Source organism: Serratia sp. CY47280, assembly GCF_052168655.1.
Classification (GTDB): domain Bacteria; phylum Pseudomonadota; class Gammaproteobacteria; order Enterobacterales; family Enterobacteriaceae; genus Serratia; species Serratia bockelmannii.
The window spans coordinates 286372-344042 of record NZ_JBJNMG010000003.1 but is presented as its reverse complement, the minus strand read 5'-3'; the positions used below and the strand labels follow the sequence as shown (position 1 = coordinate 344042).

The 57671-nt window shown below is 54.8% G+C and carries 49 protein-coding genes and 1 pseudogene (2 of these 50 only partly in view); 24 read left to right on the top strand and 26 right to left on the bottom strand.

Going from position 1 to position 57671, the window contains the following annotated elements:
• Positions 1-614, top strand: the final stretch of a protein-coding gene (locus ACJ8J4_RS15905) for a hypothetical protein (protein WP_442516084.1). The gene continues 1180 nt to the left of window position 1, outside the view; only the last 614 of its 1794 coding nucleotides appear in the window; its start codon lies off the left edge, out of view; it ends in the stop codon at positions 612-614.
• A 1053-nt stretch (positions 615-1667) separates the two neighbouring features.
• Positions 1668-4127 carry a DUF262 domain-containing protein gene (locus ACJ8J4_RS15900; protein WP_442516083.1) on the top strand — a complete coding sequence of 820 codons (2460 nt, stop codon included), beginning with the start codon at positions 1668-1670 and terminating at the stop codon, positions 4125-4127.
• 48 nt (positions 4128-4175) lie between these two features.
• Here ACJ8J4_RS15900 and ACJ8J4_RS15895 read toward each other — a convergent pair whose 3' ends face one another.
• From ACJ8J4_RS15895 to ACJ8J4_RS15885, 3 genes are read right to left on the bottom strand one after another with little or no spacing between them, the layout of a single operon-like run.
• Positions 4176-5012, bottom strand: coding sequence for a phosphoadenosine phosphosulfate reductase domain-containing protein (locus ACJ8J4_RS15895; protein WP_442516082.1), 837 nt, complete (start codon positions 5010-5012; stop codon positions 4176-4178).
• Between the two features lie 2 nt (positions 5013-5014).
• Positions 5015-8314, bottom strand: coding sequence for an ATP-binding protein (locus ACJ8J4_RS15890; protein WP_442516081.1), 3300 nt, complete (start codon positions 8312-8314; stop codon positions 5015-5017).
• Positions 8314-9264 (bottom strand): DUF4007 family protein, encoded by a 951-nt coding sequence (locus tag ACJ8J4_RS15885; protein ID WP_442516080.1) that lies wholly within the window; start codon positions 9262-9264, stop codon positions 8314-8316. The genes ACJ8J4_RS15890 and ACJ8J4_RS15885 overlap by 1 nt, the downstream gene beginning before the upstream one ends.
• A 345-nt stretch (positions 9265-9609) precedes the next feature.
• Here ACJ8J4_RS15885 and ACJ8J4_RS15880 point away from each other — a divergent pair, with 345 nt between their 5' ends.
• On the top strand, positions 9610-11976 hold the full coding sequence (locus tag ACJ8J4_RS15880) for a sensor histidine kinase (RefSeq protein ID WP_442516079.1): 2367 nt from the start codon (positions 9610-9612) through the stop codon (positions 11974-11976).
• Positions 11976-13862, top strand: coding sequence for a hypothetical protein (locus ACJ8J4_RS15875; protein WP_442516078.1), 1887 nt, complete (start codon positions 11976-11978; stop codon positions 13860-13862). Before ACJ8J4_RS15880 ends, ACJ8J4_RS15875 begins: the two co-directional genes overlap by 1 nt.
• 612 nt (positions 13863-14474) lie before the next feature.
• Here ACJ8J4_RS15875 and ACJ8J4_RS15870 read toward each other — a convergent pair.
• The 5 genes from ACJ8J4_RS15870 to ACJ8J4_RS15850 form a co-directional block, all read right to left on the bottom strand.
• Positions 14475-15599 (bottom strand): HNH endonuclease, encoded by a 1125-nt coding sequence (locus ACJ8J4_RS15870; RefSeq protein ID WP_442516077.1) that lies wholly within the window; start codon positions 15597-15599, stop codon positions 14475-14477.
• A 229-nt stretch (positions 15600-15828) separates the two neighbouring features.
• A complete protein-coding gene (locus tag ACJ8J4_RS15865) occupies positions 15829-16137 on the bottom strand; it encodes a hypothetical protein (RefSeq protein ID WP_197836427.1) in 309 nt (102 codons plus the stop codon).
• Between the two features lie 534 nt (positions 16138-16671).
• Complete coding sequence (gene yjiA / locus ACJ8J4_RS15860) at positions 16672-17634, bottom strand: GTPase (RefSeq protein WP_197836426.1); 963 nt, start codon at positions 17632-17634, stop codon at positions 16672-16674.
• Between the two features lie 21 nt (positions 17635-17655).
• Positions 17656-17859 carry a YbdD/YjiX family protein gene (locus ACJ8J4_RS15855; protein WP_004953088.1) on the bottom strand — a complete coding sequence of 68 codons (204 nt, stop codon included), beginning with the start codon at positions 17857-17859 and terminating at the stop codon, positions 17656-17658.
• A gap of 218 nt (positions 17860-18077) precedes the next feature.
• Positions 18078-20258: a carbon starvation CstA family protein gene (locus tag ACJ8J4_RS15850; RefSeq protein ID WP_043136262.1), complete on the bottom strand. Its 2181-nt coding sequence runs from the start codon at positions 20256-20258 to the stop codon at positions 18078-18080.
• Positions 20259-20694: 436 nt separating this feature from the next.
• On the opposite strand from ACJ8J4_RS15850, the gene sfnG reads away from it, so the two are divergent.
• Complete coding sequence (gene sfnG / locus ACJ8J4_RS15845) at positions 20695-21789, top strand: dimethylsulfone monooxygenase SfnG (RefSeq protein WP_025305137.1); 1095 nt, start codon at positions 20695-20697, stop codon at positions 21787-21789.
• Between the two features lie 4 nt (positions 21790-21793).
• Here sfnG and ACJ8J4_RS15840 read toward each other — a convergent pair whose 3' ends face one another.
• The 9 genes from ACJ8J4_RS15840 to ACJ8J4_RS15800 form a co-directional block, all read right to left on the bottom strand.
• A complete protein-coding gene (locus ACJ8J4_RS15840; RefSeq protein WP_197836424.1) occupies positions 21794-22678 on the bottom strand; it encodes a LysR family transcriptional regulator in 885 nt (294 codons plus the stop codon).
• 27 nt (positions 22679-22705) lie between these two features.
• Positions 22706-23398, bottom strand: coding sequence for an MgtC/SapB family protein (locus tag ACJ8J4_RS15835; protein ID WP_019453282.1), 693 nt, complete (start codon positions 23396-23398; stop codon positions 22706-22708).
• 111 nt (positions 23399-23509) lie between these two features.
• Positions 23510-24289, bottom strand: a complete 780-nt coding sequence (locus ACJ8J4_RS15830; RefSeq protein ID WP_197836423.1) for an ABC transporter ATP-binding protein — start codon at positions 24287-24289, stop codon at positions 23510-23512.
• A 585-nt stretch (positions 24290-24874) separates the two neighbouring features.
• A complete protein-coding gene (locus ACJ8J4_RS15825) occupies positions 24875-25945 on the bottom strand; it encodes a porin (RefSeq protein WP_197821758.1) in 1071 nt (356 codons plus the stop codon).
• Positions 25946-25977: 32 nt separating this feature from the next.
• Positions 25978-26769: an ABC transporter ATP-binding protein gene (locus ACJ8J4_RS15820; protein WP_197836266.1), complete on the bottom strand. Its 792-nt coding sequence runs from the start codon at positions 26767-26769 to the stop codon at positions 25978-25980.
• Between the two features lie 15 nt (positions 26770-26784).
• Positions 26785-28506, bottom strand: a complete 1722-nt coding sequence (locus tag ACJ8J4_RS15815; RefSeq protein ID WP_239532935.1) for an ABC transporter permease — start codon at positions 28504-28506, stop codon at positions 26785-26787.
• A gap of 484 nt (positions 28507-28990) precedes the next feature.
• Positions 28991-29680 carry a trehalose-6-phosphate synthase gene (locus ACJ8J4_RS15810; protein WP_089196471.1) on the bottom strand — a complete coding sequence of 230 codons (690 nt, stop codon included), beginning with the start codon at positions 29678-29680 and terminating at the stop codon, positions 28991-28993.
• A 13-nt stretch (positions 29681-29693) separates the two neighbouring features.
• Positions 29694-30104: a GNAT family N-acetyltransferase gene (locus tag ACJ8J4_RS15805; protein ID WP_025305143.1), complete on the bottom strand. Its 411-nt coding sequence runs from the start codon at positions 30102-30104 to the stop codon at positions 29694-29696.
• 32 nt (positions 30105-30136) lie between these two features.
• The gene (locus ACJ8J4_RS15800; protein ID WP_049294777.1) at positions 30137-31507 is read right to left on the bottom strand and encodes a glutamine synthetase family protein; all 1371 of its coding nucleotides are present in this window, start codon (positions 31505-31507) and stop codon (positions 30137-30139) included.
• 236 nt (positions 31508-31743) lie between these two features.
• Here ACJ8J4_RS15800 and ACJ8J4_RS15795 point away from each other — a divergent pair.
• Positions 31744-32043 (top strand): annotated as a pseudogene (locus tag ACJ8J4_RS15795) (hypothetical protein).
• A 15-nt stretch (positions 32044-32058) separates the two neighbouring features.
• Here the strand turns inward: ACJ8J4_RS15795 and ACJ8J4_RS15790 are convergent.
• The 3 genes from ACJ8J4_RS15790 to ACJ8J4_RS15780 are packed head-to-tail and all read right to left on the bottom strand — an operon-like array spanning position 32059 to position 33546.
• Positions 32059-32460: a putative T6SS immunity periplasmic lipoprotein gene (locus ACJ8J4_RS15790; protein WP_072070302.1), complete on the bottom strand. Its 402-nt coding sequence runs from the start codon at positions 32458-32460 to the stop codon at positions 32059-32061.
• Entirely contained in the window at positions 32457-32657 is a 201-nt protein-coding gene (locus ACJ8J4_RS15785; protein ID WP_193389596.1) for a hypothetical protein, read from the bottom strand. Before ACJ8J4_RS15785 ends, ACJ8J4_RS15790 begins: the two co-directional genes overlap by 4 nt.
• Entirely contained in the window at positions 32629-33546 is a 918-nt protein-coding gene (locus ACJ8J4_RS15780) for a LysR family transcriptional regulator (protein ID WP_197836264.1), read from the bottom strand. Before ACJ8J4_RS15780 ends, ACJ8J4_RS15785 begins: the two co-directional genes overlap by 29 nt.
• Before the next feature lie 168 nt (positions 33547-33714).
• Between ACJ8J4_RS15780 and ACJ8J4_RS15775 the strand changes: the two genes are divergently transcribed.
• The 7 genes from ACJ8J4_RS15775 (at position 33715) to ACJ8J4_RS15745 (ending at position 40947) form a co-directional block, all read left to right on the top strand.
• Complete coding sequence (locus ACJ8J4_RS15775) at positions 33715-34413, top strand: CoA transferase subunit A (protein ID WP_004933280.1); 699 nt, start codon at positions 33715-33717, stop codon at positions 34411-34413.
• Between the two features lie 11 nt (positions 34414-34424).
• A complete protein-coding gene (locus ACJ8J4_RS15770) occupies positions 34425-35078 on the top strand; it encodes a CoA transferase subunit B (RefSeq protein ID WP_060434099.1) in 654 nt (217 codons plus the stop codon).
• A 14-nt stretch (positions 35079-35092) separates the two neighbouring features.
• Positions 35093-36277, top strand: a complete 1185-nt coding sequence (locus ACJ8J4_RS15765) for an acetyl-CoA C-acetyltransferase (protein WP_197836262.1) — start codon at positions 35093-35095, stop codon at positions 36275-36277.
• A gap of 18 nt (positions 36278-36295) precedes the next feature.
• Entirely contained in the window at positions 36296-37219 is a 924-nt protein-coding gene (locus tag ACJ8J4_RS15760; protein ID WP_049294781.1) for a 3-hydroxyacyl-CoA dehydrogenase family protein, read from the top strand.
• A gap of 42 nt (positions 37220-37261) precedes the next feature.
• Complete coding sequence (locus tag ACJ8J4_RS15755; RefSeq protein WP_197791184.1) at positions 37262-38656, top strand: GntP family permease; 1395 nt, start codon at positions 37262-37264, stop codon at positions 38654-38656.
• 12 nt (positions 38657-38668) lie between these two features.
• Positions 38669-39439: a 3-hydroxybutyrate dehydrogenase gene (locus tag ACJ8J4_RS15750; protein ID WP_197836260.1), complete on the top strand. Its 771-nt coding sequence runs from the start codon at positions 38669-38671 to the stop codon at positions 39437-39439.
• Positions 39440-39810: 371 nt separating this feature from the next.
• Positions 39811-40947, top strand: coding sequence for a porin (locus tag ACJ8J4_RS15745; protein ID WP_025305156.1), 1137 nt, complete (start codon positions 39811-39813; stop codon positions 40945-40947).
• 34 nt (positions 40948-40981) lie between these two features.
• Here the strand turns inward: ACJ8J4_RS15745 and ACJ8J4_RS15740 are convergent, their stop codons facing one another.
• Complete coding sequence (locus tag ACJ8J4_RS15740) at positions 40982-41803, bottom strand: AraC family transcriptional regulator (protein WP_060448205.1); 822 nt, start codon at positions 41801-41803, stop codon at positions 40982-40984.
• A gap of 121 nt (positions 41804-41924) precedes the next feature.
• Here ACJ8J4_RS15740 and ACJ8J4_RS15735 point away from each other — a divergent pair, with 121 nt between their 5' ends.
• The 10 genes from ACJ8J4_RS15735 (at position 41925) to ACJ8J4_RS15690 (ending at position 50885) form a co-directional block, all read left to right on the top strand.
• Complete coding sequence (locus ACJ8J4_RS15735) at positions 41925-42302, top strand: hypothetical protein (RefSeq protein ID WP_049204575.1); 378 nt, start codon at positions 41925-41927, stop codon at positions 42300-42302.
• Positions 42303-42312: 10 nt separating this feature from the next.
• Positions 42313-43188, top strand: a complete 876-nt coding sequence (locus tag ACJ8J4_RS15730; RefSeq protein WP_043136214.1) for a helix-turn-helix domain-containing protein — start codon at positions 42313-42315, stop codon at positions 43186-43188.
• 232 nt (positions 43189-43420) lie between these two features.
• Entirely contained in the window at positions 43421-44341 is a 921-nt protein-coding gene (locus tag ACJ8J4_RS15725) for a L,D-transpeptidase family protein (RefSeq protein ID WP_025305160.1), read from the top strand.
• A gap of 254 nt (positions 44342-44595) precedes the next feature.
• Positions 44596-44976: a type II toxin-antitoxin system RelE/ParE family toxin gene (locus ACJ8J4_RS15720; RefSeq protein WP_151428312.1), complete on the top strand. Its 381-nt coding sequence runs from the start codon at positions 44596-44598 to the stop codon at positions 44974-44976.
• Positions 44939-45262: a helix-turn-helix domain-containing protein gene (locus ACJ8J4_RS15715; protein ID WP_049207794.1), complete on the top strand. Its 324-nt coding sequence runs from the start codon at positions 44939-44941 to the stop codon at positions 45260-45262. Before ACJ8J4_RS15720 ends, ACJ8J4_RS15715 begins: the two co-directional genes overlap by 38 nt.
• A gap of 244 nt (positions 45263-45506) precedes the next feature.
• The gene (locus tag ACJ8J4_RS15710; protein WP_049207797.1) at positions 45507-45914 is read left to right on the top strand and encodes an ExbD/TolR family protein; all 408 of its coding nucleotides are present in this window, start codon (positions 45507-45509) and stop codon (positions 45912-45914) included.
• A 1-nt stretch (position 45915) separates the two neighbouring features.
• Positions 45916-46662 (top strand): energy transducer TonB family protein, encoded by a 747-nt coding sequence (locus tag ACJ8J4_RS15705; protein WP_033636946.1) that lies wholly within the window; start codon positions 45916-45918, stop codon positions 46660-46662.
• Between the two features lie 39 nt (positions 46663-46701).
• Positions 46702-48945 carry a TonB-dependent receptor family protein gene (locus ACJ8J4_RS15700; protein ID WP_049204587.1) on the top strand — a complete coding sequence of 748 codons (2244 nt, stop codon included), beginning with the start codon at positions 46702-46704 and terminating at the stop codon, positions 48943-48945.
• A gap of 46 nt (positions 48946-48991) precedes the next feature.
• Entirely contained in the window at positions 48992-49642 is a 651-nt protein-coding gene (locus ACJ8J4_RS15695; RefSeq protein ID WP_089196478.1) for a MotA/TolQ/ExbB proton channel family protein, read from the top strand.
• Entirely contained in the window at positions 49635-50885 is a 1251-nt protein-coding gene (locus tag ACJ8J4_RS15690; protein WP_049204591.1) for a phospholipase D-like domain-containing protein, read from the top strand. Before ACJ8J4_RS15695 ends, ACJ8J4_RS15690 begins: the two co-directional genes overlap by 8 nt.
• A gap of 38 nt (positions 50886-50923) precedes the next feature.
• On the opposite strand, the gene ACJ8J4_RS15685 is transcribed toward ACJ8J4_RS15690, so the two are convergent.
• The 4 genes from ACJ8J4_RS15685 to ACJ8J4_RS15670 all read right to left on the bottom strand — a co-directional run bounded on the left by ACJ8J4_RS15685 (position 50924) and on the right by ACJ8J4_RS15670 (position 56398).
• On the bottom strand, positions 50924-52033 hold the full coding sequence (locus tag ACJ8J4_RS15685; RefSeq protein WP_049204593.1) for a DmpA family aminopeptidase: 1110 nt from the start codon (positions 52031-52033) through the stop codon (positions 50924-50926).
• A 2-nt stretch (positions 52034-52035) separates the two neighbouring features.
• Complete coding sequence (locus tag ACJ8J4_RS15680) at positions 52036-53412, bottom strand: APC family permease (RefSeq protein WP_025305170.1); 1377 nt, start codon at positions 53410-53412, stop codon at positions 52036-52038.
• Positions 53413-53538: 126 nt separating this feature from the next.
• Positions 53539-55047, bottom strand: coding sequence for a CoA-acylating methylmalonate-semialdehyde dehydrogenase (locus ACJ8J4_RS15675; RefSeq protein WP_197836258.1), 1509 nt, complete (start codon positions 55045-55047; stop codon positions 53539-53541).
• Positions 55048-55057: 10 nt separating this feature from the next.
• A complete protein-coding gene (locus ACJ8J4_RS15670; protein WP_025305172.1) occupies positions 55058-56398 on the bottom strand; it encodes an aspartate aminotransferase family protein in 1341 nt (446 codons plus the stop codon).
• 135 nt (positions 56399-56533) lie between these two features.
• Between ACJ8J4_RS15670 and ACJ8J4_RS15665 the strand changes: the two genes are divergently transcribed.
• On the top strand, positions 56534-57463 hold the full coding sequence (locus tag ACJ8J4_RS15665) for a LysR family transcriptional regulator (protein ID WP_197836256.1): 930 nt from the start codon (positions 56534-56536) through the stop codon (positions 57461-57463).
• Between the two features lie 135 nt (positions 57464-57598).
• Here ACJ8J4_RS15665 and ACJ8J4_RS15660 read toward each other — a convergent pair whose 3' ends face one another.
• Positions 57599-57671 carry the final stretch of an iron-containing alcohol dehydrogenase gene (locus ACJ8J4_RS15660; RefSeq protein ID WP_164095933.1) on the bottom strand. 1055 nt of this gene lie beyond the right edge of the window, so only the last 73 of its 1128 coding nucleotides appear in the window; its start codon lies beyond the right edge, outside the window; the stop codon is at positions 57599-57601.

Here is a 57671-nt window from a genome sequence, read left to right as displayed (position 1 = left end):
AAACTCAATGCCATGGCATGCTAAGAGCCCTTCGCTTATCTCCCGAACCACAGGATTCTTGGGGGCATCTCACATGTAATTATATCGTTCCGGAGCTCAGCGAAATAATTCATTCATTGGGCATGCTACATACGTTGTGTAACCAAAATTACCAGCACGTGACTTATGATAACTTAAAATCACTGAATTTAGATGAGCTGTTTAAAAAATCTCTAATTATCAATCGCATAATTGAGTTAGATTCTAAGTTTATTTGCGCAGGATATGGACTGAGTGATCATACGATAGTACTTCCAATGAATGCCCCGCAAGATGTATATGGTAGTATCCGTGCTGCGCTAGATCTATATGATAAGAATGCAAAAAATTACTATCTTTCAAGTACTATAATCTATAAAGATATTGAAAAACTGCAATGTGTTCTGTGGGGGCTATATCATCTTTATCAGAAATCATTTTCTTCTAACAAAATTACAAATGAAATGTCTATTGATAACATTGGCCAATTCTACCAGCAAACTATTTCTGAAAGTAGATTTAGAATGGGTAAGAAAACGGCGCAGGAATTAATTATATCTTATCAAGAAAATAAAGATCTTAGCAGTCACTTATAGCTTAGATAAAAATAATAATTTGAAATCATTTATGTATATTACACTGGACGGCAGTGGTCTCTCCATCCTTCAAACTACTCCCTAAAAATAGAGACATGCGGAGTATCTGGTATTTTATCCCTATTGCTATTGGTTTTCCTTTTCTAACCAAAGGGCGGAAAAGCAAGGGGAATCCGAAGGAGCAAGCGCAGCGGCTTCGTAGGGTTAGCCCTTGCTTAAGTTAAAAGAATAAGAGCTTCGTTTGTGTTGACCTTGAACGCTTCTATTACCATGTGGATGGGGCTTTGAATTTAGTACTTCGATTGCGTAAGCAAAGTTCTATAATGCAGTTTGTTAAGCTTCACTTGTACTGAGTTTGAATACTTGCATTGCTACATAAGTGTGATTTTTAATTGACCGCTTCGGCTGTGTAAGTGTGAACTATATTACAATGGCGAATGCCATTTGTACTGCTAAAAATAAATAATTAGCTTAACTTTTCTGGGCTCTTCAATTTAAATTCAAAATAAATTAACATCGTTCATTGACAATGTCTAAAATATATTATTAATAATACATGTCAGGTAGAGTAGTTTTATGGTATGTATCCTATATTGTGTACAGTTTGTTAGTTGCTCCATGTTGTGGGGATATTGGAAAGGCTGCTATTTAGTAGCCTTTCGTCTGTTTAAAAACGACACTCTGAATATCATATTCCAATATCGCTCGATTTCTACTCGTTTGGTTATATATCCTGAAATATGATAAGCCACTATACTTTAGTATATGAGACATACGTCGTTTTAGATTTCTTTGATGCAAACGTTGCATTCAGCAACTCAGTCAGACAGCCCATAGTGAAAGTAAAAACTTGTCATAATGTAAATACCAAGTTTTCAACAAAGATTTTAGCCACAAGGTTCTGGCTGTGTTAGCTTCATAAGGTTACGGCCTACCGTCCGTGAAAAAAAATTTCTCATAGACGTTCCCCTGTACTGAACAAGAGAAGATGTGATATTTCGATTCATCCATGGAAGCCAAAATACCGTGGAAAATTAATGAAATCCATTGTACATGCAAGGTATCGTTGCTATCAGCGGGATAGCTGATAAAATCATGTGTTTGTTGATGTTTCTCATAATAAAATTTCAGATTTCAATAAAATCAAGGGGTTATATGGAAATCAAAGACGTTTTCGGAGCGCAGCCCAAAAGTGTTTGGGAGTATCTATGTGAGAATGGTCAAGGATTGTATGTCCCAGCATATCAGAGGCAATATTCTTGGGATACTCCTAAAATAACACGATTAATTGAAGATGTCTGTCATGGTTTCACCACTCTCACGAATAGGGATGATGCTATAACTTTTTTAGGGACGATTATAGCTATTCATGACACAAATTTAGTTACAGTAGATCCGATTGTTAAGGGGGATGTTCCTTCAAGAGTTATGACAATAATTGATGGGCAGCAAAGATTAACGACATTATTATTGGTTAATACAGTACTTCATGAAGAAATAAAGTTAAGGTTAGTTAAAAAAATAAACAAATCTAGCGATGAAGATGCGGATGTATGGTTAATTGAAGAATGCATGAAAGTTATTGGTAGATTAGCTAAAACGTTCGAAGAAAATAAGGATTACGGAGATCTGGACTTTCAATATTATCCTAGAATGATTAGGGCGTATGATGATTCGTGGTCACGTAAGAAAGATAAAGCGAGTTATAAATCTGCCATTGGCCATTATTTGCACACCTACGGGAAATATGGAAGGGAGGAAATAAAAAAGAACTTCAAATATGAACCTCCTGAAAGTGAACAAGAAAACAGTAGCAAATACAAGCCTCTTTCTGAAGGCCGAAAAACAGTTTATAAACTAATAAAGAACATAAGTAAATGTATTGATTTCGGAGCAAAAGCAACTACTAAATCGGAACAAGCGGAATTAGAGTTACCAGATATTTCTGGCATTCTTGATAATGATAAATTTCAAAATCTTCTACTCAAATCTGAATTTCCAGAATCTGTAAAAGCTAAACTTTCTGAACTTGGTGATCATTCTTTTGAGGAATTAACTCGTCTGGTTCTGTTTGCTAATTTCGTTCTTGATCGCGTTGCCATAACTATTGTTACTGCTAAAAATGAAGATTATGCATTTGACATGTTTGAGTCATTAAATACGACCGGTGAACCACTGACAGCATTTGAGACTTTTAAACCCAAAATTATAAATGCAGAAAAACTCAGCGGGTATGAAAAATCGCAATCTCATCTTTATGTTAAAGCAATTGAAGATTATCTTGAAAGTACCGGCAAATCAAATGATAAACAAGATACAACAAGTCGGTTAATTGTTACTTTTGCATTGGCAGAAAAAGGTGAAAAGCTGTCTAAAAGACTAAGTGATCAAAGGAGATTCCTTAAAGATAGTTTTGAAAGTCTTCCTGATTTGGAGCAGCAGCAAGAATATGTTAGATATCTATCTCATGCAGCCCTATTTATTAGGTATTCTTGGCCTGAAGACAAGTCGCAAGCCACAACTATTTCCTCTGCTGAAGAAGCTCAGACAGATGAAGTCATTTTATGTATAGATTTACTTCGGAAATTTAACCATACAATAACACTGGGACCTTTGATCCGCTTCTATTCCGAAATAAGACGAGTTGCACCAGAGAATAGAGAACAAGCAATAAAAAATTTCATTGAGGCCGTTAAAGCTATCACTGCTTTTTCTGTCCTCTGGAGATCTTCTCGTCGTTCAACTGAGAACATAGATTCACATTACCGGAAATTAATGCTTAATGGTCAACCGGAAGTTGGTTTGAAACCATTGGCAAGAAGTAAGAATGATTTTGGATCAGACATTACTTTAAATGTCATTCAGCTAAAAAGAGCGTTTTTATCTATACTTGAACAAGAAGGTAAGGTAGGTAGCAAGGAAGATTGGGTAAAAGCAATGTCTAAGATACCTGCATATTCAAATCAAAAAGAAATTACTCGTTTTATTTTACTCGCTGCAGCTCATGATAGTGTAGAGGACAAAGCAAATCCTGGCTTGACGGTAGCTGGTAGGAACGGCATTTTACCTCTCCTTGATGTAAAAAATTGGACAGGGGATCAGTCTAAAACAATTGAGCATATTGCACCTCAAGAAAGAACTTCAGAGGGCTGGTTAGACGATATCTATGAGGAACCTGAATTAATAGATCGATTAGGTAATTTAACACTGCTACCAATTAGAGAAAACTCATCTCTTAAAAATGGTAGTTGGGCAAAGAAAAAATTATTTTATAAGATTCTGTCCGCAATGACTCCGGATGAGCTTGATCCATTACAGGAACAAGGTAAGGCGCAGGGGATAAATTTAGCTCAATCAACAAATGATTTATTGACTGAATCGAAATATTTACCACTTGTTAAATCTGTCGCTACTGTTGAAGGTGATTGGACGAAAGAACTTATAGAAAAACGCAGTGTAAGAATTGCAGAGTTAGCATGGAGTCGTATCCATGCTTGGTTAGCTGTTGAATAAGTTCGGTGTCCAAATAAATTGTGCACCCTAAGGGGTGCACAATTTATACTATTTATGACATATATTGCATGAACCGTTTCCTTCATCATCGCCATATATATCATCAATGTCGTCTATTTCAACCGGGCGTAAGGGGTTTTGAGTTTTTTTAGCTGCAACTCTTGCCTTTCTCTCATCATAATCTTTAAAAATTTGAATTAATCTTTCTGGCTTTTCAAGTTCAGAAAGGGATTCTCCTTGCGACCATGTAAATGGCGAACCGTGCTCCATTGCATTTTTTTCGTAAGCTTTTGCTTCTTCGAATGCTTCAGGATGATTTTCTTTTAACCTTGCCCATTCAACTTTTTGTTGAAAAAAGCAAAAAGTACAGCCGGATCTGCTACGCCATTTGTAATATTCAGGCCAGCCGACGCCTGATGCTTCCAGAATATCGCCTACGGCAGCCTTATCTATACCATTTTCGCGAAAAGGGAGCGCTATTTTTAGATTTTTATGCTTCGAAGCATAACCTTCGCGATATTCCTCATCCGCTCTTATCGCAACGTAGCTGGTAACGGAATCACCAGCTGCAAGCATAGGTCTCACCCATAACTCGAACGGCCTTAATTTCAATTGACGAGTACACCATCTTGTTTGTGGTGAAGGAAGAAAATGATTGTATTCTTTCAACCAAAAATCGAAATCTCGATCAGGATTTAAATACTCAATTTTTTTACCAAGGAATCCTTCAAGCTTACCGAGGAATTCGTAAACCTCAGGTAATTCTTTTCCTGTATCAGTGAAAAAATACTCAATGTGTAGTTCAGGATGGTGCTGCCGCATGTAAATCGCCAAGGCTGCGCTATCTTTGCCACCTGAGATACCTAAAACATGTCGTTCTGCCATAATTAATCATCCTTACCATTCACAATGGCAATGCTAACTTTCGCAAGGGCTGCTAATAAAATGCTTTTGCTAAGTTCATTATTATGTATTTCACTAAGGATTTTTTGTGAAATGTTTTCAACTATTTTTATGTCAGATGATTTGATGTCATACTCAGCTTGCACTGTTCCATTTTCTTGATCATCGAAAATAAATGCAAAAGCCTCTCTTGTTGGTTTTCTATTCTTAATAGAAGATAAAATTTCAATTCTTTTGAATTTTTTAGACCACGCTGCGATTTCTATCAATGCGATATCAATATCATTATCAGACCATAGTCTTGTTGGTTTATTTGCCGCTAAGCTTAATATGCTTTCAATACTTTCGTTTGTTTCATCTAATTCTTTGAGTCGGGTCGAAAAAGCATCAAACCGGAAATCACCTGATATTCCTGAAACTGTATTTGCTCTCTCTTTAATCTCTGTATAATCACTGCTAATTGCATCTAGTACTATTAACATCTTATTTCGGATATTTTCCAAAAGACTGTTGTAAGAATGAACTAATTCTTTAATGGAACATTCAATCTTTTCCAAAAGCTCACATTCATTCTTTGAAAGGAATGTAAACGGTAAATCGACAAATAGCAGTTTGTGTGGATCTGACGCTCTTAGCAAAAGATCTCTCATTTTCTTGCTATCTTCAGATAATGTTGACGTTCGTTTAGACCATTCAGGAAGAGCATAAACCATGCCAACAAGCGATCTTGCAATCTCCAAAGGTTCTTCGCCAGTAGAAGGAATATTCAGCTGAATCAATATTTCTCTAATTCTAGAAAGAAGATTATTTTTATTTTCATCAATGATGATTTTCTTCATATGGAAACGAGAAGAGTCCTGTAGAAGTTCATCTATTTCACTATCTGTTATCTTTGATATAAAGTAATTATCTTTATATAAAGCCATTTTATCTTTGTTGGCTAAAATATATACTAAAAAGAGAACGGGATGAACCCCATTCTTTACACCAAAGGGTGGTTTGCCCCACATTGAAAACAATTGCTGTACTGATACAAGCTTGTTTTCATCTGCAAAAAGTTTATCGGTGAATTTAAATAGAGGTGTCAAGACTGCAACATCATCGTTAAGTTTTGGAATGGTCAATCCAAATTCCCCATTTGTAGATTTATGTATTTTGGGAATTACTAATAATGTCTCATGTAAGCCTCTTTCGGCTGGCCAACCTGATAGCCCTAAGTTTTCTTGATTTTCAGCATAGAGCATTTTGTAGAGTAGGTCTTTACGTGCTTTAACAGCATTAGGTGAAAGACTGTTGCGATTTATTAATTCGCTTTTTAAGCATGGAGCATCATAAAATATTTTATCTGCAAATGTAGATGCAATAGATGAATAATTATCTATACTTACCCATGAACCATTAACTAACCATTCTGAATAACGTAATGCCTCTCTTAATAGTTCTTCAATAATGTTTTTTAGAACCGTTATTCGTGCATAAATTTCTCTCCTGGCTACGGAATCACTTATGATTTCATGATTACTTTCCAGGATTCTATATAAAGCCATAAGCTCATACCCATTCTCGATGATTTTATCAGTCTTAATAGGCACACCGGGAATAATGTTTTCAGGTATGTTATTGCTACTTTTCTTAATTTCTATTTTGAGTTGAGCATTAGTCATTCCTTTTTCAGGGAATATGACGAACAGTTCGCCAAATTTATCAGAAGTAATAGGGGGTAAGTTTTTTAGTTTCCCGTTGAATACCTCTGATGAACAAAGAGATATATCCATCCAGCGTAATGAGCCCGTTTGGTAATAATGCTTTTTAGCCACGACAGGGCGAATGCCAGCTGCTTTAGACAACATTTCGAAATCAAGAGATGATATATTATTCAATTCACTCTTGATTTCCTCATCTATATCAAAATCACTTCCTTCAAATACAGCCCAAGATTCAAGGTGTTTCCTGTAAACGATAATATTTGATTTCTTTAATTCACTTAATAATGTCTCTAAATCATAATTTATATTGCCTTGATAAATACTTTTAATTACTTCATTAGATGCAGGTAGCCCAGTGCTGTTTCTGAAGAAATCCAATATAGCAATATTTTTTATCAGGCTAACTTTTAGCTTGTCAGAACCAGCTTCTACACGCTCAACGGCTTCTACAGACTGAGCCCATCGATGACCATCTGGTGAAGATAGGATTGCTGGCTCAAGGTTTGTACGCAAGAAATTCCAATAATGCTCTGGAGTGTATGTTTGATCTTCGCTATATTTTGTTGATTTCAGAAAATCATGGAACGCATGAGGTTCTGGAGAGCTCAGGAAACCAAAAATACTCCTTTCGTTTTGACCAAAATGTCTTCTCGACGCTGGTCCTAAAATAGTCGCCATTGTTGGATGTAATGGCCAACATTTTATTAAAGAGTCTACTAACTGTGTACTGATAGAAGGTCTTCTCTTTCTAACTTCTTCAGCTACTATATGAGCAGCATTTACATTTATATTATTTATTGAATCTTCGCTAATTGAAATCGCTTTAGACAATAGTTCAATGGTTTCATCACTTGATGAAATCAATGGTATATCTGCATACCGCCCTTGCACCTTAGCCCATTCGTTTTGTATCTCATGGCCTAATTTTGATGAGTATTGTCTAAATGCTTGATGCAGAATTCCAATAACAATTAACTTGCCGTTACTCCTTGAAGCTGCCTCAGCAAGATCCTGGTAGAAATGTATGTCGTTTTCCTCTTGAGCTGAATACTCAAGGAATTTTCCCATTTCATCGATGACTATAATTAAACCATCATATGATGAAGAATTACTAAGAACTTTTAGCCGATCAATGAGATCGGCACCTGTTGGCTTAATTTCTTTCTTGTTGTTAGATTTTGTCTGCTTATCCAACGAGTTGTCTATTTCTTGTACGATATTAGTTCTTTTACCCGTTATTGGTAAAATATTCCAACCGCTAGTGATAGGAAAAGCTTTTTTAAATAATGGCGAAATACTTTTATCTAAACGAGTATAAGCTTTTTTTCTTATTTCTTTATTAGGATGCAACGTAGAAAGAAGCGTGATGGCAAGAGATGATTTCCCGCTACCATATGGACCAGTTAAAGTAAATGCTCTTTGTTCAGAGTTGATAATTTGAGTACAAAAATTATTGAAAACACTCTGTGCTGATTTATTACAAATATATCCATCTAATGAATCAAGGCGTCCCGTGTCTGTATCAATTCGGACAGAGCGTTGGTATTGTTGAGTAATTTTAACTTTGTCCATTAACATTATAAATCACCATAAGCCATATTGATTTGTTCAATTTTTAAGTTAGCTAACTGCTTTTCAGATGTATTTGATATTACAACTTGTCTAATTCCTGAAGAATCAGACCACTTTAAGAAACCCTTTGTTTTTTCTTCAAGAGTTGCAAGTCTGTCCGCGACAGAGTCTTCATCAAGCTTAAAAACTCTTCCTGGGGATGACGGACCATATGCTATGGTTTCAAAAGATAACGTGTTAGCTTCTGAATATAGAGACTCCCAAAACTCAATGAGAGAAAAAATAAAAATATGATCGCTGAGAGAGTATTTCTGACCTCTCTTGAAGGAAAATAGCCCTCGGCTTTCCTCTTGAATTAAACCTAATTCTGATAACAGAGGTTCTGCATTTTCTTCAATATTATTATCTGATTTTGGGCAGTATGATCTAATGCATGCCTCAACATCTCTCTTTAATGTTGCCTCTGAGATTTTTACATTTCTTTCAGATGCGTAATCTCTAATACGCTCTACAAGATTGTCTCGTGAAAATGATGAAGACGTTATATTGTTAAAAAGATAGCTCCATGTTGTAGAGCGATGTTTGCTATTAGCAGCCGGTAAACCGGCTAAACGCCAATGAGCAAGCCAAGCAGTGCAGGGGTTTTCACAAAAAGGATCTAATCCTTTATCCTGAAGGATCATATCCCATTCTTTTGGAATAATAAAAACTCCCTTACTGTTATTGGACTCCTCCAATAGCCCACATGCTAGAGACCAATGCTTGATGGAGGACACCATGTTTTTACCTACGCCAAACACACCGATTGCTTCATCATGGGTAAAAATAGATTTGTCAAGTGTGTTATCACTGTTTTTTTGGTCGTAAGACTTTTTCAACCACATCTGCTTCAGTGGGAAAGTCTCATGGCCTGAGAAATGTGGAACATATGTAGGTTGAGTGAGTAAGTTTTCCATCGCCTATCTCTACTGGATTAAATTGCCAGTGAGGATAGCACATTGCTGGGGAAGTTATCCAGTAAGGAAAGGCCTTTTACTGTTTTTATAAACAGTACTTAGAGGAAGTTACTTGCCATTTATCATATGAGAGCACGACGAACACAGAGTATAAAAATCATATGCTACTGATATTTAATATGATAAAGTTATAAAGCATGTTTCTCAACTACTGATGTTAAAAGAGTGTCTTACAGCATCCCATAAGTGAAGATGAATCATTTACATGTGAAGGTTAACCCATCATATCAGTAGATAAGGATTATTTTTCATTACAAAAGACTAATTCATATACGAGGTCAGCTCATGGCAGAGTTTGCAGTTGCGGCGAGAACGTTGCTCCATCTCGGTTCTGAATTGATTACTTCTGATGAGGTAGCAATTTACGAATTGATCAAAAATGCATTCGATTCTGGCTCAAGTCGAGTCTCTATAAAGTTTTTCTGTCCCATTTCATCTCATATAGTTTCGGAGTGCCATGAGATGATTGATGATTCGGTCGATAATCGCATTTCTTTAGGTGATATTAAATTCTTAATATTAAATAAATTAAAAAATAACTGGAGAATTTTAAATGAAAATGACGAGGTTTTAGATTTTGATTCGTCAGTTGAGCTTGTAAGAAACTCAACTGATTTGAGTTCACTAAAAGGTGGGCTAAAAAAAATTAACTATATTGAATTTGAAGATTCTGGTTCAGGAATGAATTCATTAAGTTTAAAGAAAGCATTTCTAACTATAGGCACCTCTTATAAAAAAGTTTTTGATACAAAAGATGATGGTTCTCCAGTTTTAGGGAATAAAGGGATTGGACGACTCTCAATGATGAGATTGGGAGCTATAGCACATGTTGAAACATGGACAAAAAATGAAGAGAATGCTCATAGGATTGAGTTTGATTGGAATGCTTTTGATTCATCTGAGCTATTGATAGGGCAAATAAATTTTCCTATAAATGAAGTTATTAAAAATGGAAAAACTGAAAGTGGTACAAGAATATCTATATATTCTTTAACTTCAGATTGGTCAGAAAAGCGAATATTGAATGATATAGTAAATGGTTTTTTACGCCGCTTAAATAATCCATTTCAAACTGACTTACGTCGTTTTCCTATTGATCTCTATTATAATAATTCAAAACGTATCCCCATCAAACCAATCGATAAAAAACTAATCGAGCTTGCTGATAGAGATTTAGTATTAACGTTTACTCCAACAAAAAACGCAGAGCTTTCATCTGAAATCTTGAAGACTGTTATCAGTATTCCAGGGTTAGATAACTCTTCGGTTCCTCAATCGAGAACGGTGAGGGATCTTTGTAGTAAATATGAGTGTAGTATAAAAGATTTAGATTCCATAGGCCCATTTACATTAAGAATTAAATGGTTTAACAGATCAAAATTAATGCAAAGAAAGCTTGGTCCTGAGCTAAAATCCATTAGAGCCGAATTAGACCTTTGGAATGGTGGTGTCGCTATTTATCGTGACGGATTCCGAGTTGGGTTGTCTGGCTCTAGTAAAGATGGAGATTGGCTAGACATTGATAACAAAGCATTAAGAGGTAGAGGGTTAACTTTAAATAGAATTCAGACTGTCGGGGCTCTTGAGATAACAAAAATATCTAATCCACTTCTTATTGATCGATCTAATCGCGAGGGCCTAATCGATAGTGCAACAATAGATCTCTTGAGAGGTATAATTCAAGATTTTGCATTATCAGAGCTTCGTTCTCATGTTCAAGCAGAGGAAAAAGTTCAGAAAAAAGAAACTGAAAACCAGCTTCTTGATGAAGGAATCGATTCTATTGAATCAAGACTTAAAGAGTCTGAACAAATTATCCATGAAATACAAACTAAATCACCGGAATGTAAAACACAAATTGTATCATTGCATCAAAACATGCAGTTTATAACTAATAGCGTCAAAGGTTTTCGCGATGCTATAAATACACTTCAAGAGCAAAGAGAAGATATCTTAGAGTTAGCAGGTGTAGGTAATGTCATGAGAAGTGTAATGCATGAATTAACTAGAACCACATCTCAAACACGTTCTCTACTAAGTAAAATCGCTAAAAATACTGATGACGAAACTTCCGATTTACTAAATAAGCTCGAAATCGAAATCAAAACACTGAATACAAGATTGAGACAGTTAGATCCACTAAGCACAAGCGGACGCAATCGGAAAGGGCAGTTTGAATTGGTCGGTTTGATAAAAACAATAATAAATGGGTATAAGGCCCGATTTTTAAGGCATAATATAAAATTTGTTCTTACATTTAACAGTATACCCATTACCAACCAAACATTTTTGGTTAAAATGGTTAAAGGTTTTGTTAGTTTAACTATTGAAAACATTATATTAAATTCTGTACACTGGCTTAAAACAGGTTTCATTATGCCTGGTGATGATTCTGCTACTATATATATCAATATCGACTCGGATGCCAGTGTTATTGAAATTTATGACAATGGTCCAGGTATTTCTCCTTCAGATCGTGAACGCATATTCAGTCCTGGCTTTTCCCTGAGAAAAAACGGACATGGCTACGGGCTATACATTGCTAAGGAAGTTTCTGCTAATTATGACTCTGATATTTACTTAGACTCAGAATCATTCCCGGACGGTCGCCTAAGACGTTTTATTATCGAACTTCCAAAGAGGGATGATTAATGAATTTCAAAATTGCGGTTATAGATGACGATCTTAATAACTCAGTAAATGAGGATGATTTACATCGAGTTGACAAGGATAATATCTTAGATGCTCTGATGGACTCAACGTCTCCAGAGTATGAAGAATTATCTAATAACCTAGGAGATTTGTCATTATCTTTTAATAATATTGAGGATTTGGTTAAATATATTAATGATGAATCTGTATGTCAGAAACTACCTCTTTATCTTCAAAAATTAAAGGTTGAGGCCCTTTCAAGAAGAAATGCATTAATAGGGCCTGTGCGTAAAGTTATTGAATGGTTATGTGAGGGAGAGCATGGTTTAGAGCCAAAGGATATTAATGAGTTTCATAATACACAAGATTTTCTTCTATCAATCGAATCCGAGTGCTACGATCTAATTCTCGTAGACTACCTTTTAATCGATGATAATCAAAAGTTGACCATCCCTTTCCTGAAGAAAATAAAAGAACGGTTGGATAAAAGAAGCTGCTTTTGCTCTTTTATTTTAATGTCATCTTATAGTCAACAATTATCAGATGATTTTTTGGAAATAAAATCAAGAGTAGAAATGACAAGCTCAAGATTTCGTATTCTTAGTAAGCCAAATTTAACTGATCTCAATGAGGAAATAATTTGGAAAACCACGTTCCAACAAATATTTAAGCAAAAACTATTTATTCAGCCTATCGAAAATTTTTTGCATGAATGGATTAGTAATTTCAATAATGCTACGCATAATTTGTCCAGAACATTATGGACTTTAGATGCTCATACTTTAGACATTATTTACAGAACATCCAAAAGCGATAATCTAAGTTTTTACGAATATTTTTCGGATGTTATTTTTAAAAAAATATCGTCAGAATTTGAAGGCTCACTTAATCCTCAAAATTCTAAAGTGAGAGAATTTGGAGATGTGTTGATAGATGCGCTTGAGTCGAATGATAAAATAACTCCCGGTAATGAAGTGGCTGATTCACGCCTATTCTTAAAAAATTTATTCAAAGATGTTAATTGGCATCAAGAACATTGGTTTAAACCAAGTGAACCCTTTCCTATTGAAGATAATGTTTCTTTGATAAGCGATCATGCTTTCCCGTATCTTCACTTTCTTCGTTTTTCTTGGCTGAAGAGGAATTTAAAGTTTGGTACAGTTTTAAAGCGAAAGGATTCAGATCAGTTTTTAGTTAATCTTACCCAGCCTTGTGATATAGCTCATCTAACTTTATCTAAAAGTCTTGATGTGCATTTGCTTTTCATTTGTGGTAGTGTCGTACATATGAGCCAGTATGACGTAAATGATAAACAGGCTTTATCGTCCTCTCTTTATTATCAAGATGAATGGAAAAATATATATTGGAATTTGTCTAAACCTTTAACTCCTCCTATTTTTGAGTTTAAAGAGCTTCTTAGCGATTATGTTATAGTTGCACAATTAAGAAATGAACAAGCGCAATATATACTTAATCGATATGTATCTAAAATAAGTCGCGTGGCGCAAATAAAAACACCATTTCTATACGAATTGAAATATGTTACTGTCGCTTTGGATGCAAATAAAAATATTATTATCAAAAAATCAGGTGGTTGCCATGCGCTGGAGGAAAATAAAAAGTTAGTAATAAATTTTGATCCTGAGAATGCAAAGATTATAGTTAAGGAACTATCTCTTGATAGTAACGTTTTAGAGTCTCTCATATCCGGAATTTCGCTGCCTAAAAGTAATAAAGTGAGATTATTTAACGGTTCAAAAAATGAACACATGATATTTTTGAAAAATGCTTTTTCTGAAGGGTCTGTAGTTAAAATTATTAGTGATGAATACCGGGGAAAACTAGATAAAGTTCCTGAAGGAATGATTTTCATTTATCCTGAATGATGTTATAGAAAAAGCCTGTTTGCAAAGACAGGCTCTTTATTAATGAGCGGAAAATGTATATTGGTTTATATTATCTATTTTTAGCAAACCTTGCCTAAGAATTATCTAGGTAATATCATATATTGCATCTATGCGAAGGTTTTTTTGTTACAATGCGGTTGAGTGTCATGTTATATTGTATTAATGGTATTATCATTGTTGGTACTTATGATGGTATTAGAGCATTTTTAATATTTTTTTTAATTTAAAAACATAGGGTTGTTTGCGATGTTCGAGTTCGGCCTTCGCACCATTAAGTATCGTGCGAACAAAAAGCCACCGAGTGATGGTTTTTCGTGTCTGGAAGCCCACCGCCGCTACCTGCCCATTTTACTTTGTATTGATGCATTTCCCATTTCAGTAAAAACCGGGTTTTCCTGATGCTTTCCTAAGACCTATCTGATTTATCTTGAATGATAGAAAATGCTTCGCTAAGCCCTTCAGTATCAAGGTGTTTCAGGATGAGGCAACAGCAGACAGGGGGATAACAGACATTAAAACTGGGTGAGTTTCTTTAAGTAAGCTCACCTATCTTAATGTAAACAAGATAGGTGAGCCTTTTATAAGGTTGCACTATATAACGCCAGCCTCTTTCAACTCCAACTTCACCATCAGCTTCTTGTTCACCGCTTTCCCATCCACCCCGCTATGAATCCGCCGATGGCAAGTCGGGCAAATGGCGCCCACCCACTGCGGGTGATCGGGGCCTTCGTCGGCCAAGCGTTTGGTGTGATGGGGCTCAAGGTAGGGATCGCCATTCCTTTTCTTGAACGGTGCCGGCTGGTCGCAGGCTTCGCAGATGCCATTGGCGCGCTTCAGCACGTATTTTTTTACGTCTTCGCTGCGTTTGAACCAGGATTTTTTGCTGTCGCTTTGTTGGCGCTGGCCTGATATCTCTGAAGACTTTATAGCCTTTGCGCGCAACTGTTCTAAACTCTCTTCCTTCTGGCCTAATTCTGATGAGATAATCTCATGATCAGAATCTTGAGCAGAAGATACACGGAATAGATTGAAAATTATCCCTTGCCTCATGTTTTCTTGGGTATCTTTACATTCAATGTAGTTCCATGAATCACACTCGAATAGCCCAGAAAATTTTACGCCCGTACGTTTTTTGTTATATTCAAATAAAAGTATATCCTTACCATTCTCTTTATGGTCGCGGATATCTTTATTGCCTTTGGTAAACTGCATGTTACCTTTCTGGCCTTCTCCCGTGTAGGAGAAGTGGTCGTTGTTAGACCATCCATCTTTGTACCCATGAGTTTCGCCAGCCTCGCCGGTGAAAATGAAGATCACGGGGAATTCTTTGGGGGTCGATATTCCGCCCTGTTCTTGCCCACCGTAGAGGTCGTGGAGGTATTTACGTTTATAAACTTCGCCTTTTTCCAGTATCTCAAAAGGATGCGGTGTTTCGACGATCTCAAAACCGAGGTTTTTGAGAAATTGGATAGCTTTTTCCGTGCCGCTATCGGCGTTGATTCCCTTAAACGGATAGCCATGTTGCTCACTGTATGCTCTAGCGGCAATGCCTCGGATGTCGTACTTCTCGCCATTATAAATAAGGGTGTGTTTTTTAAATCGTTTTATTTTATGTTGTTTTAAGAATTCATCTCGGCCAAGTTTTTTATATTCTTCGATGGCTTTTAAAACGGATTCTTTTGAAGATAATGCTTCTATTGCTGTTGCCAAAACCACTCCCTCACATTGCCGAGTTGGCTCTGAGCAATGTGCTTGCTGACGAGAGCAGTATGCATCAATACCCAGCAGTTAACTCATCGATTTACCGAATGCGTTAACTATGCCAGGTAGGGGAGGAAATGCCTACCTTGATGAATGTTTTTATTGTGATATGTCAGTCAGATCTATTGGAAATCGTGGGTAGGAAGGGCGACGAGTGCAGGCATCGCCCTGATTGTCATTTACGTTAGCCGCAGGCTTCCATCTCTCGTAACGCTCGCCCATAAAGGTTACATAGCGCAGGAACCAGATGCGCCGTGGCGTTGAGGTAGCGATTCATCTGCTCCCAGCCTTCGGTATCCAGCTGTGGGTGCTTTTGCAGCAAGTGGCCGAACAGCATCAGCCCGTGGCACAGCCCTTCAGCCTGCTCGGCAGAGAGTGCGGCCAGGTCTAAAAGTTCTGAAGGATTAAAAGCGCTGAGATCTAGGTGGTTAAACAGTTGGCGATAGAGGGTGAGGGTGTTTGCAACGGATTCTGTAGTGGGAACCTTTGTCATGGGTGCATCTCCGTATGTCATTGATTAATGACTATCACCAGAGACGCTAAACTCGGGTGGTAGCCCTGACGGGGTTAGCGTCACCGGGACATACGAACCGGCGCTTCTTGCGAAGCCCCCGCCTGAGCCACCATTATTTGGAGTGAACTAAAGCTACTGCATTATTACATAATACAGCGGTAGTATGTCAGATTCGGAACGCTAACTCCGGCTGCGGATTTTGCCGCAGCGGAAAAACTATAGTGTTATCAGCAAAAGGAAAAAATAAGCTGTATGGAATTACAGTTTATTTACTTTTAGGATTGGAATGCAGCTCGCAATTCGCCGTTCTCTCGGCATTAAATGATTAGTCATAAATTCATAGGCGATATTTATTAGTTAAAGCTAATAAAATGGAATGTGATGGCGGTAGGTTTATTATCGTAAGAAAAAACAGGCGGGAACCAATCTACGGCTAATACCACTCCCTCCACCCCATTAGCGCCATAAGCCCATAAAGGAGCCCACCCGCAGGCCCCCATATCCAAACCTCGCTTACCCCAACCCCCCAATCCTGCCCCGAATCTCCTCCTCCGGCAGGTTCACACCAATAAATACCAAGATGCTCCGGCGTTCCTCATCAGGCAGCCACTCCCGATCCCAGTCGGCGTTATACAGCCGCTGTACGCCCTGGAACAGCAGGCGGCGCGGCTCGTCTTCGATAGACAGAATGCCTTTGTAGCGCAGCAGGTTATCGGCGTATTCCAGCAGCAGGCCTTCCATCACGTCGGAGATTTGCATCAGCGGCAGCGGCCGTTCCAGCGTCACCACGATCGAGCGGATGTCGCTCTGCGGCTGCGGGATGCGGCGGAACAGCGGGACGGGCGGCGTCAGGTTGAGTTTGTCGTTCAGCGTAAAGCCTTCGATGTCGAACAGCACGCTCAGATCGATGTCGCCGTGTGTCACCTTGTAGACCGGCGCGCGGGCGTTCATCCGCTGCAGCCGCTGGATCAGCGCCTCGCAGTCCGGCGCCACGTCGGTTTTGGTCAGCAGGAGGCGGTCGGCGTAGCCCACCTGCGCCTGGGCGATGCTGAACTGGCTCAGCTGCTGCTCGGCGTGCGCCGCGTCCACCAGGGTGATGATGCCGTCCAGCAGGAAGCGCTCGCACAGGATCTCGTGCGAGAAAAAGGTCTGGGTAATCGGGCCGGGATCGGCCATGCCGGTGCATTCGATGATCAGCCGATCGAACGTCAGCTGGCCGCTGTCGACGCCGTCCAGCAGATCCAGCAGCGCGTCCGCCAGTTCGTTGGACTTGCTGCAGCAGATGCAGCCGTTGCTCAGGGTGGTGATGCGGCTGGCGCGATCGCCGATCAGCGCATCGTCGATCGGTACTTCGCCGAACTCGTTCTCGATGACCGCGATTTTATAGCCGTGTTCGGCGTTCAGGATGTGACGCAGCAGGGTGGTTTTGCCGGCGCCCAAAAAGCCGGTCAGGATGGTGACTGCAATGGGTTTCATACGGATCCTTGTGACTGCGGGTTAACAGCAGCGCATGCCGCCTTTGCCGTCGCCGCCGTAGCGCGCTTGCTGGCGCTCGCGGAAAAATTCTTTATAGGTCATCACCGGCTTGTCCGGGTGGTTGTCTTTCATGTGCTGGACGTAGGTATCGTAGTCAGGCACGCCCACCAACATGCGCGCCGCCTGCCCGAGATATTTCCCCGCCTGGCCGAGATTTCCGAACATAAGCCTTCTCCAACTTTACCCTGCATCACTACAGCGCTTGCTTAAGCCTGATATTAGGGGAAGCCGGGGGATGGGGTTCCCGCAGGGATGCCCCACCTCCGGGTCACCCCGGGTATCTCGATTGCATCGCGCCGCACGCCTGGCATCTTGCGATACGTAGGCCGTGCGGCTTTGGGTACTACTTAACGTTTATTATGCAGGGTATCCGTTAAATCACATCAATGCTGGGTCGAAACTTTGACTTCCCCCTCAGTTACGCCGTCGGCGGGCGCGGCCTGCGGCACCGGCACGTAAGGCGTTTCCTGGTCGGTGCGTTTCGGGTTCTTGTGCGCCGCCATCGCGGTTTTCACCCCGTAGAAGATGATGCTGTACACCACCAGCAGGAACAGAATGCTCAGCCCGGCGTTGGTGTAGTTGTTTATCACGATGTGGTTCATGTTGGCGATCTGCTGGGCGCTCAGCTCGGCGCCGCCTTCGGCTATTTTGCGTTTGTACTCGCCGGCCAGGAAGAAGAAGCCTTCCAACTGCGGGTTGTCGCTGAACAGCTTCAGCCCCAGCGCGTAGGTGGTGCAGATCAGCAGCCACACCGCCGGCAGCACGGTCACCCAGATGTATTGGGTGCGCTTCATCTTAATCAGCACCACGGTGCCCAGCACCAACGCCACGGCGGCCAGCATCTGGTTGGAGATGCCGAACAGCGGCCACAGGCTCTTCACGCCGCCGAGCGGATCCACCACGCCCTGATACAGCAGGTAGCCCCACAGCCCGACGCAGCCGGCGGTGCCGACGATGCCGGCCACCAGCGAGTCGGTTTTCTTCAGGAACGGCACGAAGTTGCCGAGCAGATCCTGCAGCATAAAGCGGCCGGAACGGGTGCCGGCGTCCAGCGCGGTCAGGATGAACAGCGCTTCGAACAGAATGCCGAAGTGGTACCAGAAGCCCATGTTGGCGCCCGGAATGATCTGGTGGAACACGTGGGCAATGCCCACCGCCAGCGTTGGCGCGCCGCCGGCGCGGTTCAGCACCGAAGGTTCGCCGATGTCGGTGGCGGTCTGCAGGATCTGTTCCGGGCTGATGACGAAGCCCCAGGAGCTGACCGCCGCCGCCGCGTGCACGGTCACGTCCTTCAGCGAAGCCATGATCATCGGCGCGTCTTCGGTGCCCAGGCGGTGCAGATCCGGCATGGTGATGCCCAGCGCCGCCGGCGGGGTGTTCATGGCGAAGTACAGGCCCGGCTCGATGATGGAAGCCGCCACCAGCGCCATGATGGCGACGAAGGATTCCATCAGCATCGCGCCGTAGCCGATAAAGCGCGCGTCGGTCTCATTGGCCAGCAGTTTCGGCGTGGTGCCGGAGGCGATCAGCGCGTGGAAGCCGGAGACCGCGCCGCAGGCGATGGTGATGAACAAGAACGGGAACAGCGTGCCTTTCCACACCGGGCCGGTGCCGTCGACGAACTGGGTCACCGCCGGCATTTTCAGCTCGGGGTTGAGGATCACGATGCCGATCGCCAGCCCGACGATCACGCCGATTTTCAGGAAGGTGGCCAGGTAGTCGCGCGGCGCCAGGATCAGCCACACCGGCAGCAGGGCGGAGACGAACGCGTAGCCGATCAGCGTGAAGGTGATGGTGGTGTCTTTAAAGGTCAGCGCCGGGCCCCAGTACGGGTCGTGCGCCACTACGCCGCCGAACCAGATGGCGGCCACCAGCAGCACGATGCCGATGATTGACACTTCACCCACGCGGCCGGGGCGCAGGTAGCGCATGTAGATGCCCATAAACAGCGCGATCGGCACGGTGGAGCAGACGGTGAACACGCCCCACGGGCTTTCCGCCAGCGCTTTCACCACGATCAGCGCCAGCACCGCCAGGATGATGATCATGATCAGGAAGCAGCCGAACAACGCGATGGTGCCCGGTATCGGCCCCATCTCTTTTTTGATGATCTCACCGAGCGAGGCACCGTTGCGGCGCGAGGAGATGAACAGCACCATAAAGTCCTGCACCGCCCCCGCCAGCACCACGCCGCCCAGCAGCCACAGCGTGCCGGGCAGGTAGCCGACCTGCGCGGCCAGCACCGGCCCCACCAGCGGCCCGGCGCCGGCGATGGCGGCGAAGTGGTGGCCGAACAGCACGTTCTTGTTGGTCGGCACGTAGTTGAGGCCGTCGTTGTTGACCACCGCCGGGGTGGCGCGGCCGGCGTCCAGCTTCATCACCTTGGTGGCGATGTACAGGCTGTAGTAGCGGTAGGCCACCAGATACACCGCCACCGAAGCGACGACGATCCACAGCGCGCTGATGTGTTCGCCGCGGCGCAGCGCCACCACGCCGAGGCAGGCTGCGCCGAGTATCCCCAGCAGCATCCACGGAATGTGCTTTAAAATCCCCTCTCGTTTCATGAGGTATCCTTAATTCCAGTCTGCAAGATATGAATGAACTCATCCGCTTGTAAGAGATGTCAGAGTGGCGCGGTGAGCCGTAGCGTCTTTCCCGAGGTAAGGCGGGTTTAGGAACAGCTCATCATCGCCGGGGGTAAGGGGGGAAGACAGGCGTATTTCGGTCAGCGGTCAGATCCGCCGGGTGAACGGTTGGATTGGCGGGGTAAGCGGTTTGTTGCATAACCAACAGCCGCCCGTCAGCCGCTGTTGCCAATGCAGCACCCGCCCGAACTCGCTGGCTTTAAACTCCCGGTTTTTCAGCCAGATGCCTTAATACGGCGGTTGGCACGCATCCTGCTATCGGTTTTATAACCAAAACAATGTTTTCAATATTTGGAAGTCAATAATGGTTATATGCGCGCCGCATAACGGCGCCGACGGTCAGAGGGAGAGAAGCATGTCAGCAGCAAACCACTCGCAGCAGCCGATTCAGTTCGCCTACTGGGTGCCGAACGTTTCCGGCGGCCTGGTGATCAGCAATATCCCGCAGCGCACCGGTTGGGACATCGGTTATAACCGCAAGCTGGCGCAGATCGCCGAGCGCGCCGGTTTCGACTACGCGCTTACCCAGATCCGCTTCACCGCCGGTTACGGCGCGGAAAACCAGCACGAATCGGTGTCGTTCTCACAGGCCCTGTTGGACGCCACCGAGAAACTGAAAGTGATCGCCGCGCTGCTGCCGGGGCCGTGGAACCCCACGCTGGCGGCCAAACAGATCGCCACCATCAGCCATCTTTCCAACGCGCGCATTGCGGTGAACATTGTCAGCGGCTGGTTCCGCGGCGAGTTCAAGGCCATCGGCGAGCCGTGGCTGGATCATGAGGAGCGCTACCTGCGTTCGGAAGAGTTTATCCGCTGCCTGCGCGGCATCTGGACTGAGCCCAGCTTCACCTTCGCCGGCGATTTCTACCGTTTCCGCGACTACTCGCTGAAGCCGAAGCCGCTGGCGCCGTTGCCGGAAATTTTCCAGGGCGGCAGCTCACGCGCGGCGCGCGACATGGCGGCGCGGGTCTCGGACTGGTATTTCACCAACGGCAACAGCGTGGAGGGCATTCGCCGGCAGGTGGAGGACATCCAGAGCAAGGCGCAGGCCAATCACCATCGGGTGAAGGTGGGGGTGAACGGTTTCGTCATCGCCCGCGAGAGCGAACAGGCGGCGCAGGCGGTGCTGCAGGAGATCATCGATCACGCCAACCCGGAGGCGGTGCAGGGCTTCGGGCACGAGGTGAAAAACGCCGGGGCGGCCTCGCCCGAGGGCGAGGGCAACTGGGCCAAGTCCACCTTCGAAGATTTGGTGCAGTATAACGACGGGTTTAAAACCAACCTGATCGGCACGCCGCAGCAGATCGCCGAGCGCATCATCGCGTTGAAAGACGCCGGGGTGGATCTGCTGTTGCTGGCGTTTCTGCACTTCCAGGAAGAGGTGGAGTACTTCGGCCGCGAAGTGATCCCGCTGGTGCGCGAACTGGAGCGCCAGCGGGCGGCGGCCTGAGCGTTCAACCCGTTTGCAGGGTTTGCAGCAGGTGGATAAAGGCGGCGCTGAGCGGCGGCGTGGCCGGCTCATGGCGGGTAAAGACGTAAAAGCGCGCGCTGATGTCGATCTCGTGCGTCGGGATTTTCTGCAGGTGCAGCTGCGGGGCGTAGTGCGCGACCACCCGATCGCTCAGCAGCGCGATATAGCCCTGCTGCCTGACCAGGCACCAGGTCGCCAGAAAGGAGTCGGTCTCGACGATCTGGCCATGCGGCGTGTAACGCTCGGCGATCTCGCGGATGGCGGCGTGCCCCACCGAGCAGGAGCGCGGCACCACCCATTTGGCTTCGGCCGGCGGCTGCCCGGCGGCGGTCAGGTCGCCCCCTTGATAGAGCGAGAAGCGCTCGCTTTTCAGCGCCTGCATGGCCAGATCGGCGCCGCCCGCCGCGCCGTTCAGGCTGCTGACCGCCAAATCCAGTTCGCAGTTTCTCAGCCGGGCGAGCAGGCCTTCCGGGCCGTCTTCCACCACCGTCACCCGGGTATGCGGGTAGCGGCGGTTGAAGCCTTCGAGCACCTGGGGCAGGTAGCACAGCAGCGGATCGACGCTCATCCCCACCCGCAGGCGCTTCTCGCCGCCGGCGCTCATGCCGCGCAGCTCGTCAAACGCGCTGAGCAACTGATTGGTGGCGGCGTCTATCCGCCGGTAAAACAGCTCGCCGACCGCCGTCAGGCGCACGCCGCGGTTGCTGCGCTCCAGCAGCCGCGCGCCGATGGTCATTTCCAGCTCTTTGAGCACCCGGCTTAGCGTCGGTTGCGAGACGGCCAGCTTTTTCGCGGCATCGTGCAAACTTCCGCAGTGAACGATGTCTTTGAACATCGTCAGATGAGCCAGTTTCGGCATGGTTTTCATGGTTGATCTCCCTGGAAGTGAACGGCATTAGCCGGAGCCGGCGATGCGGCTGTAATAGGCCTGTTTCATCATGCTGTCGTTCAGCAGTTTATTGATGGTCTGGTCGAGCACCGGCGTGGTGACGGAGGCCGGCATCAGCGTGGCGGTGATCTCCACGTCGTCGTCGCCAAAGGGTTCGATATCCAGATGCGAGATAAAGCAGTTTTCTCCTTGCAGCACCTGTTTGAATTTGGCCAGCGCTTCACGCTGTTCATGCTCGAAGGCAATGACGCAAATCTGGTAGGTGGATTCGCCGTTAACGTCATTGAAGGGCTGTTTGTTGACCATATTGACCAGCGGGCGCAGCAGGGTGTTGGCGGCGAGCACGAACAGCGTGGCGGCCAGCGCATCGCCGTACAGGCCGCAGCCGGCGCAGGCGCCAACCGCCGCGGAGCCCCAGAGCGTGGCGGCAGTGTTCAGGCCGCGGATGTTCATCCCTTCTTTCATGATGGCCCCGGCGCCGAGAAAGCCGACGCCGGAGACCACGTAGGAGATGACCCGCACCGCGCCGCCGCTGCCGTCGATGGTCATGGCCAGGTGGACGAAGATCGCCGCGCTGGTGGCCACCAGCGTATTGGTGCGCAGCCCGGCGGTGCGCTGGCGGAATTGTCTTTCGTAGCCGATGGCGGCGCCCAGAACGGACGCGGTCAGCAGCGTCAGCAGTGTATGAATGAAATGCATGATAATAACTCGATGTATTATCCGCTTATCATGAGCCACCCGTGGCGGGGTAACTCTTGATAAACAGGTAGTTAAGTTGGCGGGATCCGTCCCGCCAGGCCAGGACGGCGCTCAGTGCGCGGCGGCGATCTGCCGGCTGAGCATCTCGCTGATTTTGTCCGTCAGCGGCTGCATCCCCTCGCGGGTGCGCGTCTCGCGGCGCTGCGCGATGTGATAGCAGCCGTCGAGGGTGCCGGCGCCCAGAAGGAGGATGCGATCAGACATCATCACCGCTTCCTCTACGCTGTGGGTCACCAGCACGATGGAGCGGGTTTTGATCTGGCGCGTGCTCCAGATGCGCAGCAGATCGCTGCGCAGGTGTTCGCCGGTATAGACGTCCAGCGCGGAAAAGGGCTCGTCCAGCAACAGCAGCATCGGTTCTACCGCCAGCGCGCGCGCAAAGCCGACCCGCTGGCGCATGCCGCCGGAAAGCTCGCGCGGGTAGGCGTCGCGATAAGGCGTGAGCCCGACCAGATCGAGCATTTTCAGCGTCTGGGCTTCGACCACCTGCGGCGGCAGATCCTGCGCCTGCAGCCCGAAGGCGATATTTTGATAGACGTTCAGCCACGGGAAAATGGCGAAGGTCTGGAACACCATGTTGATCTGCGGATTCGGCCCCGAGACTTTTTTATCCCCCAGCATCACGGTGCCCAGATCCGGCGCGATCAGGCCGGAAAGTATGCGCAGCAGGGTGGATTTGCCCGAGCCGGACTGCCCCAAAATGCTGACGACCTCGTTGTCGTAGAGGCGCAGGTTGATTTCATTCAGCACCAGGCGTTTTTCTTTACCGGTAGGCTGAACGCTTTTGCTGACGTTATTAACCGTCAGCAACGTGGTTTTTTTTACCATCATGATGTTTCTCCACTCAATTAAAAATATGAGCATGGAAAAATGGCCGATAGTTATCGCCGCGCAGGGGTAAAATAAATGCGAGCGCAAATAAGCCTGAGCGTTATCGGACTGTTAATAAGCGTATGCTGGAAGGATTAGCCTGTCAGGCGCGCCGGAGCGGCGTGCGCGGAGGCCATGCGCTGAAGGGGTAAAGCGAAGGGATGTGGTAACTGACGCATATCCTGACACTTTCAGGATGCAATGGGATGACTATTGCTCCTGTGACCTCAGCGATTCCAACAATAAAATAAACAACCAACTGTCGCCGTCCATATCATTTCCCCGTTATTTTTCGTGTGGCCATAATACGCGTGATATTGCCTGTGATTCAATGTGGTTAGGCGGAATTATCGCGGCAAAATGTAATTTAATATGAATGCGGGAAAGTTTTTCTTTATTTATTAAACGGGGCGTCAACGAAAATCATGAGAATGAATATAGGCGTTATTTTATGGAAATATAAACCTGAATTAAACGAGAGAATAACAGGGCGGGCGCAAGACAAATAATGAACCGGCCGCAGCGCGCGCTGCGGCCGGTATCGGGTCAGAACTGATACATGATGCCGGTTTCGACAATGTCGTCGGCGCCGGCGCCGACGGCGTTCTGCCGTTGCAGCAGGTTGAGCTTGTACTCCACGTAGGTCGACATATTGGCGTTGAAGCTGTAGTTCAGCGCCAGATCCAGGTATTTGACCAGATCGGCGTCGCCGATGCCGGGCAGGTTACGGCCGCGCGTTTGCAGGTAGGCTACCGAGGGCGTGACGCCGGAATCGAAGTGATACTGCGCGACCGCCTCGACGGCGTCCGCGCGGGGGGCGAAGCCGGCGTAGCGATCGCCGTCGACGTAGGTCATGTTCTCAGTGCGCGCGTAGCTGGCCGCCAGGTAGAGGTTGTCCTGGTCGTATTTCAGCCCCAGGGTCCAGGCCCGGGCGCGATCGCCGTCAGCCAGGCCGAAGCGCTGTTGCGCCAGCGTGCGCGCAGAGTTGGCGTAGGCGCCGCCAACGTTGAGCCCCACGCCGGTGTCGTAGGTGGCGGAAAAGGCGTAGCCATCGCCGTTTTGCGTCTGGATATCCTTCGCCCTTTGAGCGTCGTCCCCCCGATTCTTCCCCTGATATTGCAGGCCGAGATCCAGGCCGCCCAGGCTGCGGTTGTGGTAGGTCAGCAGGCCGTTGGCGCGGCCGGTCATAAAGTTGTCGGCCGCTTCGTAGCTGTCGTTGCCGAATTCAGGCAGCACGTCCGTCCAGCCGGCCACGTCATACAGCAGGCCGTAGTTGCGGCCGTAGTCCAGGCTGCCCCAGCGGCCGAACGTCAGCCCGGCGAAGCCCAGCCGGGTATAGCTATTGCCCGGCCCGGCGCTTTCCGGCTGATCGAGCCCCGCCTGATATTCCCATTGGCCATACCCTGTCAGCCCGTCGGCGATCTGCGTCTCGCCTTTGAAACCGAAACGGGTGTAGGAGCGATCGCCGTTATTGTCGGCATCGCTGCTGAAGTAATGCACCCCGTTCAGTTGGCTGTACAGATCCAGTTTATTGCCGTCTTTATTGATGATTTCCGCGCCGGCGGCGGCGGCCGGCAGCAGGATGATCAGCGTCATCAGCACGCTTTTATGGTTCATTTCAGTTCCCCAAGTGGATGAAAACAGGGCCGTTAACCGGCCGATTGCGCTTGCGCGATTTTTTTGTACAGGCAGCTGCGGATCCGATCGGTGAGGTGCCGCAGGCTGTCCCGGTTGCGCGCCGCGCGGGGAATATTGATGCTGAATTCGTCATCGATCCGTTTGCTGGTCGCGTCCAGGATCAGCACCCGATCGGACATCAGCACCGCCTCTTCGACGTCGTGGGTCACCATCACCATGGCGCGCGTGCGCAGCCGGTTGTCTCCCCACAGCGCCAGCAGATCGCTGCGTAGTTTTTGCGCGGTAAAGATATCGAGGGCGGAGAAGGGCTCGTCCAGCAGCAAGACATCGGGCTCTACCGCCAACGCCCGGGCGAAGCCCACGCGCTGGCGCATGCCGCCCGAGAGCTCGCGCGGCCAGGCGTGCTCATAGCCGGTCAGGCCCACCAGGCGCAGCAGCGCCCCCAGCCGCTCGGCGATCGTCTGCGGCGGCAGCCGTTGCGCCAGCAGCCCGAAGGCGATGTTGTCGTACACCGTTAGCCAGGGATAGAGCGCGTAGGACTGAAACACCATGCCGGCGTTCGCGCTCGGGCCATTGATCGGTTTGCCCGCCAGGGTGAGCGTGCCGCTGTCCGGCGGGATCAGCCCGGCCAGCATGCGCAGCAGCGTGGACTTACCCGAACCGGATTGCCCCAGAATGGTGACGAACTCGCCGGCGTGCACGGTCAGCGACACGTCGCGCAGCACGGGGGTGGGGCGTTTATTTTCGCCGATAAACGTCTTGTTCAGCCGGCGGGCGCTGATAATTACCTCTTGAGTCAGCATGTTGTTCCCCCTTGATCAGTCATATTTGAATTTGGTTTCCGCGATGCGATACAGCGGTTGCCAGACGAAGATGATGCACAGCGCTACCAGCGCGCACATGGCGGCGCAGCCCAGCGCAGACTCCGGGTTCTTACCGGCGTCGGTGACGACGGAAATGAACGCACCCAGCCCGGTGGCGCTGAGGGTGGTGCTGCCCCACTGGATCACTTCGGCGGCGATGGCGCTGTTCCAGGCGCCGCCGGCGGCGGAGATGATGCCGGTCACGATGTAGGGGAAAATTGCCGGCAGCATGTAGTAGCGCCACCAGCGGAAACGGCGCAGCCCGAAGGTTTCGCTGACCTCGGTGATCTGCGTCGGAATGGCGGAAACGCCGGCGATCACGTTGAACAATACGTACCACTGGGTGCCCAGCATGATCATCGGGATGGCCCACCAGCCGAGATCCTGGTGATAAATGGCGATGAAGGCGGCGATCAGCGGGTAGAAAATATTGGGCGGAATGGCCGCCAGGATCTGGATGATCGGCTGGAAGATCTTCACCAGCCGCGGATTCATGCCGATCCACACCCCCAGCGGCGTGAAGATCGCCACGCTAAGTAGCATGGCCGCGGCCACGCGCGCGGTGGTGAGCAGCATCCATTCCGGCAGCATGGCGAAGTACTGTTTGGGGAAGTATTCCCACAGCCGGTAACCGAACCAGACGCAGGCCAGCACCACGCCGAGATACCACAGGCTGCGCCACAGCCAGTTCCCCTTGGCGGCGAGCCTGAACAGGCGGTGCAGGCCGATGGCGTACCACAGCCGCGGCAGCTTGAACAGCCACAGGTCAGCCAGCGCGCGCAGCGTGCGGCCGAGCGCCGCGCCGACGTGCGAGAAGGCCAGGCTGTTGTAAAACCACGGATTGCCGAGCGGGCGATTGGCGGTGACGTCTTCGTATTTGAAGCGGGCGGTGTAACGCACCAGCGGGCGGAAAACCAGCTGATCGAGCAGCACGATGTTGGCGGCCAGCGCGACGATCGCATACAGGATCGCCGGCACGTTCTGCTGCGCCAGCGCTTCGGCGATATAGGAACCGACGCCGGGCAGTTCGACCGAGCGATCGCCGACCGGAATGGCTTCGGAGGCCACCAGGGCGAACCAGGCGGCGGATTGCGACACCATGGCGTTCCACAGCAGGCCCGGCACCGAATAGATGAATTCCAGCCGCCAGAAGCGTTGCCACGGGTTGTAATTGAAGCTGCGGGCGGCTTCATCCAGCTCCTTGGGCACGATGCGCAGCGTCTGATACAGCGTCAGCATCATGTTCCAGGCCTGGCCGGTAAACACCGCGAAGATGGCGGTGCACTCCAGCCCCATCACGCTGTGCGGGTAGAGGTTGAGAAAGTACACGGTCGTGAAGGTCAGGAACCCCACCAGCGGCACCGACTCCATAAAGTTGACGAAGGGCAGGATCACCCGGCGCAGCGGCGCATAGCGCGCGGCCAGCACGGCGAACACCACAGAAAACAGCAGCGACCAGGCCATGCCGAGGAGAAAACGCATGCTGGTTCTGAGCGAATAATAAAGCAGGTTCCAGGCATCGAGACTAATGGCAGAGACGTTTTGTTCATTGAAGTCGCCGTGCATGTCGCCCCACGCGCGAATAAAAAAGGCAATGAAGAAAACGCCGATGGCGATAACGATAAAGTCATTTAAATAAGACTTTCTGAAAATAGATGTACCCCGGTTATTTTGCATAACGCAATACCTTATTTTTCCCATAAGAAATCCGTCGCCGCTCGGGTAATAGGCCCGGCGACACCAGATAAATACCGCTGTAGCGGTTGAGACAGACGTTGTTTTCGCAGCGGGGCGATGGGCGGGCAGGCAGAGCGGGAAAGGCCGTCAGAAGGGGAGCGGTTGCCGCATTCCGTATCTTTCAGAATGCAACGTGGATGGCATTACTGAAAGGTGCCCAATAGCATTAGCATAAAACTAAAACTTTCATCGCCCATAGGGCCCTCCTCGGTTTAAATATGGCCCGGAGAGGGTAATGTGTTTTGCTAATAAAAAGCAATTGGCGGCGTAGGGTTTTTACGGTTGATATGTAACAGGATGAATATTCATTTTTTAATCGCTATATTCAGAAAATAAAATAACCTATTTTGATGGCGGTAAATACGGTGAAAATAAATCACGGCGAAATAAAACGGCGCGCCCGAAGGGGGCGCACCGCCGTAAATCAATAAACCTGCCTGCCGTTGATGCCGGCGGGGAAAATGCCGGTGGCGGACAGATGCCCGTTGGCCTGGATCTGATCGTCGGGCAGCATCTCCAGCGGGAATTCGCCCGCCAGGCAGCTGAGAAAGGCGTTGCGATCGTCGGTGGTGGTAAAACCGATCAAATCGTAGAACAGCAGCGACGCGATCAGCTGGCGATGTTCCGGGATGCGCCGCAGCAGCGCCGCCGACGGAAACGGCAGGTGGAAGAAGAACGCGCAGGCGTTCAGCAGCCCCTGTTCCTTCAGCGCCTGCGCGCAGGGCAGCAGCTGGTAGTCATCGATGCAGACGATGTCGCCCGGGCACAGGTGTTCGCAGGCGATATCGGCGAAACGGCGGTTCAGCTGCCGGTAGGCGCAGTAGTTTTCCGGCGTGAAGTGCGCCTTCTCCGGCTGGTTGTGGAACACCGGCCACAGGCCGTCGTGGTAGTAGCCCTGATAGTGGCGGCGGAACTCTTCGATCGACAGCGGGAAGGTCACCTGATCGTAACCGGCACGTTGGCGGCAACTGATCGGGCGCTGCGCGAAATTCTGCACGTCGCCGTTCCAGCCGAGCCACAGCCCCGGTTCGGCGTCGGCCGCCAGCGTCTGGCCGGCGCAGGCCAGATCCTTGCCGTCGCACTGCTTGTTGGAAATCAGCACCAAACGAGACATGAGGGTCTCCTTATCAGTGAAGGGCGCGCAGGGCGTGCGCCGAACCATCGGCGCGCCAGGGCGCTTGCAGAGCGGGCAGCGTGACGCGCAGGCCGCGCAAAGCCGGGTGCGCCAGGCAGCAGCGCGCCAGCCAGCTTCCCAGCCCGACGCCGCGGTACTCGGCGCTGACGAACAGTTCGCTCACCGAGGCGAAGGTGGCGTAGTCGGTCACCATGCGGGCGAAACCGAGCAGGTGGCGCTTGCGGTATAGCCCGAAGCACAGGCCGTGGTGTACCAGGCGCTCCGCCGCCGCCCGATCCTGCAGGCTGAGGAAACGCTGGATCGCGTCGATATCCAACAACTGCCGATCGGTGCTGATATGAAAAACGCCTTTGCGCCAGCAGAGCAGCGGCTGCACGGACGCCCGTTGCGGTTGCATGTTCATGATTATCCTTAGGTTAACGAATCGGAGGTCGGTTACAGCATCCAGCCGAGTTCGGCGGCGGTGACCTGTTCCTCGAAGCGGCGCAGCTCGGCGCTTTTGCAGGTGTGCCACAGGGTACAGAACGCCGGGCCGAGCAGCTCACGCAGCGGATCGCTGTGGCGGAACAGCGCCAGCGCCTCCTGCTGGCCGAGCGGCAAGGGCGCGGCGTTATCGCTCTCGCAGCCGTTGGCGGCGGGCGGCAGCGGCTGCGGGTGTTCCAGCCCGTGCAACAGGCCGCCGAGCATCACCGCCAGCGCCAGATAAGGGTTGGCGTCGGCGCCGGCCAGGCGGTATTCGATACGCTGGTTGGCGCTGTCGGCGCAGGGCAGGCGCAGCGCCACCGTGCGGTTGTTGTGGCCCCAGGAGGCGCGCAGCGGCACGTGCATGCCGGGGCGGAAGCGGCGAAACGCGTTGATGTTGGGCGCCAGGATCGCCATCGATGCCGGCATCAGCGCCAGCATGCCCGCCATCGCCTGCTGCATGTTATCGCTCAGTTCGCCCGGCGCGCCGGTCAGCAGGTTCTCGCCGTGCTCGTCCTGCAAGCTGATATGGAAATGTAGCCCGCTGCCGGCGGCGTGGGCGCAGGGCTTGGCCATAAAGCAGGCGTGCTGGTGATGCTGCTCGGCAATCTGCCGCGTCAGGCGTTTCAGCGCCATGATCTGGTCGCAGGCTTCCAGCACGCGCCGGCTGTGATGCAGATTCAGCTCGTATTGGCCGGAAGCGGCTTCGGCCACCACGCCGGTCAGCGGCAGGCTTTGCAGCCGCGCGTGCCGTTCGATGTCGCTCAGCAGCGCATGGTGGCGCTCGGGCGCATCCACCGCGAAGCTCTGCGTCGGGCAGGTTTCCGCCTCGGCGGGGCGCTGCGGATCCTGCAGGTAGAACTCCAGTTCGGCCGCCACCACCGGGAAGCAGTTGCGCTCGTGCAGGCGCTTCAGCACCCGTTGCAGCACCACACGCGGCTCCAGCTCGCAGGCGCCGCCGTCGGCGTTTTGCATCGTCAGCAGCAGCTGGGCGTGGCGTTCGGGATCGCGCGCGCAGGGGCGCAGCGTGCCGGGCACCGGCAGGCACAGCCGATCCGGCTCCCCCGCCCGCTGCCCCAGCCCGCTTTCTTCAATCACCCGGCCGTGCAGATCCAGGGCGTAGATCGACAGCGGGAAGTAGCAGCCTTTTTCCAGGCCAAAGGCTTCGGCGATCGGCAGGCGCTTGCCGCGCAGCTGGCCGTTCAGATCGTGCAGATAAATATCCAGCTGTTCGGTATCCGGATAGCGCTGCAGGTAGTGTTCCAGCTCTTTGCGGAAGGTGCGCGTCGGCGATGTGGGCAGCTCCGCCAGCAGAGGATTGAAGCCGATGATATTAGAATGCATGGCGCGCTCCAGAACGAAGACCGGTCACGGCCAGAGGCAGGGATAAATGCATGAGACAACTCTCTTGTGAGGCCATAGCGGCGATGTGAAAAGGGTATCTGCGGCGGCAAAAACTGTCTGTAAAAACGCCGTAACGTTAACGGGGCGCGGAATAAAAATGCCGTAAAGAGCGCGGCGGGTTGGCCGGGGCGGCACGGTCTATACTGGCGAGATGGGCCGTAGAAGGAGAGATAACGATGAAGAGAATAGGGCTGCTTATCGCCGCGCTGGCCGCGTTCCACGCCACCGCGTCTTCCCCACAGGCGTGGGCCGAGAGCGAACGGGCGATGCGCGCCGCCTGCCTGAAAGCCAGCGGGCTAAAAAACGCCAGGGTGTAAGGGGAGATTATTCACTACGGTGACGACGTCGGCTATTCGGCGCTGTTTATCGGTGGGCGCTACCCGCAGCCGTTTATGAAAAACCAGCCGGGCAGGGAGCTGTGCTTATATCAGCGCGCCACGCAGAAGGCGGCGGTGCAGGCGGTGGAGGGGGAATAAATAATCCCAGTCTCCTTACTGTAGCTGTATTTCTCCCTTGGGATTAATTCTTAAGTTGAATTTTTTCATGTATTTACGCCTTTCCGTGTCGTTATTCATCGAGATGCCGAGCAAGACTGAGTATTCTCCCGCTGCCCAGTTTACTTGCGGATAGGTGACGCATTGTCCCGGTTTCAGGTCAGGCAACGGAGTGATTTCTGGTGAGGTCCAGACGATATGCCATTGCTGTTGTTCCTGTCGTGAGACGATCACTCCCCGGTTTTGCAGTTTGTCGCCGCTGCGAACGCTGTTGATAGGCACGGCAAAGCAAGGTTGATTGTCTTTGAGCGAGACATCCAACGGATGGTACCAGGGCTGAGTGGATTGACAGCCGTTCAGTAGCAGTACGCACAGCAAAGAGAGATAACGTCTTGTCATAATAAGGTGTTCCGGTTCTTTGGATTTTTCAGGAAAGCTCGCAATACCCATTCATAGCGTTTTTTGATGTCTGGCCCAATAATGCCGCTGTAGTTGGTGGCTACGTGGAAGCGATGGGCGGCACGCTGCGCCTGGACATTGAACTGCCGGGCGGCAAGCACGTCGGGTTTACGGTTTAAGCGCAGGCTGCCCGCCACTCCCCGCCATCTCCCGTTCGATTACCGTCGCCAGCGCCTGCGCGGCGGAAGAGAGTTGGTGCTGCGCCAGGCGGATCAGGCCCACGCGCCGTTCGATGATCGGGCCGATCAGCGGCACGCAGACCGCCCCCAGCTCATCCATCTGTTTCTCGCACAGCGCCGGCACCGCGCTGGCACCGAGGCCGTTGGCCACCATGCGCCCGACCGTCACCAGCTGGTGGCTCTCAAACGCCACCTCCAGCGTTCGCCCGCTGCGGGCCAGCTCCTGCTCCAGCAGCAGCCGCACCGCCGATGGCCGCTGCAGGGTGATGAAATCCAGCGTCAGCAGCTCCTTCCAGCTGACCTGCGCCTTGTGCGCCAGCGTCGAATCCTTCGGCACCACCGCCAGAAAGCGATCGCGGCACAGCGGGGTGAAGTGCAGGGTGTCGCTCGGCTCCGGCTCGAAGGCGATGCCCATCTCTACCCGCCCTTCGCGGATCATTTCAAACACCTGTTCGTTGATGACGTCATGCACCGCCACGTTGATGCCGGCATAGCGATCGCGAAACGCCTTGAGGATCGGCGGCAGCGGGTTGCCGGCGAACGACGGCATGGCGGCGATCGCCACCTTGCCCATCTGCAGGGTGAAGCGCTGACGCATCGCCTCTTCCGCGTTGTCCCAATCCGCCAGCAGCTGGCGCGCCATCGGGAAGAAGGTTTCTCCTTCCGGCGTCAGCGTCACCCGGCGGGTGGTGCGCAGCAGCAGCGGCCCGCCCAGCGCGTCTTCCAGCCCACGGATCGCCAGGCTGAGCGCCGGCTGAGAAATATTCAGCCGCTCGCTGGCCTGGGCGAAATTCAGAGTGTGAGCTACCGCTAAAAACGCGCGTAACTGTTTGATGCTCATTTTCATTTTGGTTGGCGTTAACTCTTTGTTAATTGTCGGTTAACGAGTGATTAATAAAAATTCTAAATGAATGCGGCATAAAAACAAAATTAACAAATCATTTTTGTGACCTGAAGATGCCCTCACGCAAGGCAGGGCATTTCGCCCTGCGCCGCAACATGCAGGGGCAACGATATGGCAGGGCTCGACAAACGCGTCGGCAGCTACCAGGAAGCGCTGGCAGGCCTGACGGACAACATGACGGTGCTGGCGGGCGGCTTTGGCCTGTGCGGCATCCCGGAGAATCTGATCGAAGAGATCCGCCGGCGCGGCGTGCGCGGGTTGACGGTGGTTTCCAACAACTGCGGCGTCGACGGGTTCGGCCTCGGGCGGCTGCTGGAAACCCATCAGATCCGCAAGGTGGTGGGATCTTACGTCGGTGAAAACGCGCTGTTCGAGCAGCAGGCGCTCAGCGGCGAGCTGGAGGTGGATCTCACGCCGCAGGGCACGCTGGCGGAGAAGATCCGCGCCGGCGGCGCCGGTATCCCGGCGTTCTTCACCGCCACCGGTTACGGCACGCCGATCGCCGAAGGCAAAGAGGTGCGCGAGTTCAACGGCCGCCCCTACATCATGGAAACCGCCATCACCGGCGATTTCGCCATCGTGAAAGGCTGGAAGGCCGATCACTTCGGCAACGTCATCTACCGCCACACCGCGCAGAACTTCAATCCGCTGATGGCGACCGCCGGGCGCATCACGGTGGTGGAAGTGGAAGAGATCGTCGCACCGGGCGAGCTGGATCCGGCGGCGATCCACACCCCCGGCATCTACGTCGATCGGCTGATTCAGGGCACCTTCGAAAAGCGTATCGAACAACGCACCCTGCGGGCATAAGGAGAATTCGCATGCTTACCCGTGAACAAATGGCGCAGCGCGTGGCGCAAGAGCTGAGGGACGGTTACTACGTCAACCTGGGCATCGGCATCCCGACGCTGGTGGCCAACTACGTGCCGGCGGGCATGGACGTGATGCTGCAGTCGGAAAACGGCCTGCTGGGGATGGGCGAGTTCCCGACCGAGCAGCAGCTGGACGCCGACATGATCAACGCCGGCAAGCAGACGGTCACCGCGCGCCTCGGCGCGTCGATCTTCGATTCGGCGCAGTCGTTCGCCATGATCCGCGGCGGCCACGTCGATCTGACCGTGCTGGGGGCGTTTGAAGTGGACGTCGAGGGCAACATCGCCTCGTGGATGATCCCCGGCAAGATGGTCAAGGGCATGGGCGGCGCGATGGATCTGGTGGCGGGGGCGGAGAACATCATCGTGGTGATGACCCACGCCTCGAAGAGCGGCGAGTCCAAGCTGCTGCCGCGCTGCACGCTGCCGCTGACCGGGGCCAACTGCATCCGCAAAGTATTGACCGATCTGGCCTATCTGGAAATAGAAGACGGCGCCTTCGTGCTGCGCGAACGCGCGCCCGGCGTCAGCGTGGCGGAGATTGTCGCCAAAACCGCCGGCCGGCTGATCGTGCCAGAGCAAGTGCCGGAAATGCGTTTCTGAAACGGGAGGTGAATGTGCAACAACGTGAAGTGGTGATCGTGGCGGCGACGCGCACGCCGGTCGGCAGTTTTCACGGCGCGCTGGCGCCGCTGACGGCGGTGGAACTGGGCACGGCGGCGGTGCAGGGGCTGCTGGCGCAAAGCGGCGTGGCGCCGCAGCAGATCGATGAAGTGATCCTCGGCCAGGTACTGACCGCCGGCTGCGGACAGAATCCGGCGCGTCAGACCGCGCTGAACGCCGGGCTGCCCGTGACGACCCCGGCGCTGACCATCAACAAGGTGTGCGGCTCCGGTTTGAAGGCGGTACATCTGGCGGTGCAGGCGATCCGCAGCGGTGACGCCGACGCGGTGATCGCCGGCGGCCAGGAAAGCATGAGCCAGTCGCCTTACCTGATGGCCGGTGCGCGCGCCGGCCTGCGCCTCGGTCACGCGCAGATGGTGGACAGCGTGATCCACGATGGCCTGTGGGACGCGTTCAACGACTACCACATGGGCATCACCGCCGAGAACCTGGCGGAGAAATACGCCATCAGCCGCGCCGAGCAGGACAGCTTTGCGCTGCGCTCGCAGCAGAAGGCGCAGGCGGCGCAGCAGGCCGGGCGTTTTGCGCAGGAGATTACGCTGGTGACGGTGCCGCAGCCGAAGGGCGAGGCGCTGCGGGTCGAGCACGACGAACAGCCGCGCGACACCAGCCTGGAGGCGCTGGCGCGGTTGCGCCCGGCGTTTCGCAAAGAGGGCACGGTGACCGCCGGCAACGCCTCGTCGCTCAACGACGGCGCCGCCGTGGTGTTGCTGATGAGCGCGGAAAAAGCCGCCGCGCTGCGCTTGCCGGTACTGGCGCGCATCGCCGGTTACGCGTCGTCGGGGGTCGATCCGGCGATCATGGGCATCGGCCCGGCGCCGGCCGCGCGCCGCTGCCTGGAGAAAGCCGGCTGGCGGCTGGAGGACGTCGATCTGATCGAGGCTAACGAAGCCTTCGCCGCGCAGGCGCTGGCGGTGGGCAAAGAACTGGGCTGGGAGGCGGAGCGGGTCAACGTCAACGGCGGAGCGATCGCGTTGGGACATCCGATCGGCGCCTCCGGCTGCCGCATTTTGGTGTCGCTGCTGTTCGAAATGCAGCGCCGCGAGGTGAACAAGGGGCTGGCGATGCTGTGCATCGGCGGCGGGCAGGGCGTGGCGCTGGCGGTAGAGCGCCCGTAAACAACCGAGGAGGGCACGATGCAGTCATCTGACTATGCGGTACTGGGCGCCGGGCTGATGGGGGTGGGTATCGCCACCCACTTTATTCGCCACGGCCATGAGGTGTTGCTGTATGACCCGGATCCGCAGCGCCTGGCGGAAGCGCCGGCGGTAGCGAGCGGCATTCTGGCCGAGCTGAGCGACGTCGGGCAGTTTGATCGCGGTGAGCGCGACGCGGCGCTGGCGCGCCTGCGCGTGACCGGCGATCTGAATGGCGTGGCGCGCGCCCGGCTGCTTATCGAGGCGATCCCGGAACGGCTCGAGCTGAAGCACGCGCTGTATGAGCAACTGGAGGGGCTGATCGCCGACGACGCGGTGATTGCCAGCAACACCAGCGGCCTGCCGCCGGACGAGCTGGCGGCGCGCATGACCCATCCGCAGCGGCTGCTGATCGCCCACTTCTGGCACCCGCCGCACCTGATCCCGCTGGTGGAGATCGTGCCCGGCCGCGCCACCGATCCGCGCCATCTGGCGGCGGTGCAGGCGCTGCTCGGCGGGATGGCGCTGGAGGCGGTGCTGCTGGAACGCGCCGCGCCGGGGTTTGTCGGCAACCGGCTGCAGTTTGCGGTGCTGCGCGAGGCGCTGCACATCGTCCACAGCGGCATCGCCAGCGCCGAGGTGGTGGATCAGGTGATGCGCGCCTCGCTGGGGCGGCGCTACGCCATGGTCGGCCCGCTGGAGGCCGCCGACATGACCGGGCTGGCGACGGTGGCGGACATCGCCCGCCACCTGTTCCCGGAACTGGCGACCGGCGACGAGATGATGGCGCTGGTGGAACAGCGGCTGCGGCGCGGCGATACCGGCCAGCGCAGCGGCCGGGGATTTTATCTTTGGGATGAAGCCCGCAAGGAACGCATTCAACGGCGACGGGCGCATCAGCTGCGCTTTGCGCTGAAACCGTAATTTCGCACGCCGTACCTGACAATAACAACGATAGCGAGGTGCCTGATGAGCGTTTTGATTGCCCTGGCAGCACTGGGATTACTGATGCTGGCCGCCTACCGCGGCTACAGCGTGATTTTGTTCGCCCCGATCGCCGCGCTGGGCGCGGTGCTGTTGACCGATCCCGGCGCGGTGGCGCCGACTTTCACCGGGCTGTTTATGGAGAAGATGGTCGGCTTCGTGAAGCTCTACTTCCCGGTGTTCTTGCTGGGGGCGGTGTTCGGCAAGCTGATCGAGCTGTCCGGCTTTTCCCGTTCGATCGTCGCGGCGGCGATCCGTATTCTCGGCCGACGCCACGCCATTCCGGTGATCGTGCTGGTGTGCGCGCTGCTGACCTACGGCGGGGTGTCGCTGTTCGTGGTGGCGTTCGCGGTCTATCCGTTCGCCGCCGAGCTGTTCCGCCAGAGCGGCATCCCCAAGCGGCTGATCCCGGCCACCGTAGCGCTCGGCGCCTTCTCCTTCACCATGGACGCCTTGCCCGGCACGCCGCAGATCCAAAACATCATCCCGACCAGTTTCTTCGGCACCAATGCCTGGGCTGCGCCCTGGCTGGGGCTGATCGGCTCGCTGTTCATCATCGCGGTCGGTCTGCTGTATCTTGAACGCCAGCGGCGCAAGGCGCAGCTGAAGGGGGAGGGTTACGGTACCGATCTGCTGAACGAGCCGGAAACCCCGGACGACATCAACCTGCCGAACCCGCTGATCGCCATCCTGCCGTTGATTTTGGTCGGGGTATTCAACCTTGGCTTCACCCATTGGATCCCGCAGTGGTACGGCGCCAGCCACGACCTGACGCTGCCGGGGCTGGCCAAGCCGATCACCACCGATGTGGCGAAGATCACCGCCATCTGGGCGGTGGAAGCGGCGCTGGTGTCGGGTATTCTGCTGGTGGTGGTGTTCGGCTTTCGCAATATTCGCGGCCGGCTGGCGGAAGGCAGCAAGACGGCGGTCGGCGGTGCAATTCTGGCGGCGATGAACACCGCCTCCGAATACGGCTTCGGCGCGGTGATCGCCGCGCTGCCGGGCTTTTTGGTGCTGTCGCAGGCGCTGTCGGCAATCCCCAACCCGCTGCTGAACGAAGCGATCAGCGTCACCCTGCTGGCCGGCATCACCGGTTCGGCCTCCGGCGGCATGAGCATCGCGCTGGCGGCGATGTCCGACAGCTTTATCGCCGCCGCCCATGCGGCACACATTCCGCTGGAGGTGCTGCACCGGGTGGCCTCGATGGCCAGCGGCGGCATGGACACCTTGCCGCACAACGGCGCGGTGATCACCCTGCTGGCGATCACCGGCCTCAGCCACCGGCAGGCCTATGGCGGCATCTTCGCCATCACCCTGATCAAGAGCGCCGCGGTGCTGTTCGTGATCGGCGTGTTCTACCTGACCGGCATTGTTTAAAGGAGCGATACCATGAGTGTACAAGGCAAAACCGCGCTGGTGACCGGCTCGACCAGCGGCATCGGCCTCGGGATAGCATCCGTGTTGGCCGCCGCCGGCGCGCGCGTGATCCTCAACGGCTTCGGCGACGTGGAGCAGGCGCAAATGCAGGTCGCGCGGCTGGGCGCCGCGCCGGGATATCACGGCGCCGATCTCGGCGATGCGGGCCAGATAGCGGACATGATGCACTATGCCGAACGCGAGTTCGGCGGCGTGGACATTCTGGTGAACAACGCCGGCATTCAGCACGTGGCGCCGCTGGATCAGTTCCCGGTGGAGAAATGGAACGCCATTCTCGCCATCAACCTGTCGGCGGTGTTCCATACCTGCCGATTGGCGCTGCCGGGGATGCGCGAGCGCAACTGGGGGCGCATCATCAACGTGGCGTCGGTGCACGGGCTGGTGGCGTCGAAAGACAAGTCGGCCTATGTGGCGGCCAAGCACGGCGTGGTGGGGCTGACCAAGACGCTGGCGCTGGAGACCGCGCGCGCGCCCGTCACCTGCAACGCCATCTGCCCCGGCTGGGTGCTGACGCCGCTGGTGCAGCAGCAGATCGACAAACGTATCGCTGCCGGGACCGATCCGCAGCAGGCGCGCGATGAGCTGTTGGCGGAGAAGCAGCCTTCGCAAGCGTTCGTCACGCCTGAGCAGCTCGGCGAGCTGGCGCTGTTCCTGTGCAGTGATGCGGCGGCGCAGGTGCGCGGCGCTGCCTGGAACATGGACGGCGGCTGGCTGGCGCAGTAGTGAATTCTCTCTCCCGGAGCGCGCAACGCGCTCCGTCGTTATTTCCCGCCTTTAGTTAATTCCCCTGCGTGACGGTTTACCTGTGGCAATAATATTTATTTGTTATTTGCTATCTTTATTCCCGGATAATCACGCCGGGTTATTTTGGATAAAAGATGCGGATTGGTTTATTTCGTGCTGCGGTTATTACATTGTTTTTCTTCGCGTTACAGATGAACACGTTTATGCTGAAAATAAAGCCAACCTGGAATAATGGCAGATTATGACGTGAATTTTTATATCTTGCGTGCGCTGTTTACATCGGGTAATTATTTCCGCGTGGCTTAAGACCACCGTGTTTATAACAATAATTTTTTCGGGCAGGGGTAATAATGAGAAAAAATACAACGCCAATATTCATTGGCGGCGTCTTGCTGTCGGCGTTATCCGCCGGCGCACAGGCCGAGATCACCATTCTGGATAAAAACCCGCAGAGTAATGTGTTGCTGGCGCCGCTCAGTTTAAAGGTGGGCGGCAGCATTCGCCCCGAGTGGATCTTCAATAACGGCCCGGAGCCGGGCTATGACAAAAACGGCCACGACGGCGGCACGCGTTTTCGCTTCAGCGGCGACTATGCGCTGACGCAGGACACCTCGATCATCGGCTATTACGAGTGGGGCGTGGATCTTGCGCACGCGCTCAGCTGGGACGGGCACTATAACGAAGACGGCAAGCGCGACTATCAGCGCCAGCTGTACGCCGGTTTCAAGGACGATCGTTACGGTACCCTGACCTACGGCCATCAATACGGCATCTATTATTCGGTGGTCGGCATCAAAAGCGACGTCTGGGATAACGATGGCCATGCGGGCGGCACCGGTATCGGTATTTCCGGCGACTACGACGGCGGCAATAAACCGAAAAACAGCATCAAGTACACCAATGATTTCGGGCCGGTGACGCTGTATGCCAACTATTTATTGCCGGAAGACGATCTGCACACTGCGGATAACCTGATTTACCGCCGCAAGGGCGGAGGTGGGTTGGGCTTCGATTACAAGGTGACGAAAGACTTCACCTTCAGCGCGGCCTACAGTTATACCGATGCGAAGATCAAAGACAATCTGTACAGCGAAAAGGATTATCACCAGCAGCTGTCCGGCACCGCGTTGACCTGGCAGCCGAACAACTGGTACATCGTCGGCACCGCCAGCTATTACAAAGACTATGTGCCGAGCACCCGCCAGCGCACGCTGTCGCACTTCTTCGCCGGTGACGGCTACGGGCTGGAAGGTTTTGTCGGTTACACCTTCAATATCGACAAGCCGTTCCTCAAATCGATCCAGCCTTACGTGGCGGCGGACTCGCTGCGGCTGAAGGGTGACGAGGCGTATCACGCCAACCACGTTTACCTTGGCGCGGGCACCACCATTGGTTACGGTCTGTCGGTGTATGTGGAGCGCACGCTGGCCAACAGCAGCGACAACGAGCCGGACTCCACCTGGATTACGGTGTTCTACGACTTCTGATCCGCCTCTTGCCAGGCCGGCATACGCCGGCCGTTCACATGCTGATCGCGCCGCCCAGGGGTTGCCCGGAGGCGTTGCGCTCCGCCAGATAACGCGCCGGCGGTTTGCCCACCGCCTTTCTGAACATGGTGACGAAGCCGCTGGCGCTTTCATAGCCCAGATCCAACGCTACCGTCTGTACGCTCTCGCCCTGCGTCAAGCGCTGCAGCGCCAGCATCACGTGCAGCTGGCGCCGCCAGTGGCCGAAGCTCATGCCCATCTGCTGTTGCAAGGTGCGGCTGAGGGAGCGCTCGCTCATGCCGATGCGCTGCGCCCACTGCCCGAGGGTGGATTTGTCCGCCGGGCAGCTCAGCATGCCTTCGGTCAACTGCCGGATGCGCGCGTCGTCTGATACTGGCAGGTGCAGATTCTCGATCGGCGCGGCCACCAGCTGATCCAGCAGTACCGCCGTCAGGCGCCCTTCGGCGCCCTGTTCGTCGTAGAGCGGTTCGAAGGTGCTGGCCTGCAGCAGCAGCTCGCGCAGCAGCGGCGAGACCGACAGCGTGCAGCAACTCTGCGGCAAGCCGGCGACGACGTGTTGATCGACGAACAGGCAGTAAGCCTCGGTCGAGCCGGCGCCCTGGGCGTTGTGCAACACGTTGCCCGGCATCCACAGCGCGCACTGCGGTGGCACCAGCCACAGGCCGTTTTCCACTTCGCAGCGGATCATGCCGCGCACGGTATAGATCAGCTGCGCCTTTTGATGACGGTGCGGCTCGACTTCCCAGTCCTGTTCGATAGTGGAACTCTGTACGGCGAACAGCGGGCGCGGCACCTGATCGATATCGAGATTGCGGCGAGGGATCTGTACTTTCATGAGAATAATTCTCAATTTGGCGGAATTGAAAAGTATTATGTCCTGATTGCGCAATGTGGTCTAGCGTCGGTGCCGATAAAGTAAGCGCCAGTCCTAAAACCCTTTCGCGAGGAAACTGATTATGTCACTCGATACCGCCACTTTTCCGCTGGTGTGGATGCGCCGAAACGGGCGCGATACCCAGGCCGAGCTGGCTGAATTCAGCGCGCTGTTGGCGCGCGCCGAACCCTTTGTCTTGATGACCGACCGCAGCGTCGGCGATGAAGGTGAAGAGCACGATCGCGATGCCCGCACCCAGGTGGCGCTGTGGAAACGCGATAACCGCGAGGCGCTGAAGCAGTGGGTGAAAGGCATGATCATGCTGGAGCCGGACGACGCCAAACGCGCGGCGGCGGAAGAATTCGCCGAATACGGCGCCAAATTCTGGGGTTATCCGATACTGGTGGCCACCGATGAAGCCACAGGCCGGATGCTGGCGCAGACATTACTGAGCAAATAAGGGGAATACCATGCACCAGCAACAGGTGATTGAACAGCTGCTGGCCTGGATCGAACAGAGCCTGGATCAGCCGCTGACGCTGGACGACATTGCCGCCAAGTCCGGCTACTCCAAGTGGCATTTACAGCGGATATTCAAGCAGCATACCGGCCATATTCTCGGCACTTACGCGCGCCGCAGAAGGCTGACCGCCGCCGCGCGCGAACTGCGCCTGACCGGCACCAGCGTGGCCTGCATCGCCGATACTTACCAGTTCGATTCACAGCAGACCTTCACCCGCTGTTTCCGCAAGCAATTCGGTTTGCCGCCGGCCAGCTATCGCCGCAGCCAAGATTGGTCGAGCTATGGCCTGCAGCCGCCGCTGCGGCTGACCGAAGCGCCGTTGCCGCAGGCCGACATCGTGACGCTGCCCGCCATGCAGCTGGTGGGCAACACCCAGCGCCGCAGCTTCACGCTGGGGCAGTTGGCGGACTCCAAGTGCGAGCTGCGCCGCCATGCCTGGCGGCAACTGCTGCGGCCGCAGGCGCTGCCGGAGGTGGTGTACGGCCTCACCAGCCTGGAGGTCGACAGGCAACGCCGGGGCTGCCCGCGTATGGCGTATACCGCCGCTTTGCCGGACGAAGGGGCGATGGGGGAGCGGGTGACTATCGAACAGGGGGAGTATGCCCGGTTCACCTATCAGGGGCAGGCGGAAGGGTTACAAAACTTTATTGTCCGATTGTATGACACTGCCATGCCGCAGATGAACGCCATCCGCCGGCCGGGGCAGGATATCGAGCGTTTCTACCCGGCGCAGGAGGGCTGTTGCCCGCTCGGCGGCGCGGCGATCCGCTGTGAATATCTGATCCCCATTCGGCGGGGGGAAGCGTTGGCCGCCGCCAGTTAGGCGGCGGTTCTCGCAAAAAATCGCCTTCGTGGCGCGTCAGGTTACAAAAAATTGCGATATTACATCGGTAATGGTTCACACTTTGATTGATGTGCACATATAATGCGCATCCGGTCAAACCCCCCTGGCTTTTCAGGCCGCAGCGCCGTTGGCTGTCGGCTGAAATTCAACGGGGTAAAGTGGCCGTAGAAACCGATATCCCTAATCGCCAGTGGCCTTGACCAACACGAAGATGAAAATGAGCATTCGCGCGTTATTAACCCTGTTTACGGCACTGGTTGCTTTCAGCCAGGCTGCCTTCGCCGTCGTTTACCCGTTGCCGCCAAAAGACAGCCGTTTGGTGGGCGAGAATATCCAAATCACCGTACCGGAAGACAGCAAACTGCCGCTGGAGAGCTTCGCCGCCCAGTATCAGATGGGGCTGAGCAACATGCTGGAGGCCAACCCGGGCGTGGATCCGTTCCTGCCGAAGGCCGGCAGCACCCTGACCATCCCGCAACAGCTGATCCTGCCGGACGCGCCGCGTGAAGGCATCATCATCAACAGCGCCGAAATGCGTCTGTACTACTACCCGAAAGGTTCCAACACCGTCGTGGTGCTGCCGATCGGCATCGGCCAGCTGGGTAAAGACACCCCGCTGAACTGGACCACCACCGTGCAGCGCAAGAAAGACGGCCCAACCTGGACGCCGACCGCCAAAATGCGCGCCGAATACGCGGCTGACGGCGAAATCCTGCCTGCGGTGTTCCCGGCCGGCCCGGACAACCCGATGGGGCTGTATGCGCTGTATGTTGGCCGCCTGTATGCCATCCACGGCACCAACGCCAACTTCGGCATCGGCCTGCGCGTGAGCCACGGCTGCGTGCGTCTGCGCGCCGACGACATCAAGTACCTGTTCGAAAACGTGCCGGTCGGCACCCGCGTGCAGTTCATCAACGAACCGATGAAAGCCACCGTCGAACCGGACGGCTCGCGCTATGTGGAAGTGCACAACCCGCTGTCGGCCAACGAAGAGCAGCTGCAATCGAAAGATCCGGTGCCGCTGACCATTTCCGCGCCAGTCGGCAAAGTGCTGATGGACGCCGGTGTTAACCAGAGCGAAGTGGACGCGGCGATCAAGGCCCGTTCCGGTATGCCGGTGAAAGTGAACTGAAAGCCTTCCGGCCTCAGTGAAAATGCCAAGAAGACGCCTGCGGGCGTCTTTTTTTATGCTTGTAAAACATGTTGTTGTGTGTGCGTTCGCAATGATGCCCTCAGCGTTGCACAGAAAGAAGCCATGATGCGCGCCATCATGCAAATCGGGTTTCCCATGGTGGCCATCATCGAGTTTGAGGTGATGCTGGCGAGAAGGAATGCTCTGGGAAAGTGTTTCACTCAGTGCTATATTTTTACGGGAAACTCATTGCAATGCGTACATTTAACACTCGTTGGTTTAGCAAGAAGGCTCAGGCGCACGGCATTACCGATAAGGCATTATGTCGGGCGGTACACGATGTACAACGGGGCTTGGCTGTGGATTTAGGCGGTGGTGTATTTAAAAAACGTCTTAATCACAATCGGGACCGTGCGTTGGTATTAGCGAAAAACGGTCGGCATTGGGTGTATGTTTTTTTGTTTGCCAAACAGGTCCAGGCCAATATCTCTGGGGCGGAATCGCAAGCTTTTCGCAAGTTGGCGGTGCATTTTGGCGCGTTGAGCGATGAAATGCTCCAATCCTTGGTCGTGAAGAACGAATGGATGGAGATTTGTCATGAAGAAGGAAAAAACGTTTCGGAGTCCGGCCTTTGAGGCGATTCACAGCGCGGCTGAAGGATTGCATCGTACTGGCGCCATTTCTCTGGAAACCCTACGCAGTTTCGACGAGTCTTGCCTTGCTCCGGTCGAGATGTTACAGCCCCAAGAGATCAAAGCCTTGCGTGAGCAGCTATGTTTAAGCCAACCGGTTTTTGCCCGTTATCTGAATACCAGCGTGTCGACCATACAGAAATGGGAGACGGGGGTGAAGCGGCCGGGCGGCGTGTCGCTTAAGCTGCTTTCGATCGTACGCAAGCACGGGCTTGAGGTCTTGTTGTAGTGACCGTTTGGGCTGTCACTATTCTCACATTATCCTCTCTGGCTTTGGCTCTCTGAAATGCCCGAATCGCAATTATTCCAATAAAAACTATCGCTAATTAATAAGTTATATCTTCTCCCTTATCGCCTGCCAGTGAAAAAATTCTCGCAAAAAAACCACACTGTGAAAATAAGATCACACAAGCGTAACAAAAGGTAAACATACCCCTCCTATATTGGCTGCTTCGCTTTTGGGAGGGAGTGTCATGCGTAACTGGAACGAACCGAAAAAAAACAAAGCGCACATCGAACTGATCCCGATGATCGACGTGATGATGTTTTTATTGGTGTTTTTCGTCTTGATTAGCCTGAACGTCATTCCGGCGCTCGGGCTGAAAACGCAGCTGCCGTCCGCCGGCAGTGCGCAGCAGCTGAAACCGCAGAAGAAAGCGATTATCACGCTGGGGGCCGACGAACAGCTGCAGCTGGATGGCCAGCCGATCGCGCTCGGCGCGTTGGTCACTACGCTCAAGCAACAGCAGCAGGCCAACCAGACCACCACCATCATCGTCAACAGCGACAAGGGCGTGGCGGTCGAGCGGCTGGTGGCGGTTATGGACAACCTGCGCCAGGGCGGTTTCTTCTCCGTCTCCATCGCGACACGGAAGCTGTGACATGTATCTGCTCTATCGCTCACGTCATCTTTTCAGCTGGCTGCCGGCGCTGATTGTCGCCGGTTGCCTGCTGTTCGCCAGCCAGCAGGCGGCGCTGAAGATCCAGCCGCGCTACGACGAAACTGCTATCGAACTGGCGCTGGTGGAGCCTGAACCGGCGCCTGAACCTCAACCGGAAACGCCGCCGGAACCTCAGCCCGAACCGCCGCCGCCCGAGCCGGAGCCGATCCCCGAACCGGTGGTGCCGGCGCCGGAACCGATCGTGGAAGCCAAGCCGGTGCCGAAACCGCAGCCGAAGCCCAAGCCCAAGCCGGTAAAAGAGAAAGCCAAACCGGTAGAGAAACCTAAACCGACGCCGGCGCCCGCCGCGCCGCGCGCGCTGGTCAGCAAACCGGCGGCGCAGCCCGCACCGGCCGCCCCCGCGGCGCCGAAGGTGAACGCTCAGGCGATTGAAAACGGCTATCTGCTGGCCTTGCGCCGCGAGCTGGAACAGCGCAAGCGCTACCCAAGCGGGCGTCAGGCCTCACTCGAGCGCCCGCAGGGCAACGTCGAAGTGTGGCTGGAGGTCGATCGCAGCGGGCGGGTGCTCTCTTCCGGCATCGCCAACAAAGCCGCCAGCATGCTGCTGAACCGCGCGGCGATGAGCAGCCTGCAAAGCATCAGTTCAGTGAAGCCGTTCCCGAGCGAGGCGTTCGCCGGGCAAACAACCAAAAGATTTACCGCGACGTTCAATTATCAGGCGCCTTAGCGCAAGGGTTAATCGTTTGATTTTTATGGGATGCACACAATGAAATCGTTTAATCGTTCTGGGATCTATCTGGCGGTGATGTCGGCGATGCTGCCGGGCGCCGCGCTGGCGGCCGACGCCACCGATGTCGGCACCATCAGCGTCAAGGGGCAGTCGCTCGGCGGCGGCATGATGGTGCAGGATGACAGCGCCAAGGCGCGTTCTACCGTCACCAAAGAGGCGATGGATAAAATGCCGTCGGCGGCCAACGCCATCGACAAGCTGAAATACACGCCGGGCCTGAACGTCAACAGCAACGACGCCAGCGGCCTGAGCGGCGTGGACTACACCATGCGCGGCATGAACTCGGATCAGATCGGCCTGTCGATGGACGGCATTCCGATCAACGACTCCGGCAACTACGCGGTATACCCGAACCTGCTCGGCGATGCGGAAAACCTGGAGGAGGTGTTCGTCACCCAAGGGTCTTCCGAAGCGGACGGCCCGCACATCGGCTCCAGCGGCGGCAACATCGGCCTGGTGACGCGCCGCCCGGCGAAAGACTTCGGCGGTTTCGTCAAGCAAACGCTGGGCAGCAACAGCCTGAGCAAAACCTTTGCCCGCCTGGAGACCGGCGAGTACAACGGCTTCAGCAACTGGCTCTCCTATTCGCACACCGAAGCGAAGAAGTGGCGCGGCGAGGGGCGACTGTATTCCGACAAGTTCGAGATGAACTCGCTGTACGAAGACGGCAACGGCAACAGCAGCAACCTGGTGATGAAGTACAACCGCCAGAACAACACCAACTACAACACTCTGAGCAAGGCGCAGTTCCAAAACGACGGCCGTGACACCGACTACGTCACCACACCGGAGTACAACAGCAAAGGGCAGTTGAACAAGTACTACAAGATTGAACGCAACCCGTTCGAAACCTTCACGCTGTCGTTCACCCAGAAGCTGCAGCTGCGCGATAACCTGTCGCTGACTCTGCAACCGTATTACTACTGGGGCAACGGCGGCAGCTTCAACGGCCAGACGGCCTCGGTGCTGTCCAGCACGTCGGACAAGGCCGGGCAGTATGACCTCAGCAACCTGCAGTCCAACACCTATTACCGCCCGTCGTGGACCCAAACCTGGCGGCCGGGCATCACCACCAAGCTGAAGTGGGACATCAACGATCAGCACAGCCTGGACATCGGTTACTGGTACGAGCGCGCGCGCCAGCTGCAGACCCAACCGTTCATCAGCATCAAAGATGATGGCAATCCGGCGCAAATCTCGGGCAAACCGGGCGGATCCGATCAGGTGAAGGACGCCAACGGCAATACGGTGCAGGGGCGCAACCAGTACACCATCACCCCGGCGCAGAAGGTGTGGCTGCAGGACACCTGGTTCGCCACGCCGGACTGGACCTTCGTCGGCGGCCTGGCCTATCAGTACGTGGAGCGCAAAGGGGACAACCGCGGCAGCCTGTACAACGTGCCGGAGAAGCGCAAAGCCACCTATCACGAATTCCTGCCGAACTTCAGCGCCAGCTATAAGGTGAACCAGGAAAACCAGGTGTTCTACAACCTGACGCGCAACATGCGCACGCCGCCAAACTACGTGCTGTACAACGTCGGCGACTCGCTCAGCACCAAGCCGGAACTCAGCTGGAACCACGAACTAGGCTGGCGTTTCCAGCAAGAGGACATGCTGCTGAGCGCCACGCTGTTCTACATGCGCTACAGCGATCGCCAGATCTCCACCACCAACTCGGCCGGCGATTACGAGATGATGAACATCGGCAATGTGGAGAACAAAGGGCTGGAGCTGGAGTGGAGCGGCCAACTGCCGCATAACTTCAACTACTACACCTCATATACCTATACCCAATCGAAGCAGAAGAGCGACATCGTCAGCAACGGCGGGCAGCCGCTGCCGACCTCCGGCAAAGAAGTGCCGAACGTGCCGAAAAACCTGCTGAACATGACGTTGGGTTATGACGACGGGCTGTATTACGGCAGCGTCAGCGGCAAGTACGTCAGTGCGTTCTACGGCGATCTGACCAACGACGAGAAGATCGGCGGCCGCACGGTGTTCGATCTGGCGGCGGGGGTGCATCTGCCCGTGGACAAGAAAATCGTCAAAAGCGCCGCGCTGCGCTTTGGCATCAGCAACCTGTTTGACAAGGAATACCTGACCTCGGTGCGCACCACCACCTTCAACGCGGCGCCGTACGGCGGCGTGAAGGCCAGCACGCCGTATTACAACGTCGGCGAAGAACGCACCTTCAGCGTCTCGCTGGAAGCCACCTTTTAACTGAATACCCTGCCGCCTGCCCGGCGGCGGGGAAGAGGAGCCCTGTATGGACGCCAATCTGTTGCACGACATTATTTTCTACGTGATGTACGCCGCGCTGGCGATCGCGCTGGTGATCATCATCGAACGCACGCTGTACTTCGCCTATACCCAACGCCAGGCGCGCCGGCTGGAGCAGGCGCTGACGCCGGACGTGCGCCGCGCCGCCGATCTGCCGGACGAGCTGACCCAGCGCAACAGCCTGCCGATGGCGGTGATCGCGCCGGTATTGGCGCAGAAGCACCGCGCCGGCGACCGCGAGGCGATCGGCGATCTGATCGACGCCCAGTACCTGCTGAGTAAGCCGCCGATGGCGCGCGGCCTGTGGCTGCTGGAAACCGTGGTCACCGCCGCGCCGCTGCTGGGGTTGCTCGGCACGGTGATGGGGATCATCGAAACCTTCAAGGCGCTGGCCGCCTCGGGGGTGTCCGAGCCGAGCCTGGTGTCGGCCGGGATGGGCACCGCGCTGTACGCCACTGGCCTCGGCATCGCCATCGCGCTGCTGTGCCTGGTGGCCAACAACTTCCTGCAGAGCCGCATGGAGCGCATCAACGAGCTGCTGAAGGTGCTGCTGATCCGCGCCGGTCAGCCGACCAGCCGCCCGGAGAACGGCAGCGGCGAACAATGGGTTGACAGCGGAGCGCCGCGCTATGCCTAATGGCCATCCAGTACGGCGGCCGCTCGGCCGCCTTTATGCGGCATTGTGGAGCGGTTGTTTGTTGATGTTGAGCCAGAGCGCTGCGGCGCGTTTTGCGATTCCCGGCTATGAGCTGGTGTACACCGCGCCGGTGGAAACCGCGCTGCAGGCCGACGACCTGCGCAACACCGCCGAGGTGTGGCGCGAGATGTTCGACGCGGCGAAAACCCGCATCGACCTGGGGCAGTTTTACGTGGCGAATCAGGACGGTTCGCTGCTGGACGGCGTGCTGCAGCACCTGAAGGCGGCCGGTGAGCGCGGGGTGAAAATCCGCTTTTTGGTGGAAGAGAAGGGCATTCGCATTTCTACCGCCGAAACGCTGGAACAGCTGAAGGCGATCCCCAATCTGGAGCTGCGCATCATTCCTTACCAGAAGCTGAGCGGCGGCATTCTGCACGCCAAATATCTGCTGGTGGACGGCGAACAGGCGTTCGTCGGCAGCCAGAATTTCGACTGGCGCGCGCTGGAGCACATTCACGAAACCGGGCTGCGCATCAGCGACGCCAAGGTGGTGGGGCAGATCCAGGCGATCTTCGAACAGGACTGGCAGGCGCAGGCGCTGTTGTCGCAGGCTAAGCCGGTGCCGGCGTTGCCCGATTCGCCGCCGACGGCGCAGCCGCAGGGCAACTATCTGGTGGCCAGCCCGCGCGCCTACAACCCGGCGGGCGTGCTCGATTCGCAGGCCGAGCTGCCGCGTCTGCTGGCCGGCGCCAAACGGCGGGTGCGGGTGCAGGTGATGGACTACGCGCCGCTGTCGTTTGGCCCGGAGCGCAGTCGCCCCTTCTACGCGGTCATCGACAACGCGCTGCGCAGCGCGGCGGCGCGCGGCGTGCAGATCGAGCTGATGGTGGCCAACTGGAACACCAAAAAGCCGGATATCGCCTGGCTGAAGAGCCTGGCGCTGGTGCCGAACGTACAGATCAAGGTGGTGACCATTCCGCCGGCCAGCAGCGGCTTCATTCCGTTTGCCCGCGTGATCCACAGCAAGCTGATGACCATCGATGATGAGATCGCCTGGGTGGGCACCAGCAACTGGACCGGCGGCTATCTGGACAACTCGCGCAATCTGGAGCTGGTGATGTACAGCGCGGCGATGAGCGGGCGGTTGGACCAGCTGTACCAACAGCTGTGGAACAGCGTCTACGCCGAACCGTTGCGGCTGGATTACGACTACCCGACGCCCAAACCGGGCGGTGGATCCTGATAATCAGGGCGCGGTTAACCTCCGCGCCCTGTGTTTTTTTACCGCCGCCAGCCGGCTTTCTCCAGCGCCGTCACCAGCTGTTCGGCGCTTAACCCTTCCGCCCGGTGGCCGTTACCGCTAACGGTATTGGCCGCCAGCAGCGCATTGACGATCGCCTCTTCCACCGCTTCCGCCGCCGCGGCGAACAGCGCCGAAATGTAGTCGTTGTTCACCATGCGCAGCGGTGTGGTGAAATCGCCTTTATTGGCGTAGTCGGCGGGCGGCAGGCCGTCGTTGCCGGTGGCGAAGGCGATAAAGATATCGCCGCTCGAATCCTCGGTGCCCCCGCCGGTGCGGGCGATGCCGATGCTGGCGCGCTGCGCCAGCCGCGCGCACTGGTGCGGCAGCAGCGGCGCGTCGGTCGCCAGCGCCACCACGATGGAGCCCATGCCGGGATGCGGCAACTGCGGCGTGAACGGCGAGGGGAGATGCCCCAGATGCCGGCCCACCGGGTAACCGCCGACCAGCAGCGACTCGCGCTTGCCGTGGTTGGCCTGCACGATAGCGCCCACCGTCCAGCCGCCTTGATCGGCAGGCAAGCGGCGCGAGGCGGTGCCGCTGCCGCCTTTGAATTCATGGCAGATCATGCCGCTGCCGCCGCCGACCGCGCCTTCCTGCGGCAAGCCGCCCTGGGCCGCCTGCTGCGCCTCGCGCACGTGCTCGGCCTTGACGTGAAAGCCGTTGATGTCGTTGAGCAGGCCATCGAAGGTTTCCATCACCACCGGCATATTCCAATACACCGCGTTGTCGCCTGCGGGCAGCGCTTCACGCTCCAGCGCGATCAGCGCATCGCGCACCACGCCCACGCTGTGGGTGTTGGTGAAGGCGATCGGGCTGGTCAGCAGGCCCGCTTCGCGCACCCATTCCAGGCCGGTGGCGTCGCCGTTGCCGTTCAGCACGTGCACGCCGGCGAAGCAGGGCGCGTGGCGGGCGGAGCCGGGGCGCGGTTCGATCACCGTCACGCCGGTGCGCACGCTGCGCCCGTCCGCCAAGTCGGCATGAATGCTGGCATGGCCGACGCGCACGCCGGGCACGTCGGTGATGGCGTTCAGCGGGCCGGGCGAGCCCTGGCCGATGATGATGCCCAGATCCTGAGCGCGCTGCGTCATGGTTATTCTCCTTCTATTGAGGGGGCGGCGAGGGGCGCCGTCTGGCGGCCGCGCAGATGGTTCAGCGCCAACCCGAAGCCGATGATGCCGGCAATGATAATAAAGTCTTTCAGGCTGCTGGCGATCAAAATCGTCCACAGCACGTACAGGCAGCACAGCAGCGCCACCACCACCGGCAGCGGCCACAGCGGCATCAGGTACGGGTGGTGGAAGTGGCGGCGACGGCGACTGATCAGCGCCGCCACCGCCATAATGATGTACACCAGCAGCAGCAGGATCACGGTGAACGAGGTCAGCGATTCGAGATCGGAGCAAAACGCCAGCAGCGCCGACGGCACGCCGAACAGCAGGGTGGCGATCCAGGGGGTGCCGAAACGCGGGTGGATGATTTTCAGCGCCCGGTTGAACGCCGGCAGCCAGAAGCCGTCACGTCCGCTGGCGAACATCATGCGGCTGAACTGCGCCACGATGGCGATAATGGCGTTGAACACCGACAGATAGATTGCGCCACTCACCACCCGCGCCAGCGTCGGGCCGCCGAGCTGGGTGACCACGTAGCCGACCGGATCGGCCTGTTTGGCCATCTCCGTCAGCGACGGCGAGCCGATCAGCAGGGCGGTGAACGGCACCAGTTCCACCAGCACCACGATGACCAGCGTCAGCATGATCGCGATCGCCATCGGCCTGCCCTGTTCGCGCATGTCTTCCGCCATGTACACCGCCGCGCCGTAGCCGTTGTAGGAGAACAGCGCGACCCCGACCATGGCGACGATCAGCGGCAGCGATACCGGCGCCAGGCTGCCCTGCGCGTCCAGCATCACCGGCGCGGTGAGGATCTCCGTACTCTGATGCGGGTGGCTGAAGCCGAGCCAGGCGATCAGCGCCAGCACCGCCACTTCCACCACCAGGAAGGCGCCGGTCAGCAGGGCGTTGGCCTTGATGTTGAAAATGGCGCAGATACCGCCGACCAGCACGGTGAGCATGCCGGCGGTCGAGGCGTCGAATTGGGTGCCCAGCGCGGTGTTCAGGTAAGGCACTGCGCCGGTGGCCAGCACCGCCGGCACGAACAGCGAGGCGCTGAGGATAAACAGGTAGGTCTGCAACCCGCACAGGGTGCCGAACAGGCGCTTGATGATGCTGTATTCACCGCCGGCGCTGGGGTGTGCGGCGCCGAGCTCGGCATAGCACAGCGCGATGGCGGCGGCGACGCAGGCGGCGATCAGAAACGACAGAAAGGCGCCGCTGCCGGCGTTGGCGATCGCCAGCGGCGCGATAACGAAGATCGAACTGGCCGGCGTCACGCCGGACGCGGTGATCATCACCACGTCGAGGACGCTGAGATTGCCTTTGAAGGTGTGTTCAGGGGCGGACTCTTTCATGGGATAACGACTCCATTAACGTGTGAGTGAGTTATTGTTTTGCTGCACAGGCTGTACGCAGGAATCAAATGGAGCGCGCTAAATGCCGGGGAGCGTTGCTCCCCGGAAGTTTATTGTTCTTATGTGTTACCCCTGCCCCGACGGGAAGCTGAAGCTGGCGCGGCGGGCATCGCCGGAGGCCGGCCAGCGCTGGGTCACGGTCTTGCGTTTGGTGTAGAACCTGACGGCGTCCGGGCCGTAGGCGTGCAGATCGCCAAACAGCGAGCGCTTCCAGCCGCCGAACGAGTGGTAGGCCACCGGCACCGGCAGCGCCACGTTGATCCCCACCATGCCGACCTGAATGCGGCTGGAAAAGTAGCGCGCCGCTTCGCCGTCGCGGGTGAAAAGGCAGGTGCCGTTGCCGTATTCGTGGGCGTCGATCATGGCCATCGCCTCCGGCAGCGAGGCCGCGCGCACCACGCCGAGTACCGGGCCGAAGATCTCTTCCTGATAGATGCACATGCCGGGCGTCACGCGATCGAACAGCGTCGGGCCGAGGAAATACCCCTGGCTGGGGCGGCCGTCGGCGCCGATCACGCTCAGTTCGCGGCCGTCCACCAGCAGCTCGGCGCCTTCGGCCACGCCCTGATCGATATAGCCTTTCACCTTCTGATAGTGCTGCTGGGTCACCAGCGGCCCCATGTCGTTGCGGTTGTCGCTGCCGGGGCCGACGCGCATGGCGGCCATCTGTTGCCGCAGCCCGGCGATCAGCGCGTCGGCGGTGCCGTCGCCCACCGCCACCACCAGCGGGATAGCCATGCAGCGTTGGCCGCAGGAACCGAAGGCCGCGCCCATCAGCGCGCCGACCGCGCCGGGGATATCGGCGTCCGGCAGCACCACCGCGTGGTTCTTGGCGCCGCCCAACGCCTGCACCCGTTTGTTCTGCGCGCAGCCGGTGTGATAGATGTGTTCCGCCACCGGCGTCGAACCGACGAAGCTGATCGCTTTGACGCGCCCGTCATACAGCAGGGTCTCCACCGCTTCACGATCGCCGTTGACCACGTTGAGCACCCCCGGCGGCAGCCCGGCTTCCGCCGCCAGCCGGGCGATATACAGCGCGGCGGAAGGCACGCGCTCGGAAGGTTTCAGCACGAAGGTGTTGCCGCAGGCGACCGCCATTGGCCACATCCACAGCGGCACCATCGCCGGGAAGTTGAACGGGGTGATGCCCGCCACCACCCCCAGCGGCTGAAACTCGCTCCAGCTGTCGATGCCCGGGCCTGCCTCTTTGCTGTGTTCACCCTTCAGCAGTTCCGGCACATAGCTGGCGTATTCGATATTCTCAATGCCGCGCTGCAGTTCGCCCAGGGCGTCGCTGAGCACCTTGCCGTGCTCGGCGGTGATTAACTGGCAGATGGCGTCGGCGTGTTGCTCCAGCAGATCCTTGAGCTTCATCATGATGCGCGCGCGCTTCAGCGGAGGGGTATCGCGCCAGGCGGGATAAGCCTGTTCGGCGGCGGCGATGGCGCGCTCCACCGTGGCGCGGTCGGCCAACTGCACCTCCTGCGCCGATTGGCCGGTGGCCGGGTCGTAAACCGGCTGGCTGCGTTCGCCGCCGGCGGCGGGCTCGCCGTTGATCCAATGGGTGATGGTCATGGTTCTCTCCTTATTCGGTGGCGTTGAGGGCGTCGCCCACGGCGTTGATCAGCGCATCGATCTGCGCTTCGCTGCTGATGAACGGCGGTGCCAGCTGCAGGGTGTCGCCGCCGTAGCGCACGTAAAATCCGCTTTCCCAGCAGCGCATCGCCGCCTCGAAGGGGCGCCGCGCCGGCTCGCCGGGCCGCGCCGCCAGCGTGATGCCGGCCGCCAGGCCGATATTGCGAATGTCGGCGACGTGTTTGGCCCCCTGCAGGCTGTGCACCGCGCGCTCGAAGTACGGCGCCAGCGCCTGTACGCGCTCCACCATCTGTTCGCGCTGCAGGATGTCCAGCGTCGCCAGCGCGACCGCGCAGCTGACCGGATGGGCGGAGTAGGTGTAGCCGTGCGGGAATTCGAGCTGGTAGTCCGGCTCGCCGCCGTTCATGAAGGTGTGGTAAATCTCCGGCCGTACCACCACCGCGCCCATCGGCTGCGCGCCGTTGGTCACCTGTTTGGCGATGTTCATGATGTCCGGCGTGACGCCGAACGCCTCGGCGCCGGTCATCGCGCCGCAGCGGCCGAAGGCGGTGATCACTTCGTCGAAGATCAGCAGGATGTCATGCTGGGTACAGATTTCGCGCAGGCGCTGCAAGTAGCCGACCGGCGGCACGATCACCCCGGCGGAGCCGGAGAACGGTTCGACGATCACCGCGGCGATCGTCGAGGCGTCGCGCAGCGCGATGATGCGGTTGAGCTCTTCCGCCAGCTCCGCCCCCTGTTGCGGCATGCCGCGCGAAAAGGCGTTGCCGGCCAGCAGGGTGTGCGGCAGGTGGTCCGCCTCGGCGCCGGCGCCGAACGTCTTGCGGTTGCCGGCGATGCCGCCGACCGAGATGCCGCCGAAGTTAACGCCGTGATAGCCCTTTTCCCGGCCGATAAAGCAGGTTTTGCCCGCCTGGCCTTTGGCGCGCCAGTAAGCGCGCGCCATTTTCAGCGAGGTGTCCGCCGCTTCCGAGCCGGAGCCGGTGAAGAACACGTAATCCAGCCCCGCCGGCGTCAGCGCCTTGATTTTGTTGGCCAGCTCGAACGACAGCGGGTGGCCGAACTGAAACGCCGGCGAGTAATCCAGCGTCGCCAGCTGGCGCTGGGCGGCGTCGGTGATTTCCTGCCGGCCGTGCCCCAATCCGCAGCACCACAATCCGGACAGGCCGTCGAAAATCTTTCTGCCGTCGTGGCTGGTGTAATACGCCCCTGCGGCCTGAGTAATGATGCGCGGCTGCGCTTTAAAATTACGGTTGCCGGTAAAAGGCATCCAATGGGCCTCTAACCCTTCGGCATCGAGACGATTAAGCGAATAATTTTCAGCGGCCATGTTTTCCTCCGGGCAGGAAAATAAGTGCGATTAATTAAATAAAATGAGTTGTTAACGAATTGTTGTGCGAAATTGACTATGTACCGCTTGTTCTCTACTGTGAATAATCATATGTCGAAACTTACTTAAGGTTTTATGCAAGTAAAAAAGCGCGCGCTGTTAGGGCAATTGTCGGATATGGATCTGCGTTTGCTGCGGGTATTCAAGGCCGTGGTCGACTGCGGCGGCATGAGCGCCGCCGAACTGGAGCTGAATATCAGCCTGTCGACCATCAGCAAGCACATCAAGGATCTGGAGCAGCGGCTGGGTCTGACGCTGTGCCAGCGCGGGCGCGAGGGTTTTGCGGTTACCGACGAGGGGCTGTTGATCTATCAGGAAACGGTCAACCTGCTGGCGGCCACCGAGGCGTTCCGGCGCGGGGTGGACGAGGTGCACCAGCGCATGGGCGGGCAGCTGCACGTGGCGATATTCGACCATACGGTCAGCAATCCGCAGGCGCAGATCGGCCGGGCCATCGCGTTATTCAGCGAGCGCGCGCCGGAGGTTTCTTTGCAAATGTACGTGGAGCCGATTAATACCATTGAACGCGGCGTCATTGACGGGCAATTTCAGGTTGGCGTTATTCCCATGCACCGCAGCGCGGAAAGTTTATCTTATCATCCGTTATTCAGTGAGAGGATGTTCTTATATTGCGGCGCGCAGCATGAATTATTTTCCGGCCCCCATGAAACATTAAATTGGGATCTGCTGCACAATTATGCCTTCGCCGGATTAGGCTATCATTCGCCGAATATGGAACTGAGCCTGCAGCAACATTTGCATCGCAAGGCGACGGGGTTTGCGCAGGAGTCGATCGCCACGCTGATCCTGTCCGGCAAATACGTCGGCTTTTTGCCTGATCACTACGCGGCGTTTTTCGTGGCGCAGAATATGATGCGGGCGATCAAACCGGCGCTGTTCCGCTATCACTGTGAATACTCCAGCGTGCTGCGCCGCTCGCCGGTGCCGAAGCGGGTGGTGAAGCTGTTCCATGAGTGCCTGCTGGCGGCCCACGGAACAGCGTGACGCTTACTGCTCTTTCTTCTTGCCGAAGATCCTGATCAGCGCGCCGACCAGGATGCCGACCGCGATGCCGGCGAAGATCCAGCCGATGATGCCCATTTTCTTAACTCCTGCTAGTGCGTTGATCTGATTATATAATCATTCGACGCGAAACGCCTCTTCGATCATCCGTTGCCGCTGCGCCGGCGCATAGTCGATCCAGGAATTCTTG

What these genes read in the sequence shown, in the direction of transcription:
- ACJ8J4_RS15900 (WP_442516083.1), top strand. Translation starts at nt 1,668, where the DNA reads ATGCAAGGTATCGTTGCTATCAGCGGGATAGCTGATAAAATCATGTGT.
- ACJ8J4_RS15895 (WP_442516082.1), bottom strand. Translation starts at nt 5,012, where the DNA reads ATGGCAGAACGACATGTTTTAGGTATCTCAGGTGGCAAAGATAGCGCA.
- ACJ8J4_RS15890 (WP_442516081.1), bottom strand. Translation starts at nt 8,314, where the DNA reads ATGTTAATGGACAAAGTTAAAATTACTCAACAATACCAACGCTCTGTC.
- ACJ8J4_RS15885 (WP_442516080.1), bottom strand. Translation starts at nt 9,264, where the DNA reads ATGGAAAACTTACTCACTCAACCTACATATGTTCCACATTTCTCAGGC.
- ACJ8J4_RS15880 (WP_442516079.1), top strand. Translation starts at nt 9,610, where the DNA reads ATGGCAGAGTTTGCAGTTGCGGCGAGAACGTTGCTCCATCTCGGTTCT.
- ACJ8J4_RS15875 (WP_442516078.1), top strand. Translation starts at nt 11,976, where the DNA reads ATGAATTTCAAAATTGCGGTTATAGATGACGATCTTAATAACTCAGTA.
- ACJ8J4_RS15865 (WP_197836427.1), bottom strand. Translation starts at nt 16,137, where the DNA reads ATGACAAAGGTTCCCACTACAGAATCCGTTGCAAACACCCTCACCCTC.
- yjiA (WP_197836426.1), bottom strand. Translation starts at nt 17,634, where the DNA reads ATGAAACCCATTGCAGTCACCATCCTGACCGGCTTTTTGGGCGCCGGC.
- ACJ8J4_RS15855 (WP_004953088.1), bottom strand. Translation starts at nt 17,859, where the DNA reads ATGTTCGGAAATCTCGGCCAGGCGGGGAAATATCTCGGGCAGGCGGCG.
- ACJ8J4_RS15850 (WP_043136262.1), bottom strand. Translation starts at nt 20,258, where the DNA reads ATGAAACGAGAGGGGATTTTAAAGCACATTCCGTGGATGCTGCTGGGG.
- sfnG (WP_025305137.1), top strand. Translation starts at nt 20,695, where the DNA reads ATGTCAGCAGCAAACCACTCGCAGCAGCCGATTCAGTTCGCCTACTGG.
- ACJ8J4_RS15840 (WP_197836424.1), bottom strand. Translation starts at nt 22,678, where the DNA reads ATGAAAACCATGCCGAAACTGGCTCATCTGACGATGTTCAAAGACATC.
- ACJ8J4_RS15835 (WP_019453282.1), bottom strand. Translation starts at nt 23,398, where the DNA reads ATGCATTTCATTCATACACTGCTGACGCTGCTGACCGCGTCCGTTCTG.
- ACJ8J4_RS15830 (WP_197836423.1), bottom strand. Translation starts at nt 24,289, where the DNA reads ATGATGGTAAAAAAAACCACGTTGCTGACGGTTAATAACGTCAGCAAA.
- ACJ8J4_RS15825 (WP_197821758.1), bottom strand. Translation starts at nt 25,945, where the DNA reads ATGAACCATAAAAGCGTGCTGATGACGCTGATCATCCTGCTGCCGGCC.
- ACJ8J4_RS15820 (WP_197836266.1), bottom strand. Translation starts at nt 26,769, where the DNA reads ATGCTGACTCAAGAGGTAATTATCAGCGCCCGCCGGCTGAACAAGACG.
- ACJ8J4_RS15815 (WP_239532935.1), bottom strand. Translation starts at nt 28,506, where the DNA reads ATGCAAAATAACCGGGGTACATCTATTTTCAGAAAGTCTTATTTAAAT.
- ACJ8J4_RS15810 (WP_089196471.1), bottom strand. Translation starts at nt 29,680, where the DNA reads ATGTCTCGTTTGGTGCTGATTTCCAACAAGCAGTGCGACGGCAAGGAT.
- ACJ8J4_RS15805 (WP_025305143.1), bottom strand. Translation starts at nt 30,104, where the DNA reads ATGAACATGCAACCGCAACGGGCGTCCGTGCAGCCGCTGCTCTGCTGG.
- ACJ8J4_RS15800 (WP_049294777.1), bottom strand. Translation starts at nt 31,507, where the DNA reads ATGCATTCTAATATCATCGGCTTCAATCCTCTGCTGGCGGAGCTGCCC.
- ACJ8J4_RS15790 (WP_072070302.1), bottom strand. Translation starts at nt 32,460, where the DNA reads ATGACAAGACGTTATCTCTCTTTGCTGTGCGTACTGCTACTGAACGGC.
- ACJ8J4_RS15780 (WP_197836264.1), bottom strand. Translation starts at nt 33,546, where the DNA reads ATGAAAATGAGCATCAAACAGTTACGCGCGTTTTTAGCGGTAGCTCAC.
- ACJ8J4_RS15775 (WP_004933280.1), top strand. Translation starts at nt 33,715, where the DNA reads ATGGCAGGGCTCGACAAACGCGTCGGCAGCTACCAGGAAGCGCTGGCA.
- ACJ8J4_RS15770 (WP_060434099.1), top strand. Translation starts at nt 34,425, where the DNA reads ATGCTTACCCGTGAACAAATGGCGCAGCGCGTGGCGCAAGAGCTGAGG.
- ACJ8J4_RS15760 (WP_049294781.1), top strand. Translation starts at nt 36,296, where the DNA reads ATGCAGTCATCTGACTATGCGGTACTGGGCGCCGGGCTGATGGGGGTG.
- ACJ8J4_RS15750 (WP_197836260.1), top strand. Translation starts at nt 38,669, where the DNA reads ATGAGTGTACAAGGCAAAACCGCGCTGGTGACCGGCTCGACCAGCGGC.
- ACJ8J4_RS15745 (WP_025305156.1), top strand. Translation starts at nt 39,811, where the DNA reads ATGAGAAAAAATACAACGCCAATATTCATTGGCGGCGTCTTGCTGTCG.
- ACJ8J4_RS15740 (WP_060448205.1), bottom strand. Translation starts at nt 41,803, where the DNA reads ATGAAAGTACAGATCCCTCGCCGCAATCTCGATATCGATCAGGTGCCG.
- ACJ8J4_RS15735 (WP_049204575.1), top strand. Translation starts at nt 41,925, where the DNA reads ATGTCACTCGATACCGCCACTTTTCCGCTGGTGTGGATGCGCCGAAAC.
- ACJ8J4_RS15730 (WP_043136214.1), top strand. Translation starts at nt 42,313, where the DNA reads ATGCACCAGCAACAGGTGATTGAACAGCTGCTGGCCTGGATCGAACAG.
- ACJ8J4_RS15725 (WP_025305160.1), top strand. Translation starts at nt 43,421, where the DNA reads ATGAAAATGAGCATTCGCGCGTTATTAACCCTGTTTACGGCACTGGTT.
- ACJ8J4_RS15720 (WP_151428312.1), top strand. Translation starts at nt 44,596, where the DNA reads ATGCGTACATTTAACACTCGTTGGTTTAGCAAGAAGGCTCAGGCGCAC.
- ACJ8J4_RS15715 (WP_049207794.1), top strand. Translation starts at nt 44,939, where the DNA reads ATGAAGAAGGAAAAAACGTTTCGGAGTCCGGCCTTTGAGGCGATTCAC.
- ACJ8J4_RS15710 (WP_049207797.1), top strand. Translation starts at nt 45,507, where the DNA reads ATGCGTAACTGGAACGAACCGAAAAAAAACAAAGCGCACATCGAACTG.
- ACJ8J4_RS15705 (WP_033636946.1), top strand. Translation starts at nt 45,916, where the DNA reads ATGTATCTGCTCTATCGCTCACGTCATCTTTTCAGCTGGCTGCCGGCG.
- ACJ8J4_RS15700 (WP_049204587.1), top strand. Translation starts at nt 46,702, where the DNA reads ATGAAATCGTTTAATCGTTCTGGGATCTATCTGGCGGTGATGTCGGCG.
- ACJ8J4_RS15695 (WP_089196478.1), top strand. Translation starts at nt 48,992, where the DNA reads ATGGACGCCAATCTGTTGCACGACATTATTTTCTACGTGATGTACGCC.
- ACJ8J4_RS15690 (WP_049204591.1), top strand. Translation starts at nt 49,635, where the DNA reads ATGCCTAATGGCCATCCAGTACGGCGGCCGCTCGGCCGCCTTTATGCG.
- ACJ8J4_RS15685 (WP_049204593.1), bottom strand. Translation starts at nt 52,033, where the DNA reads ATGACGCAGCGCGCTCAGGATCTGGGCATCATCATCGGCCAGGGCTCG.
- ACJ8J4_RS15680 (WP_025305170.1), bottom strand. Translation starts at nt 53,412, where the DNA reads ATGAAAGAGTCCGCCCCTGAACACACCTTCAAAGGCAATCTCAGCGTC.
- ACJ8J4_RS15675 (WP_197836258.1), bottom strand. Translation starts at nt 55,047, where the DNA reads ATGACCATCACCCATTGGATCAACGGCGAGCCCGCCGCCGGCGGCGAA.
- ACJ8J4_RS15670 (WP_025305172.1), bottom strand. Translation starts at nt 56,398, where the DNA reads ATGGCCGCTGAAAATTATTCGCTTAATCGTCTCGATGCCGAAGGGTTA.
- ACJ8J4_RS15665 (WP_197836256.1), top strand. Translation starts at nt 56,534, where the DNA reads ATGCAAGTAAAAAAGCGCGCGCTGTTAGGGCAATTGTCGGATATGGAT.